We start from the raw sequence: 55,619 nt of genomic DNA, 5'->3' as shown, positions 1-55,619 counted from the left end.
TGGCGGGCCTCCAGCGCCTCGCCGTAGCGGACCGCGACCGCCGCGGCCCGGTCGAAAGCCGTGACCCGGCCGCCGGACTCGGCGTTCGCGCGGGCCGAGTTGTAGACCTTCTCCAGCATGTAGGGGATGGTCAGCAGCGCGGTCGGCTTGAAGGCGGCGAGGTCCGGGAGGAGGTCGTCGGCGGCCAGGCTCGGCGCGTGGCCGAGACGGACGCGGGCGCGGACGCAGGCGATGGCCACCATCCGGCCGAAGACGTGGGACATGGGGAGGAAGAGGAGGACCGACGGTTCCTCGTCGCGGTCCTTGAAGACCGGGTAGAGCAGCTCGACGGCGTTGTCGACCTCGGACAGGAAGTTGCCGTGCGAGAGGGCGCAGCCCTTGGGGCGGCCGGTGGTGCCGGAGGTGTAGATGAGCGTGGCGAGGGTGTCCGGGCTCAGCATGCCGCGCCGTACCGCGACTTCACCGTCCGGCACCTGTGCGCCCGCCTCCGCCAGCCGGGTCACGTGATCCTTGTCCATCACCCACAGATGGCGCAGATCGGGCAGGTGCTGGAGTTCGGGGCCGATGGCGGAGGCCTGCGCGACGGACTCGGTGATCAGGGCGACCGCGCCGGAGTCGTGCAGGATCCAGCGGGTCTGGAAGACCGAGGAGGTCGGGTAGACCGGCACGGCGACCAGGCCGGCGGCCCAGGCGGCGAAGTCCAGCAGCGTCCACTCGTACGTCGTACGGGCCATGACGGCGACACGGTCGCCCGACACCAGCCCCTCGGCGATCAACCCCTTGGCCACCGCGAGCACTTGCTCGGCGAACTGCGCAGCCGTCACGTCCGTCCAGCGGCCGTCCGGGAGCCTGCGGCTGAGCACGACCTGGTCGGGGGCCGCCTCGGCGTTGTCGAACGGCAGGTCGGCGAGGGAGCCATGGGTGACCGGGGGCACGAACGGCGGTACGGACACCTCCCGTACGGCACCGTCCAGCCGCTGGACCCAGGGCTCCACGAGGACGGGGCGGCCGTCGTAGTCGATGGCGGAGACCGGGGTACCGGAGGAGACGGGGGCGTGCGGGAAGGGGGTGGACACGGGCGGCTCCTCTGGCGTGCGTGCACCTGCGGTGGGCCTTGGTGGAAAGGGGTTACCCCAGGTAGAGAGGCGATCGTACGGGGCCACTGTGAGGGGATTGTGCGGGTTCGGGGGTGGTCCGGGGCCAGGGATGTGCAGCCTCGGGGGTTATATGAGGGGGATTCAACTTCCTGTGTCGGGTAGGCTTACCGGCGGTAACTTTACTCCAGAGTAAGCAATGGGGGCAGGAGATGACGGATCGCGGTCTGAGCTTTCTCCTGGCCCGTGGCGCGCTGCGCTCGCCGTTCAAACGGCCCTCCCCCGAGGCCGGCTTTCCGCGTGACCGGCTGGTGCTGCCCGGGGTGCGGGTCGACCTGGACCGGCTGGCCGCGTACGAGCGCGTCTGCGGCTTCCCCACCGAGGACGGCGCCCTCCCCGTCACCTATCCGCACGTCCTCGGCTTCCCGCTGGCCATGCGGCTGATGAGCGGCCGGGACTTCCCGCTGCCGCTGCTCGGCCTGGTGCACACCTCCGTCGACATCGTCCGGCACACCGGCCTGCCGGCCACCGGCACCTACGAACTCGCCGTGCACATCGAGGGACTGGCCCCGCACCGACGTGGCACCGAGGCCACGGTGGTCACCGGGATGCGGGCCGACGGGGAGGTCGTATGGGAATCGCGGAGCACCTACCTCGCGCGGCATCGCACCGGCACACCCGCCGCGCCCCGGGAGGAACGGCCGGACCCGCTGCCCGTCGTCGCCGAGTGGCGGCTCGGCGAGGACATCGGACGGCGGTACGGCGCCGCCTCCGGTGACCGCAACCCCATCCATCTGCACCCGCTCACCGCCCGCCTCTTCGGCTTCCCCCGGGCCATCGCACACGGCATGTGGACGGTGGCCCGCTGCCTGGCCGCCCACGGTGGCTCCGCCGGGGTTCGGGCTCAGTTCCGGGCGCCGGTGCTGTTGCCGGGGCTGGTGAGGTACGGCACGGATGGCCAGGGCCGGTTCGAACTGCGGGATGCCGCAGGGCGACTGCATCTGACCGGGGAGGCGGTGGGCCAGGCGCCGTAGGGGACATCGCCATTGCCGGGGTGCGGGTGCGTGGTCGGTTGCTCGGGCAGCTCCCCGCGCCCCTTCAGGCAAGCTGCAGATCAGGGCGACGCACCCCTACGGCGCTAGTCCTCCCCCGCCGGCGGAGCCCAGTGGTGGCCCCTCATCAAGTTTCCCAAGCCCGACCAGGTGACGTTCATCAGCGTGGACGCGGCCTGCCTGGCGGTGACGCCCTCCGTCGCATTGGCCCACGTGGCGAGGGACTCCGCCGCGCCGACCAGGGCTTCGGCGAAGCCCGCGACCTCGTGCTCCGGCAGATCGGGATCCCGGTGGGCCTCGCGGGCGGCGACCGCGACCAGGCGGGTGACGAAGGTGACGATCTCCGTGCGCATCGCGGCGGCCTCGGCCGCGAAGGGCTCTCCGTGGGTGCGGGCCTGGAGGTGCAGGACGGACCAGGCGTCGGGGTGCTCGGCGGTGTGGGCGAAGAAGGCCTGGAGGCCGTCCCACAGCTGGCGGTCGACGGGCAGCTCGGTGCACACCCCGGCACGGACGGCCGCCGTCAGCGCGGTGGCCTCACGCCGGATGCAGGCGGTGAAGAGGTCTTCCTTGGAGTTCAGATAGAGGTAGACCAACGGCTTGGAGACGCCCGCGAGTTCGGCTATCTCGTCCATCGAGGCGGCCATGTAGCCGCGTTGGCCGAAGATCTGCACGGCGGCGTCGAGCATCTGCTGCTCGCGCACCGCACGCGGCATCCGTTTGGTCCTGGCCCCACCCATGAGGGCAAGACTAGTTGGACGCGGCCGCCTCGCCCTGCGTCCGGGCGGTGTCGTCGGCGACATCCTCCTGGCTGCGGTTGGCCTCCAGGTTGGCCTTCATCCGGTCGACCCTGTTGACGATCTGCACCGAGGCCCGGTCCCGCTCCCCGCGCAGCACCACCCAGCTGATCGGCGCGGACAGCACCAGCGAGAGGAGCAGCACCCACAGGAAGTTGGAGTCGCCGAAACCGCGCGGGAAGAGGCCGGAGTAGACGGCTCCCCAGACGACCACGAGGCAGCCGGCGAAGATGCCGAGGCGCATCAGTGTGTAGCGGAGCATCTCAATCCACTCGTCCGATTCCAAATAGGGTCATCGTCCAGTGAAGCATGACGGGGAGGGGATCTTGCAGGGGGGTTGGGTCAGTCGAGCGGCCGCAGCATGATCACATCGTCGCGGTCGTCGCCGGGCGCCACCCGGATGGCGGCGGGGATCCGGCCGACCTCCTTGTAACCGCAGGAGCCGTAGAACCGCTCCAGGCCGGTGCCGCCCCGGCAGGTCAGCCGGATCGCGTCGACGCCGTCGAAGCCGCGGGCGGCGTCCTCGGCGGCCGCCAGCAGGTCGCGGCCGTATCCCTTGCCCTGGTGCCGGGGGTGGACCATCACCGTGTACAGCCACACCCAGTGCTTCTGCAGCCGGTGCGTGTTGCAGGCGAAGAAGGCGGTCGCGGCCGGCGCGCCCGTCTCGTCGCACCCGACGAGCAGCCGGTGCCGGCCCTCGGCCATCGCCACGAAGTGCGTCACCAGATCCGGGCGGACGTCCTCCCGCGTCACGGGGGGTACGAAGCCCACGGCGCCGCCCGCGTTGGAGACGTCCGTCCACAGGTCGAGGATGCCGTCCCGCAGTGCAGGGGTGATGGCGGGGTCCAGCGTGAAGGTAAGGGGCATGCGACCATCGTATCCATTACCTCGCATGCCCCTCCCCCGTGAGGAATCAGACCCGCATCGGCTGCGGGGAGTCCCTGCGCGCCGGGTCGGGGCCGTCGTACTCGCGGATGATCTCGTAGCGGGTGTTGCGCTCCACCGGGCGGAAGCCCGCGTCGCGGATCAGGTCCAGCAGGTCATCGCGGGTCAGCTTGTTCGGGGTGCCGTAGTTGTCCGCGTCGTGCGTGATCTTGTACTCGACGACCGAGCCGTCCATGTCGTCCGCGCCGTGCTGGAGGGCCAGCTGGGCGGTCTGCACGCCGTGCATCACCCAGAAGACCTTCACGTGCGGGACGTTGTCGAACAGGAGCCGGGAGACCGCGAAGGTCTTCAGGGCCTCCACGCCGGTCGCCATCTGGGTGCGGGCCTGAAGGGTGTTGCGTACCTTGCCGTCCTTCATGTCCACGAAGTCGTGCTGGTAGCGCAGCGGGATGAAGACCTGGAAACCGTTCGTCTCGTCCTGGAGTTCGCGGAGGCGGAGGACGTGGTCGACCCGGTGGCGGGGCTCCTCGATGTGGCCGTAGAGCATCGTGCAGGGGGTCTTGAGCCCCTTCTCGTGCGCCAGGCGGTGGATGCGGGACCAGTCCTCCCAGTGGGTCCGGTGGTCCACGATGTGCTGCCGGACCTCCCAGTCGAAGATCTCCGCGCCGCCGCCGGTGAGCGACTCCAGGCCCGCGTCGATCAGTTCGTCCAGGATCTCGGACGCCGACAGGCCGCTGATCGTCTCGAAGTGGTGGATCTCGGTGGCGGTGAAGGCCTTCAACGACACGTTCGGAAGGGCGGCCTTCAGCTCGCGCAGGGAGCGCGGGTAGTACCGCCACGGCAGGTTCGGGTGCAGGCCGTTGACGATGTGCAGCTCGGTGAGGTTCTCCGACTCCATCGCCTTGGCGAGCTTGACGGCCTCCTCGATGCGCATCGTGTACGCGTCCTTCTCCCCCGGCTTGCGCTGGAAGGAGCAGTAGGCGCAGGAGGCCGTGCACACGTTGGTCATGTTCAGGTGCCGGTTGACGTTGAAGTGCACGACGTCACCGTTCTTACGGGTGCGCACCTCGTGCGCGAGGCCGCCGAGCCACGCCAGGTCGTCCGACTCGTACAGCGCGATGCCGTCCTCGCGGGTCAGCCGCTCCCCGGAGCGGACCTTCTCCTCCAGCTCGCGCTTGAGCCCGACGTCCATGCCTACACCTTTCTACGACAGCCCGACCAACGGTATCCCTAGACCTCTTCGGGCAGCTCCCCGACCCGGTTCTCCCACTTCGTGGACAGCACGATGGTGGTGCGCGTCCGGGAGACCCCCTTGGTGCCGGACAGCCGCCGGATGATCCGCTCCAGCCCGTCCACGTCCGCCGCCCGCGCCTTGAGCATGTAGGAGTCGTCGCCGGCGATGAACCAGCAGTCCTCGATCTCCGGGAGGTCCCGCAGCCGCTGGGCGACGTCCTCGTGGTCGGCGGCGTCGGAGAGCGAGATGCCGATCAGCGCCGTGACGCCGAGGCCGAGCGAGGCCGCGTTCACCGTCGCGCGGTATCCGGTGATGACACCGGCCGCCTCCAGCCGGTTGATGCGGTCGGTGACGCTGGGGCCCGACAGGCCGACGAGGCGCCCCAGCTCCGCGTACGAGGCCCGGCCGTTCTCCCTCAGGGCCTGGATGAGCTGCCTGTCCACCGCGTCCATGCGATCGAAGCCTTCCGCTGAAGAGTTCCGGAGTGATGAGAGGTACTGCGCTGTGCCCTGCTAGCCGGCTGATCCGCCACCCAGCTCGCCCCGCCACCGCCGGTACAGGCCGTGCTCGACGCCCGCCGCGTCCAGCACCCGCCCGGCGACGAAGTCCACCAGGTCCTGGATGTGGGTGGCGCCCGCGTAGAAGGCGGGCGAGGCCGGTACGACGGTGGCACCGGCGTCGTCCAGCGCGACGAGGTGACGCAGCGTCTGGCCGTTCAAGGGGGTCTCCCGTACCGCCACGACGAGCGTCCGGCGCTCCTTCAGGGTGACACTCGCCGTGCGCTGCAGCAGATCCTTGGACAGCCCGAGCGCCACACCGGCCACGCAGGCGGTGGAGGCGGGCACGATGAGCATCCCCTTCGCCGGGTACGACCCCGAGGACGGCCCGGCCGCGAGGTCGCCCGCGCTCCAGTACCGCACCCCGTCCAGGTCCACGTCGAAGGTCCCGGGCTTGCCGTCGGCTCCCCGGGCCAGCCATTCCCGCAGGTCTTCCTGCCAGTGGGCGTCGCGGAACGAGATACCCGTCTCGTCCAGCAGCGTCAGCCGCGAGGCCCGGCTGACCACCAGGTCGACCGTCTCCCCCGCGTCCAGCAGCGCTCGCAGCACGGCCGCCGCATACGGCGTCCCGGAAGCACCGGACACCCCCACGATCCAAGGCACGCGTTGCGTTTCTCCTGCGTTCACACCTTGAGCGTACCGGTGGGTCGGGGACTGTTCAGGCCGGGTGGCGTACAGCGCCTCAGAGCCTCAGACCCCGAACCAGCAGGTCCAGCAGAGCGCACACGAACAGGGCAATGCCGATGAAGCCGTTGACCGAGAAGAAGGCGCGGTTGAGGCGGGACAGGTCGTGGGGGCGGACGATGCGGTGTTCGTAGAGGAAGGCGCCCGCGACGATCAGCAGGCCCAGCCAGAAGAACGCGCCGGCATGGGTGGTCAGCCCGTACCAGACGAACAGGGCCGTCGTGAGGGTGTGGCAGGCCCGCGCGCCCCAGATCGCGGCCGGGATGCCGAAGCGGGCCGGGACCGACATGACGCCGGTCTCGCGGTCGGTCTCCACGTCCTGGCAGGCGTAGATCAGGTCGAAGCCGCCGATCCAGATGCCGACGGCGAGGCCGAGGATCACCGCGTCCCAGGACCAGGTCCCGGAGATCGCGAGCCAGCCGCCGATCGGGCCCATCGCCTGGGCGAGACCGAGGATCGCCTGCGGGAAGTTCGTGAACCGTTTGCCGTAGGGGTAGACCACCATCGGGATGACCGCGACCGGGGCCAGGGCCAGGCACAGCGGGTTCAGGAGGGCCGCCGCGCACAGGAAGATCACCAGGGCGATCAGGGCGCCCGTCCAGGCGTGCCGCACCGACATCGCGCCGGTCACCAGTTCCCGGTGCGCCGTACGGGGGTTGCGGGCGTCGATCTCGCGGTCGATGATCCGGTTGACCGCCATCGCGAACGTACGCAGGCCGACCATGCAGACGGTGACCAGCAGCAGCCGTACCCAGTGGATGTTCTTGTCCCACTCGTACATCGCCGTCAGCGAGGCGATGTACGCGAAGGGCAGGGCGAAGACCGAGTGCTCGATCATCACCAGACGCAGGAAGGCCTTGGTGCGTCCCGGCTGGGGGATCGCGGCGGAGGCGCTGCTCACAGGCCGTACTCCTTCCAGCGGCGGTCGACCTTCGCCGCCGTATCCGGGTCCGGCAGGACCATGTCCGGCCAGCCCCCGTCCCGGGTGTAGCCCTCCTCCGGCCACTTCTTCGTGGCGTCGATACCCGCCTTGCCGCCCCAGAACTGCTGGTAGGAGGCGTGGTCCAGGTGGTCGACGGGGCCTTCCACGACCGTGAGGTCGCGGGCGTAGTCGGTGTTGCCGAGGGCCCGCCAGGCGACCTCGTGCAGATCGTGCACGTCGCAGTCGGCGTCCACGACCACGATCAGCTTGGTCAGGGACATCATGTGCGCCCCCCAGATCGCGTGCATCACCTTCTGCGCGTGCTTCGGGTACTTTTTGTCGATCGAGACGATCGCGCAGTTGTGGAAGCCGCCGGCCTCGGGCAGGTGGTAGTCCACGATGTCCGGGACGATGATCTTGAGCAGGGGGAGGAAGAAGCGTTCCGTGGCGCGGCCGAGCGGGCCGTCCTCCGTGGGGGGCCTGCCCACGACGATCGACTGGAGCAGCGGGCGCCTGCGCATCGTCACGCAGTCGATCTTCAGCGCCGGGAACGGCTCCTGCGGGGTGTAGAAGCCGGTGTGGTCGCCGAAGGGGCCCTCGGGCAGCATCTCGCCCGGCTCCAGCCAGCCTTCCAGGACGACCTCGGCGTTCGCCGGGACCTGCAGCGGGACCGTCTTGCAGTCGACCATCTCGATCCGCTTGCCCGCGAGGAGCCCGGCGAACAGGTACTCGTCGATGTCGCCGGGGAGCGGGGCGGTGGAGGCGTAGGTGACGGCGGGCGGGCAGCCGAAGGCGATGGCGACCGGGAGACGCTCTCCGCGCCGGGCCGCCACCTGGTAGTGGTTGCGGCTGTCCTTGTGGATCTGCCAGTGCATGCCGATGGTGCGCCTGTCGTGGCGCTGGAGGCGGTACAGGCCCAGGTTGCGGATGCCGGTCTCGGGGTCCTTGGTGTGCGTCAGCCCCAGATTGAAGAAGGAGCCGCCGTCCTGGGGCCAGGTGAACAGCGCCGGGAGCCGGTCCAGGTCGACCTCGTCGCCGTGCAGGACGACCTCCTGCACCGGAGCCTCTTTGATCTTCCTCGGCGGCACATGGGCCATCGCGCCGAGCTTCCCGAAGGCCTCGCGGACGCCGACGAAGCCGTGCGGAAGCTCGGGCCGCAGCAGGCCGCCGATCTTCTCGGAGATCTCGCCGTACGACTTCAGGCCCAGCGCCTTCAGCAGGCGGCGGTCGGTGCCGAAGACGTTCATCGCGAGGGGCATCGCCGAGCCCTTCACGTTCTCGAAGAGCAGCGCCGGGCCGCCGGACTTCTGCACCCGGTCGACGATCTCCCCGACTTCCAGAAAAGGGTCGACCTCGGCCTTGATGCGCTTGAGGTCGCCCTCGCGCTCCAGCGCCCTCAGCAGGGAGCGAAGATCGTCGTAAGCCATGCCGTCAAGTATCGCCGACGGCCCGCTTTGTCCCGGCGCCGCCCCTGGGAAGTGCCGCCGCCGCTACTCTGGCTCGGTCACCGAGGCCGTCTCAATTGTCGGGGGATCGCACGTCATGCTCAGGTATCTGCCGTTCCTGCTGGTCCTGGCCCTGTGGATCTACGCTTTCGTGGACTGTCTGAACACGCCCGAGGAAGAGGTGCGGCATCTGCCGAAGCTGGCGTGGGTCGTCATCATCCTGCTCTTCGGCGAGGTGCTGGTCGGACCGGTCGCCTGGCTGATCACCGGCCGGGTGCGGCAGGCGTCCGCGGACGGCTCCGGCACGCCGGAACGGCACCGGGACGCGCCCGCGCGCTGGGTCGCCCCCGACGACAACCCCGAGTTCCTCAAGTCCCTGGACACCAACTCGCGTGACACGGACGATCCCAAGGGCGACTGACCCGGCTCAGAGGAACACCGCGATGGGGTACTCCAGCACGCTCTCGCGGGCCTCGGGGTCCCAGCTCGTCACCTTGCCCAGGCAGTGGGCCGGGAACTGGCCGCCGGGCAGCTTCCGGTCGGGTCTGCGCAGCCCGTCGCCGCGCATGACGACCCGCAGATGCGCGGCGGACTCCCCGTCCCCGTAGGGGGCCCGCATCACCAGGGTCTCCCCCTGCGCGGCCACGGCCTCGAACCGGCCGGTGACCATGACGAACTCGCCGATCTCGGTGAGCACCACCACCTGGGCGACACCGGCGGGCGCGCCGGAGCCGGCCAGCTTCCGGCTCAGCACATGGTTCGGTGTGACGGTCCCTGAGTTCCGTCCCAGCTCCACCTCGACCAGGGCGTCCTTGCGCCGCAGGACGGACAGCAGCAGACCGATCACCGATATCGGCTCGCTGCTCTCCACGTACTTGGCGACCACCTCGGTGCTGCTGCCGCTGGTCACCTTGAACAGCAGGGACAGCAGGGGAATCGCCGCCAGGCAACCGGCGTTGCGCATCCGCCGCTCCTCGACCTCCCTGCGCATCGCCGACTTGTAGTTGCCCATCTTGTACAGGCCCATGACCGCGTCGTTGTCGAGGTACAGGGGCTGGTAGCTGGGGTCCTCGGCCGGCCTGCCGAGCCGGCCCAGGCCACGGCGCAGCGCCAGCGCGGCCAGCACGAGGAGACCGGCGAAGGCGGCCAGCCACCACACCATCGCGCCCCACCAGACGCTCCACCAGGTGCCGTCAAGAACAGCCACGGATCTCCTTGAACGCGGTGGACAGGGACGAGTCGGGGGCGGCGGCGTCGACCATGCGGCCGCCGGTCAGCGCGGCGACCGCGCGGAGTTCGGCCGCGTCGGCCTCGCCGAAGTGGACGGGGTACGTGGGCACGGCGCGGACCTCGGCGGGGCGGGCCCGGTAGCGGCTGACGAAGGCGGCGCGGTCGATGCCCGCGTTGTTCTCGCCGTCGGTCATCAGCACGAGGGACACCGTGCGGCCCGGGTCCGCGCGCAGGGTCTGCTCGGCGGTGCCGTAGCCGTGGTCCAGGGCGGACCAGACGGCCGTCGCGTCGTCGTAGCCGCCGTCGGCGACGAAGTCCGTGAGGGCGGTGAGGTCGGCCGGGCGGCGCACGGTGACCGTGCGTTCGGCCAGCGGGCGGCCGCCGAAGCGGACGACGGTGAGCCGTTCACCCTGGTAGAAGCGGACGAACTTGGCCGTGGCGGAGGAGTCCGCGCCGCTGAGCGAGGCGAACGCGGCGCGCAGCGCGGTCGTACGGGCGCCGCGCATCGAGGTGGAGAAGTCGAGCAGGAAGATCACCTGGTCGGCGACGCGCCGCCGGGGGTCGCCGTAGTCGGCGAGAAGCCGGTCGAGGACGGCCGGGTCGTCCGGGAAGTACAGCGCGTTGTCCAGCGGGGCGGCGAGCCGGGGGTCACGGGGGACGGCGGTGCTGACCGGGCGGCGCAGGGTCCGGCGCATGATGTCCCGCTGGTGACCGGTCCCGGTGAGCCAGGCCACCACGCGGTCGTAGGCGGCGCGGCGGGCCGGGTCGAGCAGCAGCAGCGGGTAGTCGGACAGGACCATGCCGTCGGCGGGGTGGACGATCTGAAGGGGCTGCTTCAGCCGGCCGGAGGCGTTCAGGGTGAGCAGTTCGGACTCATAGGTGATCAGCGCGTTGGTACGGCCCGGCCGGGCGGCGAAGGCGTCCAGCAGGGCGTGGGAGCTCTCGGCGGTCAGGGTCTGGCCGGAGCGGAAGCCGCGCAGCCGGTCGCAGCTGACGTCCGTGGGGCGCAGCGCGCTGCCGGTGCCGGCGGCGGCGGTGGCGACACCGACCAGCGCGGCCAGGCCGCTGTTGCTGTGCCGGGGGTCGGCCATGCCGAAGCGCACGGTGCCGGTGGCGGCCGCGTCGGCGATGTCCGCCCAGGAGAGACGGCCGCCGGGGGCCTTGTCGCGCAGTTGCCGGGCCACGTCCCCGGTGAGGCCGACGACGACCGGGGAGCGCATGATCGAGGTGCTCTGCGCGACGGCGGCCGGGTGGGTCCCGCGGGCGGCCTTCTTGGCCTTCAGCCGGAAGTAGCGGTCGGAGGAGAGCCAGGCCAGGTCGTAGGAGTGGCGGCCGGTGAGCAGGGTGTCGCCGGCGTCGTTGGTCGGCTCGTAGTCGATGTCCAGGCGGACCCCGGTGTCCTTCGTGAGCTGGTCCAACAGCGGCTTCATGTCGGTGAGTTCGTCGCTGGCCAGGACGTGCAGGGAGGTATCCGGGCCGCCACCACCGGAGCAGGAGACCAGTGCGGCGAGCAGGGCCAGGCAGAGGGCCAGGGGGAGAGCGCGGGCCGTCATGGTGCGTCCCCGTCGGTCGCGGGGCGTCATGGCGCGCCCCCGTCGGTCGCCGGCTGGGAAACCGGGGCGCAGTCGGCGACGCTCTCGATCATCTGCTCCAGCAGGTCGAGCCGGGGCAGTACCGCCTTGGTGTCGTCGGCCGACAGGACCGGTACCTGGATGTGCCGCTCCCGCAGGAACTGGGTCAGCGCGTCGCTGGTGGCCTCGTCGCCCTGGGCGTCCCGGACCCGGAAGCCCAGCTCCATCGCCCGCTTCTGCAGGGCCGGATCCGTCGTGATCAGGGCGCCGAGCCGGTCGCCGGCGGGGGTCAGGGCGATGAGCTGGGGCTCGGTGACGAAACGCGCCGACGGGTAGAGCAGCACCCGTTCGCTGTCGATGTGCCCGGTGTCGGCCCGGGCGGCGATCTGGTGGGCCAGGAACTGGTGCTCGTAGATCACCGCGATGGGGGCGATGCTCTTGCCCTCGGCCGAGACGTACGTCTCGTTCTTCTCCGAGGACGGCATGCCCTGGTCGTTGAGGAGGAGCCTTATCCGCTCGGCGAAGCGGGTCGCCTCGGCCGGGCTCTGCGGGATGTTGTCGTGGTTCCACACGTAGGAGACGAGGCCCAGATACGTTCCGGCGGAGTTGGCATCGCAGATGTCGGAGGTCTGGGCGAGCACCTTGTTGCCGTTGTGGATGCCGTGCCGGGAGATCTTCAGTCCGTCCCAGCGGACGCCGTCGGCGGTCGCCTGCAGGAACTTCTCCATGTTCAGCGTGAAGTAGAGGGGCTGCTGCCCGGCCGGTGCGCCCGGTAACGGGGTGGCGATCCCGGCGTCCTGGAGCGTCTCGGCGTACTCGCGGTAGGTGCCGAGCACGATCGGGCTGACGAAGGGGCGGTAGGTGGTCGTCGGGTGGCCCTCGGCCGCGCGTTTCCTGGTGATCAGGTCGGCGGCGGGCTGCCCGGACGGGAAGACGACGTCGTAGCCGTCGTAGCGCTGGGTGGCGATGCCCCTCGACCCTATGCGGGTGATGTGCACCCGGAAGCCGTGGCGCATCAGCAGCCGCTGGACCTCCGGGTCCTCGAAGTAGTCGGCCTTGGAGGCCATCTTGGCCTCGATCGTGACGATCCGCTCGAAGGGCAGACCGGCGTGCCCCTGGGCGAGGACGACGATCGCGCACAGGGCGGTGACGGCCGCGACGAGGCGCGGGATCAGTCGGCGTGCCCGGGATCGCGGCGGGGGCACGACGGCGGGGGCGCCGACCTTCAGGCGCGGCTCGCCGCTCTGACGGGGTCTGTCGGTCTCGGCTCTGTCTGGGGCCACCCGTGTCTCCTGCGTCAGCGGGGACAGGATCGTCCGATCCCCGGACGCCGCCGGACGAAACGACCAACCAACGTTGACTGAACGGAATGTGAAGCTGTGCCAGAGAAAAACGGAACCCGATGGTCCGTCCCCCGGCACGGCGAAACTGCCGCACACTGGTGAGTGTTGGCTTTCGGTTGAACACTTGAGTGGAGTCGGGGGTAGGGCATGCGCGCGGTGGAGTTCCTGGAGTACGGCGGTCCCGAGGTGCTGCGGCTGGTGACGGCCGAGGCGCCGGAGCCGGGCCCCGGCCAGGTGAGCATCGACGTGGCCTACGCCGGTGTGAACTTCGCCGATCTGAAGGCACGCGAGGACGGCTACCGGGTGCCCGCGCTGCCGTACGTCCCCGGCGTGGAGGTCTCCGGCCGCGTCCGTGCGCTCGGCGCCGGTGTCACGGACCTGGCCGTCGGCCAGGAGGTGGTGGCGCTCACCCAGGGCGGCGCGTACGCGGAGGTGGTGGCGGCCGAGGCGACGAGCGTCTTCCCGGTCCCCGCCGGACTGGATCTGCGCACCGCCGCGACCCTGCCGGCGGTCCTGCCCACGGCGTACGCCCTCGTCCACACCGTCGGCCGGCTCCAGTCCGGTGAGTCGGTGCTCGTACAGGGCGCGGCGGGCGGCATCGGCACGGCGGTCGGGCAGCTGGCACGGGCGGCGGACGCCGGGGCGGTGTACGGCGTGGTGTCCTCGGCCGCGAAGGCCGCCCACGCCAAGCGTCACGGCTATGACGAGGTGTTCGTCGGCGCCTTCCGGGAGCCGGTGCGCGAGGCGACCGGTGGGCGGGGCGTCGACCTGGTGCTGGACCCGGTCGGCGGCGACACACTGCGCGCCGGACTGGCCTCGCTGGCGGTCTTCGGGCGCCTGGTCTCCTTCGGCAACGCGAGCGGTGCCGAGCCGTGGAGCGTGGGCCAGGCGGAGCTCGCCCCGCTCGGTGTCTCGGTCGCCGGCTTCTCCATCCTGACCCTGGCCGCCGGTGCGCCGGACACGCTGCGCCGGCTGTCGCAGCAGGCGTTCGCGAAGGCGGCCGAGGGGGCGGTGACACTGCCGGTGACGGCCGAGTTCGCCCTCGCGGACGCGGCGGAGGCACACCGGCTGATGGGCGGACGGTCGAGCACCGGCAAGCTGCTGCTGCGCGTCGCCGGCTGAGTCTTCATCAAGTCCCCCCATTCGGCTGGCGCTTCGCCGTACACAACGACTTGCCATCCCGCCACCAGGGGTGTTGTTAATGGTCGTCACTGAGTTGCGAGGTATCGCCTGACCTCTGGGGGACAGAAGCAGATGCAGAACGGCCAGCCACCCGAACACCCGGCCCAGGATCCACTCCCCGCACCCCCTCCGACGCCGACCGCCGCACCCACCACGCCGCCCGCCGCGCCCGTCACGGCACCGCCCATGCCGGACATTCCCGCGCCGCCGCCGCATCCGGCGCCGATGCGGCTCGATCTCCGGGTCAGCAAGCGGATCCTGTGGATCGGCGCGGCGGTGTACCCGCTGCACAACATTGCCCGGGTCTACTCCTTCGTCCTGCGTCCCAAGCGCAAGGAGGCGCTGCTGCGGTTCCTGCGGTACACCGCCGGGACACTGGCCATCGGGTTCATCGCGATGCTGCCCAGCGTGCCCTCCCTCACCCTGGGCGGTGGAGGGGAGCAGCACTCCGGCGTCGCCGGCTACGTCACCTTCATCTGGAGCGCGGCCGTCGTCGCCGAGATCTTCTTCCTCGTCGACATGCTGTCCGTCCTGACCGCCTCCCCGCACCACGTGCTCGCGATCGAGACCTCGGGTGCGTCCACCGCGCTGGTCACCAGCCAGGACCCGCGCCAACTGGACCAGATCGTCGGCCAGATCTCCTACGCCATCGATCACCCGGACACCGAGTTCAAGGTGACGGTGCAGAGCCTCACCGTCTCGCCGAAGAACTACTACTTCGGCGACAACGTCAACATGTACGGCGGCAGCGGAAACGTGGGGATCGGCGCATGAGCGGCAACAACTACTACTACGGCGACAACGTGAACATGTACGGCGGCCAGGGCAACCAGGGCATCGTCAGGAACCAGGGCGGTGCCGGAGCCGGGCAGCAGGACCCGGCCCTGGTCGCCGCGCTCGCCGAACTGACCCGGCTCATCGCCGAGTTGCGGACTCAGGTGCCGGCGCCCGACGCCCAGCTCCTGGACGAGTCCCTGCCCGCCCTCAGCACCGACGCCGCCGTACCCGCGCTGGAGCGGCACCGGGCGCTGCGGGCGATCGCCGGGATCGCCGCCGCCGTCGGAGTGGTCGGCCAGCCGGTGGCCGAGGCCGTACGGGCGATCACCGGGATCATCAGCGGATAGTCACGTCCGGGCCCAGCTCTGCGAGGACGCCCCCGACTGGCAGCTCGCCTCGGCCACACCGCCTCCGAAGGCGAGGTCGAGGCAGCCGCCGTCGTAGACCGTGCGCAGGGAGTCACCCGAGCCCGTGGCCCAGCGGAGGTTGCTGCCGCTCTGCGAGCAGTCGCCGACGAAGACGGCCTGGCCGTTGCCGTTGGAGCTCAGACAGGAGCCGGTCGAGACGTTGACGACCTTGACGCTGCCCCCGGCGGCGCTGCGGAAGGTCCAGCGGGCCGTGGAGTCCGAGCAGCTGCCGAGACCGGTGGAGCCGTAGACCTGGGTCAGGCACTTGCCGTTCTCACCGTTCTTCAGCCGGAACGTGCCGGAACCGGGGCCGCTGCCCCCACCGGACGAGCCACCACTGCCGCCACCGGAGCCGCTCGCCCCACCGGAGGTTCCGGAGCCGCCCGAGCCGTCGGATCCAGAGCCCGGGCCACCGCCCGCGCTGTTCCCTCCGGTCCCGGCGGTCCCGGTGCTCCCGGTGCCGGATCCGTCCGTGCCCTGGGGGTCCGTCTTCGAGTCGCCGTTCTTCCCGTTCTTCCCGTTCGTCCCGCCCTTCCCGTCCTGCCCGTCCTTCTTCTTCCCGTTCGCCGGGGAGGCCGAGCCGTTCTTGCCGGGCGTCGGCTCTCCGGAGGGGCTCGCGGAGGATCCGCCGGGTGTGGCACCGGTCGACGCGGAGACGGAGGGGCCCGGTGTGCCGGCGGCTCCGTCGTGGTGGGTGCCGGTGGTGTACGGAGCCAGCTGGAAGGCGAGGGTCGCCACACCGGCACCGACCACGATCGGCACGACGGCCACCAGCAGCCGCCTGCGCCGCCGCTCCCGCTCGGGCCGCCCCGCGCCGGGCCGCACGACGACCTGGGGCTCGGACTCCGGCCCGGCGGCACCCTGGGGCTCCGGCCCGGCTGTTCCGCCCGACGCCGGAAGCGTCCTGTCCTCCACCTCAGGCACCTGTGCCGCGAACTCCGCGCGGGCGGCGAGGCGTTCGGTGATGACGGTGGGCCACAGCGGGGCGCCGGACGACGGTGCGTGGCCGGCGGTCAGCTCCAGCAGCTCGGCCGCGGTGGGCCGGCCCTCCGGGTCCTTGTCCAGGCAGGAGGCGACGACAGCGGCCAACTCGGCGTCCACGGACCGCAGTTCGTCGAGGCCGGGCTGCTCGTGCACGATCCGGTACAGCACCCCGTGCCCCGACTCGTCACCGAACGGCGGCTGCCCGCACCCGGCGTACGCCACCACGGACCCGAGCGCGAAGACGTCTACCGCGCCGGTCAACCGGCGGGCGCCGGAGGCCTGTTCGGGCGACATGTAGGCCGGGGTGCCGACCACCATGCCGGTCCGGGTCAGCTGGCTCTGCTCGGCGGCCCGGGCGACCCCGAAGTCGATGAGGGTGATCCCGTCCAGGGTCAGCATGACGTTGGACGGCTTGACGTCCCGGTGCACCATGTCCAGCCCGTGCACCGCCGCCAGCCCCTGCGCCGCCTGCCGCAGCAGCAGCCACAGCGACTCGGCCGGCAGCGGCCCGCCGTGCGCCTCGACGGCCTCGCGCAGGGTCAGCCCGGGGACGTACGCCGTGGCGAACCACGGCGGGCGGGCGTCCCGGTCCCCGGCGAGCAGCGGTGCGGTGGCCCCGGCGGGCAGCCGGGAGAGGTTGTCCAGCTCGTGTCCGAAGCGGCGGACGAAGTCCTTGTCCTCGCCGACGACCGACGGCAGGACCTGTTTGACGGCGGCGTACCGCCCCTCGTGCACACCGAGGTAGACCCGCCCCATGCCGCCGGCGCCGAGCCGTCCGACGAGCGGGATCGGCCCGATCCGCCGGGGATCGTCCCCTTCCAGCGGCTCGACCCCGTTGTGTTCCCCGTTCAACTCTTTCCCCCTGCTTCTGCTTCAGCGCGCGTAGGACCCGAGGCCCACCAGGCAGTACACATACTCGTTGATGGTCGACCCGTTGATCGTGTAGCGCGAGGAAAAGGCGTACTGGGTCTGGGAGTTGTCATTGCAGCGACTCATGTCCGAGGTCAGCGGAATCGTCTCGATCACCTTGTAGTGCGCGTCGGACGCGGAGCAGGAGACCTCGTCCACACCGCTGACGGACTGCGCGGTGGTGGAGTCCGGCAGGGTGCCGTTGAGGCAGGTGCCCGAGGTGTAGGGGCTCGGAGTCGGGCTCGGGGTGCCGTAGGGGTCGCCGGTGCCGTACGGACCGCTGCTGTACGGGTCACTCGTGTCCGGAGTGCTGCTGTACGGGTCGCTGGTGCTCGGGGAGTTCGTGTACGGATCGCCCGTGTACGGGTCGCCGGTCGCCGTGGCGGTCGGGTACGACGGTGACGCGGCCGTGTCGTCGGACGAGCCGCCGCTGCCACCACCCCGGTTGGCGAACACCAGGAGTAACACGACGACGGCGATGACACCGAGCACGCCCAGACAGGCGAGGCCCTGCTTCTTCTCGGGGTTTCCCGGGTTCTCGGGTGACGACATCAGCCGCTCCTGGATGTGAGGATGAGGCAACCAGTGTGGGCCAACAGCCCACAGAACTAAAATATCTTTCTAGAAAAGTACTTCAGAATGAGCCCCAAGCAGAAGCGTGGCGAGGCCACCGCCGAACAGCTCCTGGACGCCGCCCTGCGGGTGTACGCAGAGTCGGGCGAGCAGGGGCTGACGGTCGCGGCGCTCACCAAGGCGAGCGGGGTCAGCCTCGGCAGCCTGTATCACCACTTCGGCAGCGTCGACGGACTGATGAACGCCTTGCTCACGCGGTGGCTCGGCCGGCTGCTGGGCGAGCTGGTCGGGGCGCTGGAGCACACCCGTACCGCACACACCGGGATCCGTGCCCTGGTCAGGGCGTATCTGGACTTCGTGCAGGAGCACCGGGACGCGGCGCTGCTGCTGCACTCCTCGTACGCCGACCGGCAGGGAATGGCCGACGGGAAGCGGCTCCGGGACGCGCAGGAGGCCCGGCTGTCGCCGCTCGCCCAGTGGGCGGGGCGGTATGTGGACTCCGGCGACCTCGCTCCGCTTCCGGCGCCGCTGCTGGAGTCCCTGATCCTCGGGCCGGTCATCGGGGTCGCCCGCCGGTGGCTGTCCGGGATCGACGACGTGGATCTCGACCAGGCGGCGGTGCTGCTGCCGGAACGGATCTGGCGGGCGGTGGCGGCATGAGCGGGCGCGGCCGCGGCCGTCCCCTGGGCCGCGTCCGTCCCCTGGGCCGCGTCCGTCCCCTGGTCAGCGGGCACGCCCATGGTCCAGGCTGACCCGTGCCCGCTGCCCTCTCGCTCCCCCGCAGGAGTCCCCCATGACCAAGCCCCGCTTCGCCGTTCTCGGCGCCGGGAGTATCGGCTGTCATCTCGGCGGCCATCTCGTCGCCGCCGGGTACGAGGTGACCTTCATCGGCCGGCCCGCCGGCATGCAGGTGCTGCGCGAGCGGGGGCTCACCCTCAGTACGTCGGTCCGGCCGCCCGTCCGTCTCACGCCGAACCGGCTGACCCTGGCCACCGGTGCCGAGGGCGCGGCCGGCGCCGACTATGTGCTGGTGACCGTGAAGACCTCGGGCACGGAGGCCGCCGCCAAGGACCTCGCCGCGCACCTCGCCCCCGGCACTGTCGTGGTCAGCTTCCAGAACGGGCTGCACAACCCCGCCACGCTGCGCGCCGCGCTCCCCGGGCACACCGTGCTGGCCGGGATGGTGCCGTACAACGTGGTGCAGTCCGAGCCGGGCACCGTGCACCAGGGGATGCCGGGCAGGCTGATGACCGAGCCGGACGACGCGTTGTCCGCCGCGTTCCGTGCGGCGCGCCTGGCCATCGAGACCCGTACGGACATGTCCGAGGTGCAGCACGCCAAGCTGCTGTTGAACCTCAACAACGCGGTCAACGCCCTCTCGGGGCTGCCGCTGCGCGACCAGCTCGGCCGGCGGGCCTACCGGCGCTGTCTCGCCCTGTGCCAGCGTGAGGCTCTCGCCGTCTACCGGGCCGCTGGGGTCGTGCCCGCCCGCCTCGGCCCCACCGCGCCCGGTGTCACGCCGTATGTGCTGGGGCTGCCCGACGCCGTCTTCCGCCGGGTGGCGGCGGGGACCCTGCGGATCGACGCCCACGCCCGCTCCTCGATGTGGGAGGACCTGCAGCGGGGCCGGCCCACCGAGATCGACTCCCTCCAGGGCGAGATCGTCACCCTCGCCGAGGCGCACGCGCTTCAGGCCCCCGCGAACGCCCGCCTCGTCACGCTGGTGCACGAGGCGGAGCGCGTGCCGCGCGCTTGGCCGGGGCCTGAGCTGTACGCCGAGCTGCGAGCCACGCGAAACGGATGAGCGCCCTGGGGGTTCCGACCATCGCCGGGTGGGGGTCCGTGGTGGGCTGGTCGCGCAGTTCCCCGCGCCCCTTGGGGAACTGCGGGGGCCGCCGCCTCCGCCCGGTCCGGCCCCGTTGCCCCACGCACCCCGGCACAGCACAGTGAAGGCATGGATGAACGACAGGCCCGGGCCTGGCTCGTCGCCGCCGTGGATGAGGCCCGTGCCGGGCTGGCCGAGGGCGGGATCCCGATCGGCGCCGCGCTGTATGCCCCCGACGGCACCCTCCTCGGCCGCGGCCGCAATCGCCGCGTCCAGGACGACGACCCCTCCACCCATGCGGAGACAGCCGCGTTCCGCGCGGCGGGACGGCAGCGCACGTACCGCGGCACGACCATGGTCACCACGCTCTCCCCGTGCTGGTACTGCAGCGGCCTGGTCCGCCAGTTCGGCATCTCCCGGGTGGTGATCGGCGAGGCCACCACCTTCCACGGCGGGCACGACTGGCTGGCCGGGCTCGGTGTGGAGATCGTGGTGCTGGAGGACCCCGCGTGCGTCGCGATGATGCGGGCCTTCGTCGAGGAGAACCCGGAGCTGTGGAATGAGGACATCGGTGAGTAGTGCGCGTGTTCCCCGGATCGATCTGCGGCCCTGGCTCGACGGCGATGAAGAGAGCCGGGCCGCGCTCGGCCGTACCGTCGACGAGGCGTTGCGGAACGCCGGGTTTCTGCTGGTCACCGGGCATGGGGTGGAGTCCGGGCTGCGGGCCGGGGTCCGGGAGGCGGCTCGGGAGTTCTTCCGGCTTCCGGACGACGTCAAGCGGCGCTACGCCGCGAAGGTCGGCGGCCGCGGCTGGCTCGGGCCCGGCGCCGAGGCCAACGGGTACGCGGAGGGCACCGAGACACCGCCCGACCTGAAGGAGTCGCTGACCTTCGCCACAGACGAGCCCTTCGACGACCCCGTCGTCAACGCGGAGTGGTACGCGCCCAACGTGTGGCCCGCCGAGGTACCCGGACTCAAGGCGCTCGGCAAGGAGTACCTGGCGAGGATGGCCGCCCTGGAGAAGGAGCTGCTGTCGCTGCTGGGCTGCGCGCTGGGGCTCGAACGCGACTTCTTCTCCCGGCACATGGACCATCCGACGTACGGCTTCAACATCAACTGGTACCCGGGCACCGAGGTGGTCGGCGAACCGCTGCCGGGCCAGTTCCGGATCGGGCCGCACACCGACTTCGGCACCGTCACCATCCTCGACCGGCAGGCCGGCAAGGGCGGGCTGCAGATCTACACCGAGGCGGGCGGGTGGGAGGACGCGCCCCACGACCCGGCCGCGTTCACGGTCAACGTCGGTGATCTGCTGGCCCGCTGGACCGGCGACCGGTGGCGGTCCGGGCGGCACCGGGTGCTGCCTCCCCCGGCCGACGCGCCCGCCGAGGAGCTGATGTCACTCGTGTACTTCGGCGAGTGCACTCCCGGCACCCTCGTGGAGTCCGTGCCGGCGCCGGTGGGCCGGGTGGCGTATCCGCCGGTCGACTCGCATGTGTATCTGCGCGAGAAGCTCGACTCCATCTCCGTCGGCTGAGGCCAATCCCTGACCTGGCACAGCGAGTTAATCGGTCACACGTTCGAAGTGCCAGCCATTCCAGTGAAATGAACCAGCCGCGCATATCCCGGCCGCGTCCCACGGCATTGCCTTGAGGGGGGCCCGCAACCAGGGTCCCTTTTCTGTGATGGGAGACGCGTGCGAATCACTGACATCCAGCGCTGCGAGGTCCGGCCGGGACGGCTCGTCGAGTGGACACTGAGCCCGGCGACCGTGGCAGCGGCCTCGGCACTCCCGGAGGACTCCCGGCCCCCCGCCTACATCCAGGAGTCCCACATCAGGACCGCCAAGTGCGTCCGGGAGGACGGGCTGTTCGTGCCGACCTGGCTCGGCACCGCCTTCGACCTGCCGGGCCCGGTCGACCTCGACGTGCTCCAGGAGGCGCTCACGACCTGGACGGTACGGCACGAGACGCTGCGCAGCGGCTTCCGCTGGGAGGGCGACCAGCTGCGCCGGTTCACCCTCGACGCCGCCGATGTGTCCCTGCAGCGCGAGGAGGCGGGCGACTTCGACGACGCGGACGAGCTGGTCCGGCATCTCCAGGACCGTTTCGACACCGTCGCGGACGCGCTGCGCTGGCCGAACCTGATCTACACCGTGGTCGTACGCGACGACGACGTCAGCGTGTACATGGCCTTCGACCACAGCAACGTCGACGCCTACTCCCTGACCCGGATCGCCGCCGAGGTGCACGAGCTGTACACGGCGGGCCTCGCCGGCACCGCGCCCGACTCCCTCGCCCCGGCGGCCAGTTACGTCGACTTCTGCGAGATCGAGCGGGCCGACGCGGACGCCATCGACGGCCGGCACGCGACCGTGGAACGCTGGCGCGAGTTCATCCGGCGCTGCGACGGCAGGCTGCCCGGCTTCCCCATCGACCTCGGTGTGGAGCCGGACGGCCCGCTGCCGGGGCAGCGGATGCTGTGCGAGCCGCTGGCGGACGCGGCGGAGGCGGCGGCGTTCGAGGCGTACTGCAGGCCCTACGGCGGCAGCCTGGTCGGGCTGCTGGCGGCAACCGGACTGATCGTGCACGAGCTGGGCGGGCACTCGGTGTTCCGGACCGTGGTGCCGTTCCACACCCGGGTGAAGTCGCGGTGGAGCGACTCGGTGGGCTGGTACGTGGGCGGCGCCCCCATCGAGGTCCCGGTCGGCCGGGCGGCGGGCTTCCCGGACGCGCTGCGCTCCGTGCGCGCCGAGCTGCAGGCCAACCGGTCGCTGGCCAGGATGCCGCTGGCCCGGGTACTCCGGCTGCTCGGCGCGGACTTCCGGCCGACCTCGCCTGACCTGTACTCGATCGTCTCCTACGTCGACGCCCGGGGCGTCCCCGGCGCCGAGCGCTGGGCCGAGCAGCGGGCGCACGCGCTGCTGCGGGTGTCGTACGGCGATCAGGTGTGCGTGTGGGTGAACCGGCTGCACGAGGGGCTGTGGCTCGCGAGCCGGTACCCGGACACGGATGTGGCCGCGAAGAATCTGCGGCTGTACGTCGAGCGGCTGCGCGACCGCATCGCCTCGGTGGCCCACGGCAGCCTGTCGGCGGTGTCCTGACCTAGGGCCGCCCCACGCGCTCGACAAGGCGTTCGAATCTGATCCGCCAGGCGGACTCCGAGTCGGTCTCGCCCCGGAACTCACGGGTGAAGCGCAGCACGCTGGCCGTGTCCCCGTCCCGCTCCAGATGGAACCGGATCCGGCCGCCGCCCTCGATGCCGTACTCCGCGACCCGGTCCACGTCCCAGGCCGTGACCCGGCCGGTACCCAGCTCACCCAGGACGACCGCGCCGTCGAGCCGGGGTTCGAGAACGTCGACGGCGGTGCACCATCCCGTGAGTCCCTCACGGGTGGCCACCGCCGGCCAGACGTCTTCCATGGGCCTCGGGAGCCGCACCAGGAAGTGGAGTATGTGCGTGTTCCCGTGGGTCTGGCTGGTGCCCTGTGCGATGGAACCGCTCATGACACCAGTGTGGGCGCCTCCAGGCTCACACGCCCGCGTAGGAGTGCTTGCCGGTGACGAAGATGTTGACGCCGTAGTAGTTGAACAGCCAGCAGCCGAAGGCGATCATCGCCAGGTAGGCGGCCTTGCGGCCCTTCCAGCCGGCCGTCGCGCGGGCGTGCAGATAGCAGGCGTAGGCGACCCAGGTGATGAAGGACCAGGTCTCCTTCGGGTCCCAGTTCCAGTACCGGCCCCAGGCGTCGCCCGCCCAGATCGCGCCCGCGATGATCGTGAACGTCCACAGCGGGAACACCGCCGCGTTCACCCGGTACGCGAACTTGTCCAGGGACGCCGAGGCGGGCAGGCGCTCCAGCACCGAGGTGGCGAAGGCGCCGGGCTTGCCGCCGGTCTGCAGCTTGTTCTCGTACGAGTCCTTGAACAGGTAAAGGATCGTGGCGACCGCGCCGACGTAGAACACCGCGCCGCAGAAGATCGCGGTGGAGACGTGGATGTACAGCCAGTACGAGTGCAGGGCGGGGACCAGCTGGTCGCTCGCCGTGTACAGGACGGTGACCGCCAGGCCCAGATCCAGCAGGACCGTGGTGATCAGGAACAGGCCGAGCCAGCGCACGTTCTTCTTCAGCGCCAGCAGCGCCAGGTACACCGCGACCGCGACGGTGGAGAAGGTGATGTTGAACTCGTACATGTTGCCCCACGGCGCCCGCTGCACGGAGGCCGCGCGGGCGATGACACCGCTCAGCTCCACCAGGAACGCGAGCACCGTGAGGGACACGGCGATCCGGCCGTACAGGTCGCCCTGCACGTCCCCGCCGTGCGCGCCGGGTCCGTCCGGCACATCGCGGGCGCCGGACGCCGAGCGGACGACGACCTTGGGCCGCTCCAGTACTGCGGTGCCGCCGGCCTGCTTGACGGTGACGGCGGGCCCGCCCGTCTTCTGCGCGCCCTCGGCGGTGAGCGCGGCGGCCGTACGGGCGACCTTGCTGCGGCTGCCGAAGAGCCATTCGGCGATGTACGCGAAGAAGGCCAGGGTGTAGACGGCCATGGACGAGTAGATCAGCGTGTTGCTGATGCTCGCCAGATGTTCGTTGGTGGCAGCGGCTAGTGTCACCTCAGCACTCCTTCGGGTGAATGTCCCGGCGACTTGCGGCCCGGCGGCGAGGTCTGCTGGAAGCTTGGGGTCGTGTTACCGGGCTGGTTTCAACCCGGCTGGCGTTGATCGTGGAAGACCTGGCGGGCCGTTGGTCCGTCGGGCGGCGTGAGCCAGGACGTTCCCTGGAACCGCGAGGGCGCGGATTCAATTCTCAGCCCCTTCGGCAACTGCGGTGTCGGAGTCGGGCACAGCGTCCGGCTCCGCCTCCGGGCCATCGGGTGCCCCCGGCGCCTGGTCGTAGAGGGTTCCGGCGAGGTCACCCAGTTCCTCGGGCACCTTGGCGGACTCGCTGCGGCCGAGCCCGGCCATCTCGACGACCGTCACGCCGTCGGCGCCGGGCACCGCGCGCACCCACACCCGGCGCCGCTGGATGAACAGGGAGCCGGCCAGACCGAAGATCGCGGTGATGGCACCGCCGAGTGCCCAGCCGCTGCCGGGCTCCTGGACGATCTCGAAGCCGGCCCACTGCTTGATGTCCTTCTCGAAGGTGAGGGACCCGGCGCCGTTCGGCAGCGTGAGCGTGTCGCCCGGCTGCAGCAGCTTCTTCAGCAGCTGGCCCTTGCCGTCCTTGAACGCCTTCATGTGCGTCTTGTCCAGCTGGTACACGCTCTGCGGGATGCCCGAGTCCACGCCGAGGTCGCCGTGGTAGGCGTTCACCGCGAGCAGCGGGTTCACCAGCGCCGGGAACTGCGAGAGCATCGTGCCCGCCTTCGGGTTGAAGGTCGGCACGAAGAACGCCTGGAAGCCGAGCTGTTCCGACTGGCCCTGCCCGTTCTTGTAGCCGTCCATCACCTTCACCACGCCGTTGGAGGTGACGTTTCCGTCGAGCGGCAGCAGCGGTACGGCCTGGTGGTAGACGACCTCGCCCTTGCCGTCGCGCACCGTGATGACGGGCGCGTAGCCGTGGCTGACGAGGTAGACCTTGGAGTCGCCGATGTGCAGCGGCTGGTTGACCTTGATGGTGGTCGGCTTCTCCTTGCCGTACGCACCTTCGCTGTAGCCGATGTTCGCTTCGTAGGTGCGCGGTGTGCCCTTGTTCGGACCGGTGACCTCGTAGGTGCCCTTGAACTTCTTGAGGTTGAAGCTGAACGGCACGAGGTCGTCGTTCTGGAACAGGCTGCCGGACTTGAAGTCGTCGTACTGCGGGAGCGAGTTGGAGAAGCCGTCGCCCTCGACGACCAGCTTGGTGCCGTCCGACTTGTACAGCTGGCCGGAAGCGAAGGCGACCAGCAGCACGATCAGGGCGATGTGGAAGGCCAGGTTGCCCAGCTCGCGCAGATAGCCCTTCTCGGCGGCGACGGCGTCACCGGCGACATGGGCGCGGAAGCGGCGCTTCTTCAGCAGGGCGAGCGCGGCCTCGCGGACCTGCTCGGGCTCGGCCGTGGTGCGCCAGGTGGTGTAGGCGGGCAGCCGGTTCAGCCGCTTGGGCGCGCCCGGCGGCCGGCCGCGCAGCTGGCCGACGAACTGCCAGGTGCGCGGGACGATACAGCCGATGAGGGAGACGAACAGCAGGATGTAGATCGCGGAGAACCACACCGAGCTGTAGACGTGGAACAGTCCGAGCTTGTCGTAGACCGGCGCGAGCGTCTTGTGGGCCTTGCGGAAGTCGTCGACCTTGTTCAGGTCGGCGCCGGACTGCGGGATGAGCGAGCCGGGGATCGCGCCGAGCGAGAGCAGCAGGAGCAGCAGCAGCGCGACCCGCATGGAGGTCAGCTGCCGCCAGAACCAGCGGGCCCAGCCGATGACACCGAGGCCGGGCGCGGCGGAGAGCTCCTCCGCCGGCGCGGTGGACAGCTGGGAGCCGGCCGCGCCGAGGTCCTCCTGGTCCTGGCTGCCGTGGTCCCGGCTGTTGTCGGTTTCGGTTGTGCTCATCGATCAGATCCCCACAGTGAAGCCGTTGGACCAGGTCTGCATCTGCTGCACCAGACTGTCCCAGGCGCCGGTCAGCAGCAGCACACCGGTCACGATCATCATCGTGCCGCCGATGCGCATCACCCAGACATAGTGGCGCTTGACCCAGCCGAACGCGCCGAGCGCCTTGCGGAAGGCGATGGCGGTGAGGACGAAGGGGACACCGAGGCCGAGGCAGTAGGCGACGGTCAGTATCGCGCCCCGGCCAGCGCTGGCCTGCTGGGAGGACAGGGCGATCACGGAGGCGAGGGTGGGACCGATGCAGGGTGTCCAGCCGATGCCGAACAGGGCACCGAGGACGGGCGCGCCGATCAGCCCGGCGGTCGGCCGCCGGTGAAAGCGGAACTCACGCTGGGTCAGCCAGGGCATCAGGCCCATGAAGAACACGCCCAGCAGGATCATGAGCACGCCGAGCACCTTGGACAGCGTGTCCTTGTACTCCTGCAAGGTGGAGCCGAAGAAGCCGAAGAGCGCCCCGCCGGAGACGAACACGGCGGTGAAGCCGACGACGAACAGCGCCGCGCCGGTGGCCATCCGCCCGCGCCGGGCGTCGGCCAGGTCGGTGCCGGCGACTCCGGTGACGTAGGAGAGATAGCCGGGGACCAGCGGCAGGACACAGGGCGAGAAGAAGGAGACGAGCCCGCCGAGCAGGGCGACCGGCAGGGCGATCAGCAGGGCGCCGTTGAGCACGGTCGCGTTCTGGCCCGTCGCCGCGAGCGTCACGAGCGCGCTCACGTCACTTCTCCGCCAGGACGGGCTTGAGCATCTTCAGCAGGGCGGTGTCGTCGAGCGCTTCCAGGGCGCGCGCGGCGACCTTCCCGTGCTTGTCGATGACGAGCGTGGAGGGGATCAACTGCGGGTTGAGCGTGCCCTTCTTGAAGCGGAGCATCAGCTTGCCCGTGGGGTCGTACAGGCTCGGGTAGGTGATCCCGTGCTCCTTCTCGAAGTTCACCGCGGGGGTGGTGCTGGTGTCGCGGGTGTTGATCCCGACGAACTCCACGCCCTTGCCCTCGTAAGTCTTCGAGACCTTGGCGAAGTACTGCGCCTCTTCCCGGCACGGGCTGCACCACGAGCCCCAGACGTTGACGACGACGACCTGGCCCTTGTAGGCGGCGACGTCCAGGGTCTTGCCGTCGATGGTCTGGCCGGACAGGTCCGGGGCCGCGTCGCGCTTGCCCTGGGGCACGGTGTCGATGCCGCTGTTGCCGGTGACGAAGTTGGTGTTGCCACCGCCGCCGGAGGTGCCGCCCTTGCCGCACGCGGACAGGGTCAGAGCCGCCACGGCGGCCACGGCACTGAGCAGGACGGCGCGGCTACGGGTACTCATGTGAAAAGTTTCGCATGTCAGTTCCGGGGATCTCGCGCGCCCCCCTGCCGGGCGGAAAACCGCATTTCAGGGCGTATTTACACGGGACATTTCCGGCAGGGGGCGAGGGTGAACCCACGCGGACCTATGCGGACCTGTGCGAACTCACAGACCGGCTCAGGCGATGAAGGTCTTCCAGCCACCGGCAGGCGCCTGCCCGGGGGCCAGGGTGCGCAGCTTGGCGAGCACCTCGGGCTTCTGCACGTCGATCCAGTCGCAGAACTGCCGGAAGGAGACCAGCCGGACGTCGGCGCCCTTCTCCTTCGCCTGCGCGATGTGCTTGAAGGCCTGCTCGACGGCATCCATGTAGATGCCGCCGTTCCAGTGCTCGAAGTGGTTGCCGATGAAGAACGGCGCCCGGTTTGAGAAGTATGCCCGCTTGAAGCCGGCGATGTACGCCCCGGCCGCCTGCTCACGCCACGCCGGGTAGTTGTAGGCCGGCGCCTTGGTCGAGTTCTGCGACTGGTTGAACATCATGTTGTAGTCCATGGACAGGACCTGGAACTTCTTGCCGGGGAAGGGGATCGCCTGCAGCGGGAAGTCCCACAGCCCGTGCTTCTTCGAGGGCCACATCTGCAGGCCGCCGGGCGAGGAGGCGTCGTAGCGCCAGCCCAGCTCACGGGCGGTCGGCAGCAGGTTCTGCTGGTTGAGCAGACAGGGCGTACGGCCGCCGACGAGTTCCTTCTCGTAGTCGAACGGCAGGGCCGGCATGTCCGTGAAGCCGGTGTTGGTCTTCCAGTTCTGCACGAAGGACTTGGCCTGCTTGATCTCGCTGTGCCACTGCTGGGGCGTCCACCACTTCACCGAGGTGTGGGCGTCGCCGCAGAAGTGCCCGTTGAAGTGGGTGCCTATCTCGTGGCCCTCAAGCCAGGCCCGACGGACGTTGGTCAGCGTCGCCTTGACGTGATCGTTGTTCAGGTAGCCGATGTCGGAGGCGCCGATCTTGTTGTTCGGCGGCTGGTACATCCGCTTCTTGTCCTCGGGCAGCAGATAGAGACCCGAGAGGAAGAAGGTCATGGATGCGCCGTGCTCCTTGGCCAGGTCCAGGAAGCGCGGGAAGAGGCCGTTGCCGACCTCGCCGGCGCCGTCCCAGGAGAAGACCACGAACTGCGGCGGGGTCTGGCCGGGCTCCAGCGGCTCGGGCTTGTCGGGCTGGTGCGGCTGCTTGCCGGTGAAGGAGGTGGAGCCGTCACCGATGAGCTTGCCCTGGGGCGCACTCGGGTCGCCCCCCTGCCCGCTGTTGCCGCCGCCGGAACCGGCCGCGTGCCCGTTGCCGTCCGATGACGTGGAGCTACCGCAGCCGGCGAGAGTGGCGGCGGCCGCGGCACCCGCGCCGAGGCCGAGTATTCCCCGGCGGGAGAAGGTCCGGGAGACGGTGCGCATGAAAATCCCCGATTCGTCGCGCCTGCTGTCACTCACTGAGAGGGCGCGACGGTCGGGGAGGTTCACTTTAATTCGTATGTTTTTCGCAATATCTACGGCAAAAGCATCCTAAGGGATGTCAAAAGCACTGCCAGAAACAGCAGTTGAGCGCCTTGGGCATCACGCACCGAAGGCCTTGCTCTTCCCCGGCGCCGGCTTGGCGCCGGCCCGCAGATGGGCCGGGACGAGATCGATGGCGGGCTCGCTGTAGCCCACGGACACGATCTTGTCGCCGAGATAGGTGAAAGTCGTCAGCGAGGCGAGGGTGCACTGCCTCTTGCGCGGATCGTGCCACAACCGCCGCCGCTCCGCATAGGACCGCACGATCCAGATCGGCAGCTGATGACTGACCAGCACCGCCTCGTGCCCGCGGGCCTGGTCCTTGGCCGCGTTCAGCGCGCCCATCATCCGCACCACCTGGTCGACGTACGGCTCGCCCCAGGACGGCTTGAACGGGTTGACGAGATGCTTCCAGTTGTCGGGCTTGCGCAGTGCGCCGTCCCCCACCCCGAAGGTCTTGCCCTGGAAGACGTTGTCGGCCTCGATGAGCCGTTCGTCGGTGTCCAGGTCGAGACCGTGTGCCTTGGCGATCGGGGTGGCCGTCTCCTGCGCCCGCTCCAGCGGCGAGGCGCAGACGTACGTCACGTCCCGCGCGGCAAGGTGCTCGGCGACCCGGTCGGCCATCTGCCGGCCCAGCTCGGAGAGGTGGTACCCGGGCAGCCGCCCGTACAGAATCCCGTCCGGGTTGGCGACCTCGCCGTGCCGCATGAGATGGACGACGGTGACGTCCTTGTCCCGGTCGCCGACGCCGCTGCTGATGCTGTTGCTCACGCGGTGGCCTCCGCAGCCGCCCGGGCCGCCGCCGGAAGGGCGTCGGCGATCTTCTGGATGGCCCGCTCGTCGTGGGCCGTGGACACGAACCAGGACTCGAAGGACGACGGCGGCAGATAGACGCCGTTCGCGAGGAGGGAGTGGAAGAACGCGGTGAAGCGGTGCGACTCCTGCCGCTTGGCGTCCTCGTAGGTCCGCACCTGCCGGTCGGTGAAGAAGACGGAGAACATGTTGGAGGCCGTCTGCACCCGGTGCGCGACGCCCTCCTTGCTCAGCGCCTCGGTGACAAGGGCCTGGATCTGCGCGGACACGGCGTTGACGGTGTCGTACTCCGCGTCGCCGAGCAGCCGCAGCTGGGCGAGCCCGGCGGCGGTGGCGACGGGGTTCCCGGACAGCGTGCCGGCCTGGTACACCGGCCCGGCGGGAGCGAGATGGGCCATGACATCGGCCCGCCCGCCGAACGCGGCGGCGGGGAACCCACCGCCCATCACCTTCCCGAAGGTCATCAGGTCGGGCTTGACCCCGTCGATCCCGTACCAGCCGCTCCTGCTGGTACGGAAGCCGGTCATGACCTCGTCGGAGATGTAGAGGGCGCCGTTCTTGCGGCAGGCGTCCTTCAGCCCCTGGTTGAAGCCGGGGTCCGGCGGGACGACGCCCATGTTCCCCGGCGAGGCCTCGGTGATCACGCACGCGATCTCGCCCGGGTACCGGTGGAAGGCCTCCTGCACGGCCTCCAGGTCGTTGTACGGCAGCACGATCGTGTCGCCGGCCTGGGCGCCGGTGACGCCGGGGGTGTCGGGGAGGGCGAACGTGGCCACACCGGACCCGGCGGCAGCCAGGAGGCTGTCGACATGCCCGTGATAGCAGCCGGCGAACTTGATGACCTTGGCCCGCTGGGTGAACCCACGGGCGAGCCGGATGGCGCTCATGGTCGCCTCGGTCCCGCTGCTGACGAGCCGTACCTGCTCCACGGGCTCCACCCGGGCGACGATCTCCTCGGCGAGCGCGACCTCGCCCTCACCGGGCGTGCCGAAGGACGTACCGCGCGCGACGGCCTCCTGGACGGCGGCGATGACCTCGGGGTGCGCGTGCCCGAGGATCATCGGCCCCCAGGAGCAGACGAGGTCGACGTACTCGCGGCCGTCGGCGTCGGTGAGGTAGGCCCCCCTCCCGGACACCATGAAGCGAGGCGTGCCGCCGACGGCGCGGAAGGCGCGCACCGGGGAGTTCACGCCGCCCGGCGTGACGGCGGAGGCGCGGTCGAAGAGCGCCTGGGAGACGGGCGCGTCGTAGGGATAGGGCGTTTCGCTCAGGGCACTCATGACGTGCGACTTCTCCGGCTTCTCGGACTCCGGTGACTTGGGTGACCTTCTCAGGGTAGGCCGCGGTACGGGGGGTGCGTGGGCCGCCTCGGGATCGAGGCGGCCCACGGACGGCCGAGGGACGTGGCGACGGAGGTGTCGACGCAGGTGCCGACGGACGTGACGGCCGAAGTTTTGCCATCCACCGCCGCCATCCGCCATCTGCGAGACTGAGACCTGATACACACAGCTCATACGCACGTAGTGATCAGGGACCGGAAAAGATCCCGTGGCCTGTTGTTCCACCGCACGTTTCGGCGGGCGGCCGTGGGGGAGGTCACTGACACGATGATCGGGTTGCGCGGCGGGGGCCACGCGTCCTAGAAAAGCAGTCGGGTGGAGATATGCATCGCGGTGGCGGACTGGGCGAGGGGACTGATGACCTGGGTCCTCGACGTGCCCGGCGGGGAAGGCACCGGCGCGACGCGGAGGAAGCGGCCGAAGCACGTCAGGCTGACGCACGTCATACACAGGGTGTACCGGGTGAGCCCGAGCGGAGCCGGGCTGACCGCCTCCGGGCGGGGAGCAGGAATGGTGGTCGGGTGGGGGTGACGTACAAGTACTTCGGTGCGCCGGACGGCGCGACCGCGGCCCGCGTCCCCATTTCGATGCGCCCCGAGGAACTCGGCGGCGACGAGCTGGGCATGAACGGCATGTTCACCAAGATCAAGCCGGAGACGATGGCGGCGATGGTCCTGACCGGCATCGAGGGCGTCCCCCTGCACAAGGTCCCGCCCCTGGAACTGGTCGTCCTGCACCCGGACTACGCAGTCGTCAAACTCCCCATGACCGTCGTCAACCCCCTGCGCGGCATCGGCGAGGAAGCGGTCGGCGCGGCGGCCTTCATCTGGTCGACGGTCCCGGACCGCGGGGGCCCGCGGGACGCGTTCAACGTGTACCAGTTGCTGCACGAGTGGCAGGACTTCTCGCATCGGCTGCATGAGGCGGGGCATCAGCCGTACTGCCTTGTGTGGCCCTGAGTCGGGGACTCCGCACGGGAACTCGCGCCCGGCGGCGTGAAGGTGTCGCAGCAGCCGCTCAAGGAGAGCATGCGCTGCCGCTGATCGAGGCGGCCGAAGCGTGGGAGCCGCTTTCGGCAGCCGGCCCGGGACCCGTCCGCTCCCTCTCGCTCGGCGTGCGACGCACCGCTCCTCACCCTGACCGGCGTGGCACGGGGGTCGGGCCGGGCGGAAGATGAGGTGTGGGATGCCTCCCGGGAGGTGAGCTGTGGTGATGTACGGACCCTACGGGCACGGCGGCTGGGTCTGGATGGCCTTCCTGCCGCTGCTGTGGATCGCGGTCATCGGACTGGTGGTCTGGGCCGTGGTCCGTCTGACGCGGCGCCCGGCCGGCCGGGGCGACGGCACGGAACGCGGATGGCCGCCCGGAGAGACCCCGAGGGAGACACCCGAGGAGATCCTCGACCGCCGCTTCGCCTCGGGCGAGATCGACGCGGACGCCTATCACGAGGCGCGCAAACATCTGGCCACCTACCGGCCACGACCGAAGTGAGCCCCGGCGGCCGGGTTCGAGGCCGGCCTGCGGACCGGTCGGCAGGCACTCGGCGGAACGGTCGGCCGGCGCGGTCACCGGAGTGACCGAGGAGGTGGGAACGACGTGTGAACAGCTCGCCCTGGCGTACCCCGGTTCCGCTTGCCCACCACCCCGTTGGGTCCCGGCCCGGCTGGGTCTATCGTCTGAGTTCCGGGGCCAGGACGAGGAGGACGGCCGGTGATGCCGCAGGACGAGGCCGTGGTCGGCCGTGTGGGCAAGGTGGTCATCGGGACGCGTGGTTCCGCGGGCCCCGGCGAGGTCCTGGTCCGGGTCCGGGGAGGCTCCGAAACGTTTCTGGCGTGGTCCGAGGATCCCCTGCCCGCGGGCGCTACGGTCCTCGTGATCGAATCACGGGGATGCCGCGAGGTCGGCGTCATCGAGTGGGTGGATCCATTGGACGCGCTCGGCGGCGACACCGCCGGCGCAAGCTGAGGAGTAGAGCATGTTCGGATACCGCGTTCCCGCTCCCGACGAGGCGATGTTGATCTCGGGGGGCCGGCGGGGACTGGGGGGCGCGCCGTTCCGAGTCGTGACGGGGCACGGCAAGTTCGTGGTCCCGTTCTTCCGCAAGACCCGCTTCCTCTCCCTGGCGATGTGCGAGTCCGAGGTCACCGAGACCTGTGTGACCAAGCAGGGCATCTCCCTGCACGTCCGCGCCGTCATCGCCTTCAAGGTCGGCAACGACCACGAGAGCATCATCAACGCAGGCCAGCGGTTCCTCTCCGACCAGGAGCAGATGTCGGTGCTGACCGGCCGGATCTTCGCCGGCCACCTGCGGGCCATCATCGGCTCGATGACCGTCGAGGAGATCGTCACCGAGCGGCAGAAACTCGCCGCCGAGGTCCTCGACACGTCGAAGGTGGAGATGGCGAAGATCGGCCTGATCGTCGACTCGCTGCAGATCCAGTCGATCGACGACGGCGACACCGGCTACATCGCCGCGATGTCCGCCCCGCACAAGGCGGCCATCCAGCGGCAGGCCCAGATCGCCCAGGCGCAGGCCACCCAGGCCGCGGTCGAGGCGGAGCAGGAGGCGGCCCGCAAGCAGGCCGAGTACGCCCGGCAGACCGCCGTGGTCAAGGCCGAGTACTCGGCCGAGGTGGACCGCGCCCAGGCCCAGGCCTCGCAGGCCGGACCGCTGGCGCAGGCGCACGCCCAGCAGGAGGTGCTGGACGCCCAGACCGAACTGGCCCAGCGTCAGGCCCAGTTGCGCCAGCAGCAGCTGGTGGCCGAGGTCGTGAAGCCCGCCGAGGCGGAGGCCGAGCGGGTCCGGATCCTCGCGGCCGCCGAGGCCCAGCGCATGAAGATCCAGGCCGAGGCCGCGGCCTCGTACGACCGGGTCGCGCTGGACCGGATGCTCATCGACCAGCTCCCGCAGATCGTGAAGGAGGCGGCGGGCGGCCTCGCCGGCGCCAATGTCAACGTCCTGAACGGCGCGGACGGCCTCGGCGAGATCGCCGCGGGCCTGGTGTCCCAGGGCCTGACGATCCTCGACTCGGTCCGGCAGAACCTGAACGGCCAGGAACCGGCCGAACGCCGTACCGAGGAGACCAAGTCCAACAGCCTGCTCCAGCTGCGCTCGGGCAAGGACCAGCGGTCGGACGACGGTCCGGTCGACGTCGACTAGTCGCTCCGCGGGTCGCGCCGCGAGGGGCTGTCTCGCGAGGGGTTCTATTTCGTCTGCGGCACCGTCGTGACCGGTCGCTCCCCGATCGCGTCGGCTGCCGCGGACAGGGCTCCCGTAGGACCGGGTCGCGGGCTGAGTTGTGCGGCCACCAGTGCCGTCAGTGCGAGGGCGAAGCCCAGGGTCTGGGGGAAGCTCAGTGACTCGCCCCGGGTGAGCCCGATGACGGTCGCGACCAGCGGGGACAGCAGCACCAGCGGTGCGGACGCGGCGACCGGCAGTCTGCCGATCCCACGGAACCACAGCGTGTAGGCGATCAGCCCGCCCATGCTGCCGAGCCACAGATAGCCGCCGGCGGCGCCCGCGTCGATCCGCTGCGGCACCCCCTCGACCGCCAGGGTGAGCGGAAGCAACAGCAGTCCGCCGGCGGTGAGTTGCCAGCCGGCCAGGGTCAGCGGGCCCACGCCCGCCGGGCGGCCCCAGCGCTTGGTGAGGACGACGCCGCCGGCCATGGTGGTCGTATGGCCGAGGCCGGCGAGCACGCCCACGGCGTCCAGCCGGGCCCCCGGTCCCAGTACCACCAGACCCACTCCGAGCACACCGAGCACGCCCCAGGTCAGCCGCCAGGCCGTCGGGCGGTCGTGGAGCGCCGCGAGACCCAGTCCGGCGACCAGCAGCGGCTGGGCGGCGCCGAGGGTGGCGGCGACACCGCCGGGCAGGCGTTCGGCGGCCACGAACAGCAGGGGCATGGCGCCGATGTTGAGGACGCCGAGGACCACGGTCTTCCACCACCACTCCCCGCGCGGCAGCACCCGGGTGAGCGCCAGCGCGAGCAGCCCGGCGGGCAGGGACCGCATCAGGCCCGCGAACAGCGGATGCCCGGGCGGGAGCAGCCGGGTGGTGACCACGTAGGTGGTGCCCCAGGACGCGGGAGCGAGCGCGGTCAGCAGGACGGTCGCCGCGTGCGCCTTGTAGCGATGCATGGGGGAAGTCTCGGCGGGACACGGTCATGATTCCAACGCATGGTTGCCATCGCAGCCATGAAGGAGAACGATTGATCCGTGGATCTGCAGCAGCTGCGTTACGTCGTCGCCGTCGCCGACACCCTCAACTTCACCCGTGCCGCGGAACGCTGTCAGGTGGTGCAGTCCGCGCTGAGCCACCGGATCGCCGCGCTGGAGCGGGAGGTGGGGGTGCGGCTGTTCGCCCGCTCCAGCCGGCGGGTCGAACTGACCGATGCCGGCGCGGCGTTCCTCGTCGGTGCGCGCGAGTGCCTGGCCGCCGCCGAGCGTGCGGTGGCCGACGCCGCCGCCGCGACCGGTGTGGTGCGCGGGCGGCTCGCGGTGGGCGTGATCGTGACCACGGCCGCCGTCGACGTACCCGAGCTGCTGCAGCGGTACCGCGCCCGGCACCCCGACGTCCAGGTCGTCCTGCGGTCCGGGCGCAGCGACGAGCTGGCGGCGGCGATCCGCGCCGGGGAGCTGGACATCGCCTTCCTCGGTCTGCCGGAGGGCGAGCGGCCGGCCGGCCTGGAGACGGTCGTCCTCGACCACGACCGGCATGTCCTGGTGGTGCCGACCGGGCACCGGCTGGCGGGCGCCGCCCGGGTCACGCTGACGGAGATCGCCGGGGAGACGTTCGTGGACTTCGTGGCGGGGACGCCCGCCCGCGCCCAGTCCGACCGGGCGTTCGCCGCGGCGGGTCTGGCCCGTGACGTCGCGTACGAGGCGGGTGTCGTGGAGCTGATCACCCGGCTGGTCGCGCGCGGGCTCGGCATCGCGCTGCTGCCGTCGGCGTTCATCCGGCCGCTCGCCGCCGACGACCCCGACCTGGCCCTGGTCCCGGTGACCGACGGGCCGCGCCGCCTGGAGTACCTGGCGTGGAGCCGCTTCAACCCCAGCCCGGCCACCCGGGCGATGCTCGACGTCCTCGGGGTCCGGGCACGGCCGGCGCGGTCCTGACAGAACCCGCAGAACCCGCTGCGGCACGCCGAGCACCAGCCCCTGCTGCGCCGCTCCGCCCCGCTGCTACGACAGCCCGCCCGGCCCCTGCTGCGGGTCCTGGTCGGCCCGCACCGGCGGATCCCCGGCTTCCGCACCCCGCACCCGGCCTCGTACCGCACCGCGCACGGCGGCCGCGGCTGAGGGGCGCGGGGCGGCCGTACTGGCGAGCAGGCGCAGGGCCGCGTCGGACGGGGAGCCGGGCTCGGCCGTATAGGCGATGAGACGCCGGCCGGAGGATCCGGGAAGGTCGAGGTTCTCGAAGCTCAACTCCAGTGCGCCGACGGCCGGATGGCGCAGGGACTTGGCCCCCGAGGTGCAGGTGCGGACCGGGTGACGGGCCCAGAGCGAGCTGAACTCACCGCTCTGGATGGACAGTTGGCCGATCAGTTCGGCCAGGGCACGGTCGTCGGAGTGCCGGCCGGCGACCAGGCGCAGGGAGGCGACCGCGAGCAGGGCCTCCTCCTGCCGGTCGGCGTACAGGTCCCGGTACCGCTCGTCCAGGAACAGCATCCGGATCAGGTTCGGGCGCTCTGCGGGCATGTCCGGGGCCTCCCAGGGCAGATGGGCGGCGAGCAGCGCGTGGCCGAGCCGGTTCCAGGCGACGACGTCGCCGCGCCGGTCCAGGAGGAGCGCGGGTACGTCGGTCATGGCCGCGAGCAGCTGGCGGGCGGACGCGGTCGCCCGCTGGGCGCGGGGCGCGGCGGGGCGGCGGGCGCCGGCGGGGCGGGCCAGGTCCTTGAGGTGGGCGCTCTCGTCGTCGGTGAGCCGCAGGGTGCGGGCGATCGCCTCCAGCACGGAGTCCGAGACACCGCCCGCGCGGCCCTGTTCGAGGCGGGTGTAGTGGGTGATGCTGACGCCGGCGAGCAGGGCCAGCTCCTCGCGGCGCAGCCCGGCGACCCGGCGTCGGGTCGGCGAGGCCGCGAGCCCGGCGTCCTCGGGCCGCAGCGCGGCACGGCGGGACTTGAGGAAGTCGCCCAGCTCGGACGGGGCGTCCATCGATGCCTCCTGGATGGGCTCGGATCGCGGTCGCGAGGTCGGCCGCCGCCCATCTTGCCCGCGTGGCCGCGTGAACGGGAGCCGTGAGGGTGGTCATGCGATGACCACCCTCGCGTGGGCCGGTCGGCGGACGGTTCTGGCTGGGCCGCCCGGACCGGACGAGCCTCTTTCTCCGCAACCCCTGTGAGGGGGACTCCGCGAGGAAGGAAACCATCGTCATGTCCACCATGGCCGAGGAACGGGCGGGCACCGCTCCCGCCGTCCTCACCCCTCGCCTCCGGCTGGTGCTGGTGGTGCTGCTCGCGGCCCAGTTCATGCTGGCCGTGGACTTCTCGATCCTGAACGTGGCGCTGCCGGTGATCGGCGCGGGGCTGGGCTTCTCGCCGACGCGTCTGCAGTGGATCGGCACCGCGTTCGCGCTGTGCGCGGCCGGGTTCACCCTGCTGTTCGGGCGGGTCGCCGACCTGTTCGGCCGCCGTCGGCTGTTCCTCGGCGGGCTCGTGGTGCTCGGCGCGGCCTCGCTGGCGGGCGGGCTGGCGCAGAGCCCGGAGGTGCTGATCACGGCTCGCGTGTTCCAGGGGCTGGCCACCGCCGCGGTGACCCCGGCGGGCCTGTCGCTGCTGACGACCTCCTTCCCGGAGGGGCCGCTCAGGGAGAAGGCGCTCGGCCTCAACGGGGCGCTGATGTCGGCCGGTTTCACCACCGGCGCGATCCTGGGCGGCCTGCTGACGGATCTGCTGTCCTGGCGGTGGTCGTTCTTCCTCAACGTCCCGGTCGCCCTCGCCGTCCTGTGCGTCGCGCCCGCCGTGATCGCCGAGTCCCGGCCGGCCGAGCGGCCGAAGCTGGACGTGCCCGGGGCCGTCACCGTCACGCTCGGCCTGCTGGCCGTCGTGCTCGGCCTCACCCAGGCCGGCGAGCACGGCTGGGGCTCGTCCGCGGCCCTGCTGCCGTCGGCCGCCGGAGTGCTGCTGCTGGTCGTGTTCTGGGCCGTCGAGCGCCGGGTGCCGGAGCCGCTGGTGCCGCTCGGCGTGCTCGGCAGGCGGACGGTGGCCTGGGGCAATGCCGTCGGTCTGATCGCGTTCCTCACCGAGACGTCCCTGGTGTTCCTGCTGACCCTCTACCTCCAGAAGGTGCTCGGCTTCTCGCCGCTGGCCGCCGGGCTGTCGTTCGGTGTGCTGGGCGTCGGCACGGTCGTGGGCGGCACGGTCGCTCCGCGGGTCATCGGGCGGGTGGGTGCCACGCCGGCGCTGATCGCCGGGGGCCTCGTCCAGACCGTGTGCACGGCGGCCCTGCTCGGCCTCGGCACCGGGCGCTCCTCGCTGTGGCTGCTGCTCGTCGCGACCTTCGCCGGGGGTGTGGGCAACATGGTGGTGATCGTCGGCTTCATGGTCACCGCCACGGGGGGCCTGGCCGACCGGGAGCAGGGGCTGGGGAGCGGGCTGGCCACGATGACCCAGCAGATCGGGATCACCATGGGGACGCCGGTGATGAGTGCGGTTGCCGCCGGCGGTATGGCCGGTGCGGATGTCCTCGGCGGGCTGAAGACGGCGATCGGTGTGAATGCGGGGCTTGTGCTGCTCGGGACGCTCGCCGCTGCGGTGTTCCTGCGGCGGCCGTCCGGACGGGTTCGGCGGTAGCCCGGCCGTGGGTGCGTTGTGGCTGGTCACGGCCCTTAGGGAGCTGCGGAGGACGGTGCTCAGCAGTACGGCGCCTGGTTGGTGAGCGACGCGGCCACCCGCGTCCACACCACGAACTGGCGGTACAGCGCGGGCAGTTGGCCGGTCGCCCGGATCGTACGGCTGTCGTCGGCCGTCACGCCCGGGAGGCCGAGGAGGGTGGTGGCGACGGACGTGGACTGCCAGCGGACGGTCAGGGTGGCCTCGGCGGAGGAGGCAGACGAGGCGGCGGGGGACGCGGGGCGGTGCGGGGACGGAGTCAGGGCCGGGGTCCCGGCCTGGCTCAGGACCTGGCTCAGGGCCGCCGCGACCCCCTCCTCGATGGCCTTCCGCGCCTCCGCCTCCGGTCGCAGCTCGGCCGCGAACCGGTCGTGGGCGTACTTCACGGGGACCGTGACGACGGACGCGTCCCACGCCGTCATCTCCGCACACGCCACGTCGTCACCCGTGAGGGCCAGCACGGGCACCCCGAGCGCCGCCGCCGTCGCATGGGTGAGCCCGATCTCACCCACCGGCCGCCCGTCCAGCCACATGTCCTCGATCTCGTGGCCCATAAAGCTGTGACTGAGGACACCCGGGGTGCCGGCCCGGGAGTGGTAACCGACGCACAGCACGGCGTCGTACTCGCTGGTCAGGCCCTCCAGCATGCCCATCTGCCTGGGTTTGCCCCGTACCAGCCGGACGGTGGGGTGCAGCGCCTCGGGCAGTAGATTGCGCATCGGGCCGTGCGCGTCGTTGACGAGGATGTCGGCGGCGCCGGCCGCCAGGGCTCCTCGTACGGCCGCGTTCACATCCTCGGCCATCATGGAACGGCCGCGCTCGTAGTCCCGGCCACCCGGCTGGACGTCGTCGGCGTCCACGAGCCCGGTGACGCCTTCCATATCGACACTGAGGTAGACGCGCACGCCTCGACCCTATCGGACCCTACGTATTGTAGGTTCCCAACCGCCAGCGGCCGCAGGGCTGTTCCATCGTCCGTTCACCGGGGGACCCATGCAGGACATGAATACGGAGGCCGGTGCGGAGGTCCGCCTGCGCAGTCTCGCGCCGACGCTGGCCCTGCTGGTCGTCAGCCTCCTCATCGCCGCCGTCGGCGTGTACGAGCTGTGCGGCTTCGGTCTGCACAGCCTCGACCGGCGTCCGCACCTGTTCAGCGACGGTCTCGCGACCGGCGGGGTGATCGTCGCCGCGGTCGCGGCGGGCGCCGCGGTCGGCAATCTGGCCTGGCATCTGGTGGCGGCCCGGCGCGGCAGGGAAAGGGCGAGGTAAGAGGCGTACCAGAGGAAGGGGCAGGGTAAGAGGAGATGCCGGTACGCTCCCGATACACAGGCATGTCACCCTACAAACTGTAGGGTGGATGTTTTCCCCCGTCCCTCTCCACCCAAGGTGACCAGTCACCATGTCCGCTCAAGCGTCGGCCCAGACCGAAGCGAAGGTCCCCCGTCAGCGCGGTACGCGCCCCACGTTCCCGGTGCCCGCGCCCAGCCCGCGGCTGCGGGCGGGGGCGGCCGCGGCCACCGTGTGGTACCTGCGGCTGATCGCCGTGTTCAACGTCATCGCGGTGATGTCGCTGCCGTTCCGCAAAGAGGTGCAGGAACACAACGACGGCAAGCTGTTCACCGCCCGCCATGTGCACGCCCACGCGCACCACGCGGGCCAGTTCTTCACCCCGTACCTGGCCACCGCGGGCCTGGCCTCGGCCGCCGCGGCGATCTTCCTGGCGCTGGTGATGCGCCGCGGGAAGCGGGCCGCGTGGGTGGTCAACATGCTGCTCGCCGGCCCCCTCTTCGTGCTCTACGTCCTTGCCCTCACCCAGCACCCGTTCGGCGACCACGCCTTCAACTGGGTCTCCACCGCCCTCACCGGCCTCTTCGTGGCCGCGCTGGTGATCGGCCGCCGCGAGTTCAACGCCGTCGGCGATCCCTCCAACCCCAAGCTGGCGCTGGCCGTCGGCGCCGGCGGGGTCGTGCTGACCGGCGGTCTCGGCACGCTGCTCGTGCACGCCACCAACAAGCTGCCGCACGCGCCCCTGATCGAAGAGCTGGCCTACTCCCTGCTGCGCGGCATCAGCGTCGGCCCGCTCGCCGACCGGGTCGACTCGGTGCACGCGCCCCGCTGGGTCGACATCATCATCAACATCCTGCTCGCGGCGGCCTTCTGCCTGGTCCTGTATGCCTGCTTCCGCTCCCCGCGCGGCCGCAAGCTGCTCACCGACGAGGACGAGGAGAAGCTGCGCGCGCTGCTCGCCAAGCACGGCGCCCGTGACTCCCTCGGCTACTTCGCGCTGCGCCGGGACAAGGCCGTCGTCTTCTCCCCCACCGGCAAGGCGGCCGTCACCTACCGCGTCGTCGGCGCCGTCTCCCTCGCCTCCGGCGACCCGATCGGCGACCCCGAGGCCTGGCCCGGCGCCATCGAGGCCTGGCTCACCGAGGCCCGCCGGCACGCCTGGACCCCGGCGGTGATGGGCGCGAGCGAGGAGGCGGGCACGATCTATGCCCGGCACGGCCTGGACGCCCTCGAACTCGGCGACGAGGCCATCGTGGACATCGCCGACTTCACCCTCGAAGGCCGGGCCATGCGCGTGGTCCGCCAGGCCCACAACCGGGTCAAGCGGGCCGGCTACACCGTCCGCATCCGCCGCCACGAGGACATCCCCGCCGAGGAGATGGCCCTGCTCGTCCAGCGCGCCGACGACTGGCGCGACGGCGCCACCGAACGCGGCTTCTCCATGGCCCTCGGCCGCCTCGGCGACTCGGTGGACGGCCGCTGCGTGATGCTGGAGTGCCGCGACGCGAACGACGAGCCGCGCGCCCTGCTCAGCTTCGTCCCCTGGGGCGAGCACGGGCTCTCCCTGGACCTGATGCGCCGCGACCGCGACTGCGAGAACGGCCTGATGGAGTACATGGTGGTGGAACTCCTGCTCCAGGCGAAGGAGTTGGGCATCAAGCGGGTGTCGTTGAACTTCGCGATGTTCCGCTCGGTCTTCGAGCGCGGCGCCCGCCTGGGCGCGGGCCCCGTCCTGCGCCTTTGGCGCTCCACGCTCACCTTCTTCTCACGCTGGTGGCAGATCGAGTCCCTGTACCGGGCCAACGCCAAGTACCGCCCCGTCTGGGAGCCCCGCTTCCTGCTCTTCGCCAAGTCCAGCGACATCCCCCGCATCGGCCTGGCAAGCGCCCGCGCGGAGGGCTTCCTGGAGCTGCCGGGGATGGGCGGGCGCCGGTCGTAGGAGGGCGCGAGGGGAGCGTCGTAGGCAGTTCCGGGCTGCGGCGCTACCCGCCCACCGTGAAGCCGATGACCGAGCCGCCGCCCTCCCGCCGGAAGGCGAACGGCGCTCCGCCATGTGCCATGGCGACCTCCCGCACAATGGACAACCCCAGCCCGGACCCCGGCAGGGACCGCGCGTCGGCGGCACGGTAGAACCGGTCGAAGATCCGGATCAGGTCGCCCTCGGCGATACCGGGCCCCCGGTCCAGCACCTCCACCCGCACGGTGCCCGTCCGCGCCGGCCCGGTGATCCTGACCTCGATCGGCGCCTTCCCGGCCCGGTCGAACTTGGCCGCGTTCTCCACCAGGTTGGACATGGCCCGCTGCAGCATCCCGGGCCGCCCGTCGGTCGTCGTGTCGCCGCTCGTCCGCAGCACGATGTCGCGTCCGGTACGGCGTTTGGCGAGCCCCACGACCTCCTCGGCGATGTCGGCGATGTCCACCCGCTGCAGCGGCTCGGTGTCGGACTGCCCCGCGGCGAGGTCGACCAGCTCGTTGACCAGGTCGGTCAGTTCCCGCGCCTCCTGGCCGAGGTCGGCGACCAGTTCGTCACGCGTGGCCGGCGGGAGTTCGTCGATGCGGCGGAGCAGGGAGATGTTCGTCCGCAGGGACGTCAGCGGGGTACGCAGCTCGTGCCCCGCGTCCTGGACCAGGCGCCGCTGGTCCTCCTCGGACTGCGCGAGCCGGCCGAGCATCCGGTCGAAGGCGCGGCCGAGACGCCCCACCTCGTCCAGCCCGGCCACCGGCACCTCGATGCCCAGCCGGCGGGTGCGGGCCACGTCCTCGGCTGCGGAGGTGAGGATCACCAGGCGCCGGGTGATCCGGCGGGCCAGCCACCACCCGAAGAGCCCGGCCGCCACCACGACGGCCACCATCAGGATCAGCGTCCGCCGCTGCAGCGTCCGCAGCAGATCCTCGGTGTCGCTGAACTCCTGCGCGACCTGGACCGCGCCCCGCCCGTCGCCGAGCGAGACGGTGGCGATGCGGAACAGGTCCCCGTCCACCGGTACGTCCTTGTGCTGGACGACCTTCCCGGCGGTCGTGGCGAGCGCCATGGCCTTGTCGCGGGAGGTGACGGGCAGGCTCGGATTGCCGTGGTCCACGATCTGGCCCTGTGCGCCCAGCACCTGCACATCGGTGCGGGCGGGCCGGACCAGGTCGTGCCCGGGGCGGGAGGAGGAGAAGTCCTCCGGGACCATCTCGTGCTGCCGAACCTCGTCCCGGACGTCCTGCACGACCTGCGAGAACACCGACTGCTGATCGACGCGGACCAGCCGCGCCGCGCTGCCGTACGACAGGATGCCGACGAGGATCGTGACGGCGGCGGTGACGGCCGCGAAGGAGACGGCGAAGGTGGTGCGCAGGGAGACCAGCTTGGGCCGGCCCGGGGCCAGCAGCCGCCGCAGGCGGCCCACCTAGTCCTCCCGCAGCACGTAACCCACGCCTCTCACGGTGTGGATCAGCTGGGGCGCACCGGGCTCGTCGAGCTTGCGGCGCAGATAGCCGACGTACACGGCGAGGTTCTTCGAGCCGGGACCGAAGTCGTAGCCCCAGATCCGGTCGTAGATCGTGGAGTGGTCGAGCACGATGCCCGCGTTGCGCACGAGCAGTTCCAGCAGCTCGAACTCGGTGCGGGTGAGCTCCAGCTCGCGCTTGCCGCGCCAGGCCCGGCGGGCCTGGAGGTCCATCCGGATGCCGGCGGCCTCGACCTGCCGGTCGGAGATCTGCACTTCCCGCCCGCCGGGCTCGGGCCCGGACCCCGCGCCGCTGCCGGCGGGAACGGGGCTGGTGCGGCGCAGCAGCGCCCGCAGCCGCGCGAAGACCTCTTCCACGTCGAACGGCTTGACCACGTAGTCGTCGGCGCCGGCGTCCAGACCCGCGATCCGGTCGGCGGTCTCCACCAGGGCGGTGAGCATCAGGATCGGGGTGCGGTCGCCCTCGGCGCGCAGCACCCGGCAGACCTGGAGGCCGTCGATGCCGGGCATCATCACGTCGAGCAGGAGGACGTCCGGCGGCGTCTTGTGGGCCTGCGCCAGCGCTTCCACGCCGTCGGCGACCGCCGTGACCTCGTACCCTTCCAGGGTCAGGGCACGCTCCAGGGCGTGACGGATGGCACGGTCGTCTTCAGCGAGCAGCACAGTCTGGGGCACACACCCAGTCTGCCAAGGCCGCCGCCCGTTCGGTCGGGACGAGCGGACCTACGATCACCCTTTTTACCGGCCTCTCACCGTCACAAGGGCAACCGGATTCAGGGGCCTGCCGTCTTCTCACCTCACCCGAGCGCCGAGCCGTGCCGCCTGTCGCGGCGACCAGCACCGGCTTGCCGACCAGCGCTTCCTTGTCCGGCACCGCACGGCACCACAGCAGGTGGCCAAGCCCGCGGAGCCACCGCGGCGGCAAGCAGGGACTGGCCGCCGAACGGTCCCCCTGGCCGGGTTATTCCGGACCCTTCCACACCTTCCGCCGGGCGGCTCACGAGGCCGCCGCCCAGGTCCCGCCACGACCACCACCCGGGCCCCGTCAGGGGACGAGAACCAGCCGCCCCCGCGCCCCGCCCTCGGCCAGCCGCGCATGCGCCTTGGCCGCCTCCTCCAGGGCGTACGCCTCCGCCACCCGCAACGTCAGCACCCCCGCGTCCACCAGCCGGACCAGCTCCGCGAGCTGCGCACCGTCGGCCCGCACCCAGACGTTCTCCCCACGCACTCCGCGCTCCGTCTCGGGCAGCACCCCGTCCCGCACGGCGACGAACGCGCCGCCGTCCCGCACCCACTCCAGCGCGGGCACCCCGAGCACGGCGGCGTCCAGCACCGCGTCCACGGCGCCCCGCTCGACCCCGTCGGCCGTGAACCGCGCGGCACCCAGGGAGCGCACCAGCGCCTCGTCACCGGCACGGGCGTGCCCGACGACCTCGATCCCCCGGTGCGCGGCCAGCTGCACCGCGAACCCGCCGACCGCCCCGGCCGCGCCGGTCACCAGCAGCTTCGCGCCCGGAGCCAGGTCCAGCAGCTCCAGGGCCTGCAGCGCGGTCAGCCCGTTCAGCGGCAGCGTGCCCGCGTGCACCGCGTCCACCGAGGCGGGCGCCGCGGCCACCGCACCCGCGTCCACGACGACGTACTCGGCATGCGCCCCCAGCGGCTCGGCCACCCCCGGCACCAGCGCGACCACCGCGTCGCCGGCGTTCCAGGCGGCGGGCGCGCCCACCGCGTCCACCGTGCCGGCCACGTCCCAGCCGAGGCCTATCGTCTTGCCGGCCCCGCCGAAGAAGCCCGCGCGAGAGGCCGCGTCCACCGGGTTCAGCGCACCCGCGGCCACCTTGATCCGCACCTGCCGCACCCCCGGTTCCGGCACCGGTACGTCCGCGATCTCCACGACCTCCGGACCGCCGAACGTCCGCACCACAGCAGCACGCATGTCAACTCTCCCCAACTGCAAGGCATTTGATGGCTTTCGCGGCACTTTTCCGGCCGCACCACCAACCGTAGGAGAGCTACTATCCATTGGTAAGTAGTTACCTGAGAGTGCGTAGCTGACCCAGAGGTGAGAACCCATGGCGACCACGACCGCCGCCCAGCGGCGCGAACAGGCCCGCGCCGACTACGACGCCTTCCTGCGCGAATGCCCCACCAACCAGCTCCTCGGCCGGCTCAGCGACAAATGGGTCAGCCTCGTCGTCGCCGCCCTGGCAGCCGGCCCCCGGCGCTACAGCGACATCGGCCGCAGGATCGCGGGCGTCAGCCCCAAGATGCTCACCCAGACCCTGCGCACCCTCGAACGGGACGGCATCATCACCCGCACGGTCACCCCGTCCGTCCCGGTCCGCGTCGACTACGCCCTCACCCCGCTCGGCGCCGGCCTCGCCGGCCTGCTGACCGCCGTGAAGGAATGGGCGGAGACCCACTTCGAGGAGGTACGAGCGGCCCGCGAGCGCTACGACACCGAGAACCCGCTGCAAGGCGCCCCGAAGCGTCCGGCGTAACGGGCTCCCTCAGAACCCTCCCTCAGAACGCGTACGCGTCCCCGGTGTTCAGCACGAGCACCTTCAGCCGGTCGTTGGCCCGGTTCTTGTCCACCGTGCCGCCGCTCCACGCCGTGTCGGTCTCCAGCGTGACCTGCGACGGCCGCTCCTTCAGCCGTACCGGCACGGTCAGCCGCTCGCCCACCCCGTTCACGGCCAGCGCGCCCGTCCCGCACAGCAGCGTCCGCTCGTCCTCCCGGGCGCACCGGGCGGGCAGCCGCTGCGCCGCGGCCAGCGCCACCGACCAGCGCAGCCGCACGGTCGCGCCCATGACGGCGGCGGGCCCGTTGTTGCGCGCGGTCAGCCTCACCTGCGCCTTGTCGCCCTCCATCACCACGGTCCCGTGAAAGGCCAGGTCGGCCTCGGGTGTGGGTACCGGGGCGGCCAAGGCGGCCCCCGGCACCACGACCGCACCGGCACAGGTCCCCACGACAACCCAGGTCCACATCCGCACACCGCTCACCACCCAACGCTCGCGATCCGACTGCTGTACGGATGTATGCCACGCGACCCGGTCGCCAGGCGCCGTCCATCAGGTGACAAGGGACCATGAAGGCCAAGGGGCAAGACGCCGAGGGGCCCGGGAAGGCCAGGCGCGCCCCCGTGCCAAGCTGCTGTCATGTCGATCCTCCGCTCCGCCGCCCTGTTCGTCGTCGCCGCGATCTTCGAGATCGGCGGCGCCTGGCTGATCTGGCAGGGCGTGCGCGAGCACCGGGGCTGGCTGTGGATGACCGGCGGCGTCCTCGCCCTCGGCGCGTACGGCTTCGTCGCCACCTTCCAGCCGGACGCCCACTTCGGCCGCATCCTGGCCGCGTACGGCGGGATCTTCGTGGCCGGCTCACTGCTGTGGGGCGCGATCGCCGACGGCTACCGCCCCGACCGCTGGGACGTGACCGGGGCGCTGATCTGCCTCGCCGGGATGGCCGTGATCATGTGGGTCCCCAGAAACGGAGGGTGACATCACCGGCCGAAGGAGCGCGGGGCCGTATGGGAGCGACCGGCCCGCCACGGCCTGCGGCCGGCCGTTCGCGTAACTCCCGCTGCGCCTATCCTTGCCAGGACCAGGCCGCACATCCAACCCGCCGAGGAGCAACCCCATGGCCCCGTCCCGCATAGCGGTAGTCACCGGTGCGAGCAGCGGTATCGGCGCCGCCACGGCCCGGCAGCTCGCGGAGGCCGGCTATCGCGTCGTCCTCACCGCCCGCCGCAAGGACCGTATCGAGGCGCTGGCCGAGGAGCTGACGAAGGCGGGCCACTCGGCGACGGCGTACCCGCTGGACGTGACGGACCGCGCGGCCGTGGACGAGTTCGCGACGGCGTTCCAGACGATCGGCGTACTCGTGAACAACGCGGGCGGCGCCCTCGGCGCGGACCCGGTGGCCAGCGCCGACCCGGCCGCCTGGCGCTCGATGTACGAGACGAACGTCATCGGCACCCTGAACCTCACCCAGGCCCTGCTGCCGAAACTGGTGGCGAGCGGCGACGGCGTGATCGTCGTCGTGTCCTCCACGGCCGGCCACGGCACCTACGAGGGCGGCGCCGGCTACGTGGCCGCCAAGCACGGCGAACACGTCCTCGCCGAAACCCTCCGCCTGGAGATCGTCGGCCAGCCGGTCCGGGTGATCGAGATCGCCCCCGGCATGGTGAAGACGGACGAGTTCGCCCTGACCCGCTTCGGCGGCGACGCCGACAGGGCGGCGAAGGTCTACGAGGGCGTGCCCGACCCCCTCACGGCCGACGACGTGGCGGAGACGATCACCTGGACGGTCACCCGCCCCAGCCATGTCAACGTGGACCTCCTGGTCCTCCGCCCCCGCGCCCAGGCATCCAACACCAAGGTCCACAGGGAGCTGTGATGCCGGAGACCCCCGACGCCGCCGACTCCCTGGAGAAGCGCCGCCTGGCCCAGGAGGCCAAGGACGAACGCAAGGTCTGGTACTTCCTCGGCTACTTCCTCTTCGGCATCCACATCGTGGCGTTCGTCATGATCTATGCCGTACTGCACGGCCACTGACCGGACCGTCAGCCCTTCACACAGACGACCTGCTTCAGCTTCGCCACGACCTCCACCAGATCCCGCTGCTGGTCGATGACCTGGTCGATCGACTTGTAGGCGCCCGGGATCTCGTCCACGACGCCGGAGTCCTTGCGGCACTCCACGCCCCGGGTCTGCTCCTCCAGGTCCTTCGTCGAGAAGCGCTTCTTCGCCGCGTTCCGGCTCATCCGCCGACCCGCGCCGTGCGAGGCCGAGTTGAAGGCCCTCTCGTTACCGAGCCCCTTCACGATGTACGACCCCGTGCCCATGGAGCCCGGGATGATCCCGTACTCGCCGGAGCCGGCCCGGATCGCTCCCTTGCGGGTGACGAGCAGGTCCATGCCGTCGTACCGCTCCTCCGCCACGTAGTTGTGGTGGCAGGAGATCTCCGGCTCGAAGGTCGGCTTGGCCTTCTTGAACTCCTTGCGGATGACGTCCTTCAGGAGCGCCATCATCAGCGTGCGGTTGTACTTGGCGTACTCCTGCGCCCAGTAGAGGTCATTGCGGTAGGCCGCCATCTGCGGGGTGTCCGAGACGAAGACCGCCAGGTCGCGGTCGACCAGGCCCTGGTTGTGCGGGAGCTTCTGGGCCACGCCGATGTGGTGCTCGGCGAGTTCCTTGCCGATGTTGCGCGAGCCGGAGTGGAGCATCAGCCACACCCCGCCGTGCGTGTCCGTGCAGAGCTCCGTGAAGTGATTTCCCGACCCCAGCGTCCCCATCTGCAAAGTCGCCCGCTCCCGGCGGAACTTCACGGCATCGGCGACCCGGTCGAACCGCCCCCAGAAGTCATCCCAGCCCGCCGTGGCCAGCCCATGGAAGTCCCCCGGCTGCACGGGATCCTCATGCATCCCCCGCCCCACCGGAATGGCCTGCTCGATCTTCGACCGCAGCCGCGACAGATCCCCCGGCAGGTCGTTCGCCGTCAGGGACGTCTTCACCGCCGACATCCCGCAGCCGATGTCCACCCCGACCGCCGCCGGGCACACCGCGCCCCGCATGGCGATGACGGAGCCGACCGTCGCGCCCTTGCCGTAGTGCACGTCCGGCATCACGGCCAGGCCCTTGATCTACGGCAGGGTCGCCACGTTCTGGAGCTGGCGCAGGGCCACGTCCTCGACCGTCGCGGGGTCCGTCCACATCCGGATCGGGACCTTCGCGCCCGGCATCTCCACGTACGACATACGTTCCTCATTCCCCCGAAAACGACAACAAAGGACTTACAGAAGGCTTATAGGCAACAAAAAGGAAATTGGCGCCAAGGTCAGCGAAAGCAGACAAGGGACCGGCGGCCACAGCAGTGCGTGCGATACACATTGTCTCCAGGGGGCGCCCCGCTGCGGCAAGCGAATAACCAGCGGGGACACTGGAGCACCGAGCAAGGACATGTCCGAGAGGAGCCCGACCGTGCAGCGGAAGGCATATGTAACCGGCACCGCCGCCGTCCTTGCGGCGCTGCTGGTCGGCTGCACGAGCGGCTCGGGCGGCGGCGGCACGACGGACAACGAAAACCCGGGCGAGGCCGGCAGGACCACGGTGGCCGCCCAGCCCGGCAAGTACCGCACACTGCCCGAACCGTGCGGCGCGGTCGGCCACGACACGCTCGACTCGATGCTGGGGACCAAGCAGATCCCCGACCCCGGCCAGCGGGACAAGGCCTATCAGGGTCAGGCCGAGCTGACCTACGACACCGATCGCAAGGTCGGCTGCCACTGGAAGGTGGACTCCACCGACGCCACCGACCGTCTCTCGGTCGACTTCGAGCGCGTGGTGTCGTACAACAACTCGGTCAGTGACGACGACCAGGCGCAGAAGCTGTTCGAGGACAAGGAGACGGCCGCCGACCTCCCCGAGCCGAGCGGTTCCTCGCCGGCGTCCGGGTCGCCGACGCCCACCTCCGCCTCCGCCTCCGCCCCGAGTTCCTCACCCACGTCCTCGCCAAGCACCGGTGGCTCCCCCTCGGGCTCCGCCTCCCCCGGCGCCTCCGGCTCGGGCTCCCCCTCCGGCTCCCCCTCCCCCGGCGCCTCCGCGGCCGATCTGCAGCCGCGCGTGCTGTCCGGTCTCGGTGACGAGGCGTATATCGACGATCAGCTCAGTCCGTCCGGTTCGACCGCCCAGCAGCGGACGGTGACTGTGGTGTTCCGCACGTCCAACGTCGTCGTCACCATCGAGTACGAGGAGCAGCCGACGGCCGGCGGAACGGTCCCGGACAGCAAGGAAATGCAGGACAGGGCCCGTGATCTGGCCTCTCAACTGGACGACGCGCTGGGCGGTTGACGGCCCCCGGAGCCGCTCGCCGAGCCGTCTGCGAAGTACCCGAACCGAAACCGCACAGCTCCTTCACCGCGTACCGTGGGCTCCCGCAGGAACCCGCACGACTACCAAGCGTCACGAGTGAAGGAACCATGCAGCGAGCAGCCCAGCGAGACGACCGTGCCCGTCGAGAGATGCGTGGCAAGCGCCTGAGCCGTGTTCTTGTCTGCGCGGCAGCCGTTCCGGCGGTGCTGATCACCGCCGCCTGTTCATCGGGCTCGGGGGACTCCAAGGACAAGGGCACCGGCAGCAGTGCCCAGCAGTCCGCGAGCGGCGGCACGAAGCCGTCGGGGAGTGCGTCCTCGTCCGTGCAGGCGGCCGCGTACAAGAAGCTTCCCGACGCGTGCTCGGTGCTGTCGAACAAGACCCTGACGGATCTGGTGCCGCAGGGCACGTCGGGTAAGAAGGGCAGTTCGGACGATCCGTCGTCGCGTGCCTCGTGCTCCTGGAACAGCCTGGACAACAACGGCGTCAAGGGTTCGCAGTTCCGCTGGCTGAACGTCTCCCTGCTCCGCTTCGACTCGGACACCACGCGTGGCTCCGGTGAGGCGCAGGCCCACACGTACTTCGGTCAGCAGGTCAAGGACGCCGAGGGAGTGGACGGCGCGAAGAACACCAAGAACATCCCGCTGTCCGGTACGGGCTCCGAGGCCACGGCCGTGCGCTACGACCTGCAGAAGAAGGAAGGCCTGTTCAAGCAGCAGACGGTGGTCGCGCGGGTCGAGAACGTGGTCGTCACGCTCGACTTCAACGGCGCCGGTCTCGCGGGCGAGAAGACCCCGGACGCCGACGATCTGACGAATTCCGCGGAGCAGGCGATCAAGGAGGCGATCGGGGCGGTGTCGTCCGCCAACGGCGGCTCCTCGTCGGGCGGTTCGTCCTCGGACTCCTCGGCCTCCCCGTCCAAGTCGGCCTCTTCCAGCCCGTCTCCGTCCAAGTCGGCCACGAAGAAGGGCTGACCGAGGGGGCCGAAGCCCCGACCGGTACCACGCTCGCCCTGAGCGTGTGCCACCCTGTTGCGCGCAACAACAGGCAAGGGGAGGGGAGTACGAGTGGCCGCGCCACCGCAGCTGACTCGGATGCACCGCGTACTCATAGGCGTGGTCGTTTCCGGCGCCTTGATCATCGCCGGTATCGGCTTCGCCGGCTCGTACGCGGCCGTCCGTGAGCTGGCCATCAAGAAGGGTTTCGGGAACTTCTCGTATGTGTTCCCGATCGGCATCGACGCGGGTATCTGTGTCCTGCTGGCCCTGGACCTGCTGCTGACCTGGATCCGTATCCCCTTCCCGCTGCTGCGCCAGACGGCGTGGCTCCTGACGGTGGCGACGATCGCGTTCAACGGCGCCGCCGCCTGGCCGGACCCGCTGGGTGTCGGCATGCACGCGGTGATCCCGATCCTGTTCGTGGTCGCGGTGGAGGCGGCCCGGCACGCGATCGGGCGGATCGCCGACATCACGGCGGACAAGCACATGGAGGGCGTCCGCCTCACCCGCTGGCTCCTCTCCCCGGTGCCGACGTTCCTCCTGTGGCGCCGCATGAAGCTGTGGGAACTGCGCTCCTACGACCAGGTCATCAAGCTGGAACAGGAACGTCTCGTCTACCAGGCCCGCCTCCGCTCCCGCTTCGGCCGCGCCTGGCGGCGCAAGGCTCCGGTGGAGTCCCTGATGCCACTGCGCCTGGCCCGCTACGGCGTTCCCCTGGTGGAAACGGCCCCGGCGGGGCTTGCGGCGGCCGGCATAGAGCCGCTTCTGCTGCCGGCGGCGCCGCAGCCGCAGCTGGCGCCGGCCACCGATCCGGCCCCCGCGGCTGCGGGCGGTCGTGCCGCCGGGACGGCGCCCGTTCCCCAGCAGGCGGCACCCCCCGGCGGGCAGCGCCCCGGTGTCCCCGTGGACGTGGACGAGCAGAGCCCTTGGTTCCAGGCCCAGCAGCAGGCCGAGTACCACGGTGGCTACGACCCCACCTACGAACCGGCCCCCGATCCTCAGTACGTCCCCGAAGAGGAATACGAGGAGTGGTACGAGGAACAGCCCCCGGAGCAGTTCCAGCAGCCCTCCTCGTCGGAGGAGACCGGCAGCTTCCCCATCCCGGTGGGCCCGAACCGCACCCGCGAACTGGGCGACGGCGGCGGCACACCCCCTGTCGAGCCGGGCGAGGAGGAGTTCTACCAGGTCTTCCGCCAGTCGATCGACGGCAGCTACCCGACCGCCGGCCAGTTCCGCGGCGACGTGGAGGCGACGTACGGCACCTCGCTGCCGCAGCGTGAGGCCGAGCGCATGGTCAACCGTTTCACCAACCGCCACACGGCGGAACTGCAGGAAGACCACATCGCGTAAGGGAAAGCGCGGCGCATGGAAGAAGGGGCCCTCGATCCGAGGGCCCCTTCTCCGTTACCGCTTACTCGTCACCGCTTACTCGCCGAGCAGGCGCCGTACCCGCTCCTGCCCCACTGCGAGCAGCAGCGTGGGCAGTCGCGGCCCGGTGTCGCGCCCGACCAGCAGGTGGTACAGCAGGGCGAAGAAGGTCCGCTGAGCCGTCTTGATCTCCGGCGGCAGCTCCTTGGGCGTGGCGTCGGCCGAGAACCCGGCCTGCACCTTGGGCACGCCGTAGACGAGGTGGGTCAGGCCGTCCAGGGACCAGTGCCCGGCGAGCCCGTCGAGCAGCAGTCGTACGGACTGCTGGGACGCCTCGTCGAGGGACTTCAGCAGTTCGGCGTCGGGCTCGTCGCGCACGATGGTGCGCTGGTCGGCGGGGACGTGGGTGTTGATCCACGCCTCGGCCTTGTCGTACCGCGGCCGTGCCTCGTCGAGGGAGGCGAGCGGCTGCTCCGGGTCCAGCTCGGAGAGGATGCGCAGCGCCTGGTCCTCGTGCCCGGCGGTGATGTCGGCGACGGAGGCGAGCGTGCGGTACGGCAGCGGGCGCGGCGTCTTCGGCAGCTCACCGGCGGCCGTACCGACGGCACGGGTGTAGGCGGCGACGTCGGCCGGCAGCGCGGAACCGTCGGCCACCTTGGCCGCGAGCTTGTCCCACTCGTCGTAGAGCCGCTGGATCTCCTGGTCGAAGGCGATCTTGAAGGACTGGTTGGGCCTGCGGCGGGCGTAGAGCCAGCGCAGGATCTGGGGCTCCATGATCTTCAGCGCGTCGGCGGGCGTGGGCACCCCACCGCGCGAGGAGGACATCTTCGCCATGCCCGAGATCCCGACGAACGCGTACATGGGCCCGATGGGCTGCTTGCCGCCGAAGATGCCGACGATCTGGCCGCCCACCTGGAAGCTCGACCCGGGCGAGGAGTGGTCGACCCCGCTCGGCTCGAAGATGACGCCCTCGTACGCCCAGCGCATCGGCCAGTCGACCTTCCAGACCAGCTTGCCGCGGTTGAACTCGCTGAGCCGGACGGTCTCCGTGAAGCCGCAGGCGGTGCAGGTGTACGACAGTTCGGTGGTGTCGTCGTCGTACGAGGTGACGGTGGTCAGGTCCTTGTCGCAGGTGCCGCAGTACGGCTTGTACGGGAAGTACCCGGCGGAGCCCGACGAGCCGTCGTCCTCGCCCGCCGCGCCCGAGCCCTCCTCGGCCTCCAGCTCGGCCTCGTCGACGGCCTTCTGCTGCTTCTTGGCGGGCTTCGGCTTGGTCCGGTACTGGGCGAGGATCGCGTCGATGTCGCCGCGGTGCTTCATGGCGTGCAGGATCTGCTCGCGGTAGACACCGGAGGTGTACTGCGCGGTCTGGCTGATCCCGTCGAACTCGACGCCCAGCTCGGCCAGCGAGGCGACCATCGCGGCCTTGAAGTGCTCGGCCCAGTTCGCGTACGACGAGCCCTTCGGCGCCGGGACGGAGGTGAGCGGCTTGCCGATGTGCTCGGCCCAGGACTCGTCGACGCCCGCGACGCCGGCCGGGACCTTGCGGTACCGGTCGAAGTCGTCCCAGGAGATCAGGTGCCGGACCTGATGGCCGCGGCGGCGGATCTCGTCAGCGACCAGGTGCGGGGTCATGACCTCACGGAGATTGCCCAGGTGAATGGGCCCGGAGGGGGAGAGGCCGGACGCGACGACAACGGGTTTACCCGGGGCCCGGCGCTCCGACTCCTCGATGACCTCATCCGCGAAACGGGAGACCCAGTCGGTGGTCTCGGTGCTCTGAGCCACGATCGGCACGTCCTTCTTTCTGAACGGGGTGACACCCCATTCTCACAGACCGGTTCGCGCGCGCGAAAACGGCTTTACCTTCCGTGGGATACTGGCGGGGTCTATCCATCCCCACGAGGAGAACGGCACCCATCCCTATGGCCTCGGTCACGTCCCTCAGCGATGTCGTCCAGCAGCATCTCGCGTCCGCCCTCTCGGCCACCCTGCCGGAGGCGGCCGGTGCGGACCCGCTGCTGCGACGAAGTGACCGGGCCGACTTCCAGGCCAACGGGATCCTGGCCCTGGCGAAGAAGGCGAAGGCGAACCCGCGGGAGCTGGCGACGCAGGTCGTCTCCCAGGTGGTGACGGGTGAGGTGATCAAGGACGTCGAGGTCTCCGGACCCGGCTTTCTGAACATCACGATCGCGGACCGGGCGATCACCGGGAACCTGGCCGCGCGATACGCGGACGAGACCGGCCGCCTCGGCGTGCCGACCGCCGCGCACCCGGGCACGACGGTGATCGACTACGCGCAGCCGAACGTGGCCAAGGAGATGCACGTCGGTCATCTGCGGTCCGCGGTCATCGGTGACTCGGTGGTCCAGCTCCTGGAGTTCACCGGCGAGCAGGTGGTCCGCCGGCACCACATCGGCGACTGGGGTACCCAGTTCGGCATGCTCATCCAGTACCTGGACGAGCACCCGCACGAGCTGGACCACAAGGCGTCCGCCGAGGACACCGCGGCTTCGGGTGAGGAGGCGATGTCGAACCTCGACCGCCTCTACAAGGCCGCGCGCAAGAAGTTCGACTCCGACGACGAGTTCAAGACCCGGGCCCGCCGCCGGGTGGTCGACCTCCAGGCGGGGGACCCGCAGACCCTCGCCATGTGGCAGAAGTTCGTGGACGAGTCGAAGATCTACTTCTTCTCGGTCTTCGAGAAGCTGGACATGGAGATCCAGGACCCCGACATCGTCGGCGAGTCGGGGTACAACGACATGCTGGCCGAGAC

56 protein-coding genes and 1 pseudogene (1 of these 57 running past the window's edge) are annotated in these 55,619 nt (G+C 70.8%); 26 read left to right on the top strand and 31 right to left on the bottom strand.

Annotated features, from left to right (window positions below; translation table 11 throughout):
- On the bottom strand, positions 1-1,076 hold the 5' portion of the coding sequence (locus tag AV521_RS32955) for a long-chain fatty acid--CoA ligase (RefSeq protein ID WP_076093653.1). Its footprint begins 865 nt before the window's first position; the window shows 1,076 of its 1,941 coding nt (coding positions 1-1,076); its start codon is at positions 1,074-1,076; the stop codon falls past the left edge of the window.
- Positions 1,077-1,306: 230 nt separating this feature from the next.
- Here AV521_RS32955 and AV521_RS32950 point away from each other — a divergent pair, with 230 nt between their 5' ends.
- A complete protein-coding gene (locus AV521_RS32950; RefSeq protein WP_076093651.1) occupies positions 1,307-2,128 on the top strand; it encodes a MaoC family dehydratase in 822 nt (273 codons plus the stop codon).
- Positions 2,129-2,232: 104 nt separating this feature from the next.
- Here AV521_RS32950 and AV521_RS32945 read toward each other — a convergent pair whose 3' ends face one another.
- The 8 genes from AV521_RS32945 to AV521_RS32910 all read right to left on the bottom strand — a co-directional run bounded on the left by AV521_RS32945 (position 2,233) and on the right by AV521_RS32910 (position 8,649).
- Complete coding sequence (locus tag AV521_RS32945) at positions 2,233-2,883, bottom strand: TetR/AcrR family transcriptional regulator (protein ID WP_179023559.1); 651 nt, start codon at positions 2,881-2,883, stop codon at positions 2,233-2,235.
- A 10-nt stretch (positions 2,884-2,893) separates the two neighbouring features.
- Positions 2,894-3,202, bottom strand: a complete 309-nt coding sequence (locus AV521_RS32940) for a DUF4229 domain-containing protein (protein WP_076093649.1) — start codon at positions 3,200-3,202, stop codon at positions 2,894-2,896.
- 80 nt (positions 3,203-3,282) lie between these two features.
- Complete coding sequence (locus AV521_RS32935) at positions 3,283-3,807, bottom strand: GNAT family N-acetyltransferase (RefSeq protein ID WP_076093647.1); 525 nt, start codon at positions 3,805-3,807, stop codon at positions 3,283-3,285.
- 46 nt (positions 3,808-3,853) lie between these two features.
- Complete coding sequence (gene mqnE / locus AV521_RS32930; protein ID WP_076093645.1) at positions 3,854-5,017, bottom strand: aminofutalosine synthase MqnE; 1,164 nt, start codon at positions 5,015-5,017, stop codon at positions 3,854-3,856.
- Positions 5,018-5,055: 38 nt separating this feature from the next.
- A complete protein-coding gene (locus AV521_RS32925; RefSeq protein WP_023547541.1) occupies positions 5,056-5,511 on the bottom strand; it encodes an Lrp/AsnC family transcriptional regulator in 456 nt (151 codons plus the stop codon).
- 60 nt (positions 5,512-5,571) lie between these two features.
- Positions 5,572-6,219 carry a UbiX family flavin prenyltransferase gene (locus tag AV521_RS32920; RefSeq protein ID WP_076093643.1) on the bottom strand — a complete coding sequence of 216 codons (648 nt, stop codon included), beginning with the start codon at positions 6,217-6,219 and terminating at the stop codon, positions 5,572-5,574.
- Positions 6,220-6,298: 79 nt separating this feature from the next.
- Complete coding sequence (gene mqnP / locus AV521_RS32915; protein ID WP_076093640.1) at positions 6,299-7,201, bottom strand: menaquinone biosynthesis prenyltransferase MqnP; 903 nt, start codon at positions 7,199-7,201, stop codon at positions 6,299-6,301.
- The gene (locus AV521_RS32910; protein WP_076093639.1) at positions 7,198-8,649 is read right to left on the bottom strand and encodes a menaquinone biosynthesis decarboxylase; all 1,452 of its coding nucleotides are present in this window, start codon (positions 8,647-8,649) and stop codon (positions 7,198-7,200) included. Before AV521_RS32910 ends, mqnP begins: the two co-directional genes overlap by 4 nt.
- Positions 8,650-8,764: 115 nt before the next feature.
- Here AV521_RS32910 and AV521_RS32905 point away from each other — a divergent pair, with 115 nt between their 5' ends.
- Entirely contained in the window at positions 8,765-9,088 is a 324-nt protein-coding gene (locus tag AV521_RS32905; RefSeq protein ID WP_076093638.1) for a PLD nuclease N-terminal domain-containing protein, read from the top strand.
- Between the two features lie 6 nt (positions 9,089-9,094).
- Here the strand turns inward: AV521_RS32905 and AV521_RS32900 are convergent, their stop codons facing one another.
- Genes AV521_RS32900 through AV521_RS32890 form a run of 3 tightly spaced genes read right to left on the bottom strand, consistent with a single transcriptional unit; the run spans position 9,095 to position 12,751 of the window.
- Positions 9,095-9,874: a hypothetical protein gene (locus AV521_RS32900; RefSeq protein ID WP_143658696.1), complete on the bottom strand. Its 780-nt coding sequence runs from the start codon at positions 9,872-9,874 to the stop codon at positions 9,095-9,097.
- Positions 9,861-11,450, bottom strand: a complete 1,590-nt coding sequence (locus tag AV521_RS32895; RefSeq protein WP_076093634.1) for a VWA domain-containing protein — start codon at positions 11,448-11,450, stop codon at positions 9,861-9,863. Before AV521_RS32895 ends, AV521_RS32900 begins: the two co-directional genes overlap by 14 nt.
- Before the next feature lie 26 nt (positions 11,451-11,476).
- Positions 11,477-12,751 carry a hypothetical protein gene (locus AV521_RS32890; protein WP_256725769.1) on the bottom strand — a complete coding sequence of 425 codons (1,275 nt, stop codon included), beginning with the start codon at positions 12,749-12,751 and terminating at the stop codon, positions 11,477-11,479.
- A 207-nt stretch (positions 12,752-12,958) separates the two neighbouring features.
- On the opposite strand from AV521_RS32890, the gene AV521_RS32885 reads away from it, so the two are divergent.
- The 3 genes from AV521_RS32885 to AV521_RS32875 all read left to right on the top strand — a co-directional run bounded on the left by AV521_RS32885 (position 12,959) and on the right by AV521_RS32875 (position 15,117).
- Entirely contained in the window at positions 12,959-13,933 is a 975-nt protein-coding gene (locus AV521_RS32885; RefSeq protein ID WP_076093632.1) for a zinc-binding dehydrogenase, read from the top strand.
- A gap of 246 nt (positions 13,934-14,179) precedes the next feature.
- The gene (locus AV521_RS32880; protein ID WP_076093793.1) at positions 14,180-14,767 is read left to right on the top strand and encodes a DUF6232 family protein; all 588 of its coding nucleotides are present in this window, start codon (positions 14,180-14,182) and stop codon (positions 14,765-14,767) included.
- Positions 14,764-15,117: a hypothetical protein gene (locus AV521_RS32875; protein ID WP_076093630.1), complete on the top strand. Its 354-nt coding sequence runs from the start codon at positions 14,764-14,766 to the stop codon at positions 15,115-15,117. The genes AV521_RS32880 and AV521_RS32875 overlap by 4 nt, the downstream gene beginning before the upstream one ends.
- On the opposite strand, the gene AV521_RS32870 is transcribed toward AV521_RS32875, so the two are convergent.
- Positions 15,118-17,013, bottom strand: a complete 1,896-nt coding sequence (locus AV521_RS32870; RefSeq protein ID WP_076093628.1) for a serine/threonine-protein kinase — start codon at positions 17,011-17,013, stop codon at positions 15,118-15,120.
- Between the two features lie 21 nt (positions 17,014-17,034).
- Positions 17,035-17,622 (bottom strand): hypothetical protein, encoded by a 588-nt coding sequence (locus AV521_RS32865; RefSeq protein WP_076093626.1) that lies wholly within the window; start codon positions 17,620-17,622, stop codon positions 17,035-17,037.
- Positions 17,623-17,709: 87 nt separating this feature from the next.
- Here AV521_RS32865 and AV521_RS32860 point away from each other — a divergent pair, with 87 nt between their 5' ends.
- The 5 genes from AV521_RS32860 to AV521_RS32840 all read left to right on the top strand — a co-directional run bounded on the left by AV521_RS32860 (position 17,710) and on the right by AV521_RS32840 (position 22,571).
- Positions 17,710-18,303, top strand: coding sequence for a TetR/AcrR family transcriptional regulator (locus AV521_RS32860; RefSeq protein ID WP_076093624.1), 594 nt, complete (start codon positions 17,710-17,712; stop codon positions 18,301-18,303).
- A gap of 133 nt (positions 18,304-18,436) precedes the next feature.
- The gene (locus AV521_RS32855) at positions 18,437-19,447 is read left to right on the top strand and encodes a 2-dehydropantoate 2-reductase (protein ID WP_076093623.1); all 1,011 of its coding nucleotides are present in this window, start codon (positions 18,437-18,439) and stop codon (positions 19,445-19,447) included.
- 150 nt (positions 19,448-19,597) lie between these two features.
- Positions 19,598-20,047, top strand: coding sequence for a nucleoside deaminase (locus AV521_RS32850; protein ID WP_076093621.1), 450 nt, complete (start codon positions 19,598-19,600; stop codon positions 20,045-20,047).
- Positions 20,028-21,005, top strand: a complete 978-nt coding sequence (locus tag AV521_RS32845; RefSeq protein ID WP_076093619.1) for an isopenicillin N synthase family oxygenase — start codon at positions 20,028-20,030, stop codon at positions 21,003-21,005. Before AV521_RS32850 ends, AV521_RS32845 begins: the two co-directional genes overlap by 20 nt.
- Before the next feature lie 159 nt (positions 21,006-21,164).
- On the top strand, positions 21,165-22,571 hold the full coding sequence (locus AV521_RS32840) for a condensation domain-containing protein (protein ID WP_076093617.1): 1,407 nt from the start codon (positions 21,165-21,167) through the stop codon (positions 22,569-22,571).
- A 1-nt stretch (position 22,572) separates the two neighbouring features.
- Here the strand turns inward: AV521_RS32840 and AV521_RS32835 are convergent, their stop codons facing one another.
- The 8 genes from AV521_RS32835 to hemL all read right to left on the bottom strand — a co-directional run bounded on the left by AV521_RS32835 (position 22,573) and on the right by hemL (position 30,967).
- Positions 22,573-22,974 (bottom strand): hypothetical protein, encoded by a 402-nt coding sequence (locus AV521_RS32835; protein ID WP_076093615.1) that lies wholly within the window; start codon positions 22,972-22,974, stop codon positions 22,573-22,575.
- A gap of 25 nt (positions 22,975-22,999) precedes the next feature.
- A complete protein-coding gene (gene ccsB, locus AV521_RS32830) occupies positions 23,000-24,082 on the bottom strand; it encodes a c-type cytochrome biogenesis protein CcsB (protein ID WP_076093613.1) in 1,083 nt (360 codons plus the stop codon).
- A gap of 186 nt (positions 24,083-24,268) precedes the next feature.
- Positions 24,269-25,996, bottom strand: a complete 1,728-nt coding sequence (locus AV521_RS32825) for a cytochrome c biogenesis protein ResB (RefSeq protein WP_076093611.1) — start codon at positions 25,994-25,996, stop codon at positions 24,269-24,271.
- Positions 25,997-25,999: 3 nt separating this feature from the next.
- Positions 26,000-26,770, bottom strand: coding sequence for a cytochrome c biogenesis CcdA family protein (locus AV521_RS32820; protein ID WP_076093609.1), 771 nt, complete (start codon positions 26,768-26,770; stop codon positions 26,000-26,002).
- Between the two features lies 1 nt (position 26,771).
- Positions 26,772-27,362, bottom strand: coding sequence for a TlpA disulfide reductase family protein (locus AV521_RS32815; RefSeq protein ID WP_076093608.1), 591 nt, complete (start codon positions 27,360-27,362; stop codon positions 26,772-26,774).
- A 156-nt stretch (positions 27,363-27,518) separates the two neighbouring features.
- Positions 27,519-28,784 carry a hypothetical protein gene (locus AV521_RS32810; protein ID WP_076093606.1) on the bottom strand — a complete coding sequence of 422 codons (1,266 nt, stop codon included), beginning with the start codon at positions 28,782-28,784 and terminating at the stop codon, positions 27,519-27,521.
- Between the two features lie 159 nt (positions 28,785-28,943).
- On the bottom strand, positions 28,944-29,591 hold the full coding sequence (locus AV521_RS32805) for a histidine phosphatase family protein (protein ID WP_076093792.1): 648 nt from the start codon (positions 29,589-29,591) through the stop codon (positions 28,944-28,946).
- A 59-nt stretch (positions 29,592-29,650) separates the two neighbouring features.
- Positions 29,651-30,967, bottom strand: a complete 1,317-nt coding sequence (gene hemL, locus AV521_RS32800; protein WP_076093790.1) for a glutamate-1-semialdehyde 2,1-aminomutase — start codon at positions 30,965-30,967, stop codon at positions 29,651-29,653.
- A gap of 392 nt (positions 30,968-31,359) precedes the next feature.
- Between hemL and AV521_RS32790 the strand changes: the two genes are divergently transcribed.
- The 4 genes from AV521_RS32790 (at position 31,360) to AV521_RS32775 (ending at position 34,196) form a co-directional block, all read left to right on the top strand.
- Positions 31,360-31,995 (top strand): hypothetical protein, encoded by a 636-nt coding sequence (locus AV521_RS32790; protein WP_179023557.1) that lies wholly within the window; start codon positions 31,360-31,362, stop codon positions 31,993-31,995.
- A gap of 253 nt (positions 31,996-32,248) precedes the next feature.
- Positions 32,249-32,527: an SHOCT domain-containing protein gene (locus AV521_RS32785; RefSeq protein WP_076093787.1), complete on the top strand. Its 279-nt coding sequence runs from the start codon at positions 32,249-32,251 to the stop codon at positions 32,525-32,527.
- 222 nt (positions 32,528-32,749) lie between these two features.
- Positions 32,750-33,001, top strand: a complete 252-nt coding sequence (locus AV521_RS32780; protein WP_076093604.1) for a hypothetical protein — start codon at positions 32,750-32,752, stop codon at positions 32,999-33,001.
- A gap of 10 nt (positions 33,002-33,011) precedes the next feature.
- Positions 33,012-34,196, top strand: coding sequence for a flotillin family protein (locus AV521_RS32775; RefSeq protein WP_076093602.1), 1,185 nt, complete (start codon positions 33,012-33,014; stop codon positions 34,194-34,196).
- A gap of 44 nt (positions 34,197-34,240) precedes the next feature.
- On the opposite strand, the gene AV521_RS32770 is transcribed toward AV521_RS32775, so the two are convergent.
- Positions 34,241-35,176 (bottom strand): EamA family transporter, encoded by a 936-nt coding sequence (locus AV521_RS32770; protein WP_076093600.1) that lies wholly within the window; start codon positions 35,174-35,176, stop codon positions 34,241-34,243.
- A gap of 78 nt (positions 35,177-35,254) precedes the next feature.
- Here AV521_RS32770 and AV521_RS32765 point away from each other — a divergent pair, with 78 nt between their 5' ends.
- Positions 35,255-36,154, top strand: coding sequence for a LysR family transcriptional regulator (locus AV521_RS32765; RefSeq protein ID WP_076093598.1), 900 nt, complete (start codon positions 35,255-35,257; stop codon positions 36,152-36,154).
- Between the two features lie 66 nt (positions 36,155-36,220).
- On the opposite strand, the gene AV521_RS32760 is transcribed toward AV521_RS32765, so the two are convergent.
- Complete coding sequence (locus AV521_RS32760) at positions 36,221-37,192, bottom strand: helix-turn-helix transcriptional regulator (protein ID WP_079249515.1); 972 nt, start codon at positions 37,190-37,192, stop codon at positions 36,221-36,223.
- Positions 37,193-37,410: 218 nt separating this feature from the next.
- On the opposite strand from AV521_RS32760, the gene AV521_RS32755 reads away from it, so the two are divergent.
- On the top strand, positions 37,411-38,829 hold the full coding sequence (locus AV521_RS32755; RefSeq protein WP_076093596.1) for an MFS transporter: 1,419 nt from the start codon (positions 37,411-37,413) through the stop codon (positions 38,827-38,829).
- A gap of 59 nt (positions 38,830-38,888) precedes the next feature.
- Here AV521_RS32755 and AV521_RS32750 read toward each other — a convergent pair whose 3' ends face one another.
- Complete coding sequence (locus AV521_RS32750) at positions 38,889-39,773, bottom strand: M55 family metallopeptidase (protein ID WP_076093594.1); 885 nt, start codon at positions 39,771-39,773, stop codon at positions 38,889-38,891.
- Between the two features lie 88 nt (positions 39,774-39,861).
- Here AV521_RS32750 and AV521_RS32745 point away from each other — a divergent pair, with 88 nt between their 5' ends.
- Together AV521_RS32745 and AV521_RS32740 are read left to right on the top strand one after the other, a co-directional pair.
- Positions 39,862-40,137 (top strand): hypothetical protein, encoded by a 276-nt coding sequence (locus AV521_RS32745; RefSeq protein WP_076093592.1) that lies wholly within the window; start codon positions 39,862-39,864, stop codon positions 40,135-40,137.
- Positions 40,138-40,267: 130 nt separating this feature from the next.
- Positions 40,268-42,094, top strand: coding sequence for a phosphatidylglycerol lysyltransferase domain-containing protein (locus AV521_RS32740; RefSeq protein WP_079249514.1), 1,827 nt, complete (start codon positions 40,268-40,270; stop codon positions 42,092-42,094).
- A gap of 43 nt (positions 42,095-42,137) precedes the next feature.
- Here the strand turns inward: AV521_RS32740 and AV521_RS32735 are convergent, their stop codons facing one another.
- The 3 genes from AV521_RS32735 to AV521_RS32725 all read right to left on the bottom strand — a co-directional run bounded on the left by AV521_RS32735 (position 42,138) and on the right by AV521_RS32725 (position 45,543).
- Positions 42,138-43,547 (bottom strand): HAMP domain-containing sensor histidine kinase, encoded by a 1,410-nt coding sequence (locus tag AV521_RS32735; protein WP_076093590.1) that lies wholly within the window; start codon positions 43,545-43,547, stop codon positions 42,138-42,140.
- Positions 43,548-44,270 carry a response regulator transcription factor gene (locus tag AV521_RS32730; protein WP_076093588.1) on the bottom strand — a complete coding sequence of 241 codons (723 nt, stop codon included), beginning with the start codon at positions 44,268-44,270 and terminating at the stop codon, positions 43,548-43,550. It abuts the gene before it with no gap.
- Positions 44,271-44,652: 382 nt separating this feature from the next.
- Positions 44,653-45,543: an NADP-dependent oxidoreductase gene (locus AV521_RS32725; RefSeq protein ID WP_076093586.1), complete on the bottom strand. Its 891-nt coding sequence runs from the start codon at positions 45,541-45,543 to the stop codon at positions 44,653-44,655.
- A 136-nt stretch (positions 45,544-45,679) separates the two neighbouring features.
- On the opposite strand from AV521_RS32725, the gene AV521_RS32720 reads away from it, so the two are divergent.
- A complete protein-coding gene (locus AV521_RS32720; protein ID WP_076093584.1) occupies positions 45,680-46,108 on the top strand; it encodes a helix-turn-helix domain-containing protein in 429 nt (142 codons plus the stop codon).
- Between the two features lie 22 nt (positions 46,109-46,130).
- On the opposite strand, the gene AV521_RS32715 is transcribed toward AV521_RS32720, so the two are convergent.
- Entirely contained in the window at positions 46,131-46,610 is a 480-nt protein-coding gene (locus AV521_RS32715) for a hypothetical protein (protein ID WP_256725768.1), read from the bottom strand.
- A 156-nt stretch (positions 46,611-46,766) separates the two neighbouring features.
- Between AV521_RS32715 and AV521_RS32710 the strand changes: the two genes are divergently transcribed.
- The 3 genes from AV521_RS32710 to AV521_RS49595 all read left to right on the top strand — a co-directional run bounded on the left by AV521_RS32710 (position 46,767) and on the right by AV521_RS49595 (position 48,161).
- The gene (locus tag AV521_RS32710; RefSeq protein ID WP_076093581.1) at positions 46,767-47,105 is read left to right on the top strand and encodes a YnfA family protein; all 339 of its coding nucleotides are present in this window, start codon (positions 46,767-46,769) and stop codon (positions 47,103-47,105) included.
- Positions 47,106-47,244: 139 nt separating this feature from the next.
- On the top strand, positions 47,245-48,003 hold the full coding sequence (locus AV521_RS32705) for an SDR family NAD(P)-dependent oxidoreductase (protein ID WP_076093578.1): 759 nt from the start codon (positions 47,245-47,247) through the stop codon (positions 48,001-48,003).
- On the top strand, positions 48,003-48,161 hold the full coding sequence (locus AV521_RS49595) for a hypothetical protein (protein WP_179023553.1): 159 nt from the start codon (positions 48,003-48,005) through the stop codon (positions 48,159-48,161). The genes AV521_RS32705 and AV521_RS49595 overlap by 1 nt, the downstream gene beginning before the upstream one ends.
- Positions 48,162-48,169: 8 nt before the next feature.
- Here AV521_RS49595 and AV521_RS32700 read toward each other — a convergent pair.
- Positions 48,170-49,363 (bottom strand): annotated as a pseudogene (locus AV521_RS32700) (RtcB family protein).
- 223 nt (positions 49,364-49,586) lie between these two features.
- Between AV521_RS32700 and AV521_RS32695 the strand changes: the two are divergent.
- From AV521_RS32695 to AV521_RS32685, 3 genes are all read left to right on the top strand, one after another.
- Positions 49,587-50,456 (top strand): hypothetical protein, encoded by an 870-nt coding sequence (locus tag AV521_RS32695; protein ID WP_076093576.1) that lies wholly within the window; start codon positions 49,587-49,589, stop codon positions 50,454-50,456.
- A gap of 170 nt (positions 50,457-50,626) precedes the next feature.
- A complete protein-coding gene (locus tag AV521_RS32690) occupies positions 50,627-51,451 on the top strand; it encodes a DUF3558 domain-containing protein (RefSeq protein WP_256725767.1) in 825 nt (274 codons plus the stop codon).
- A 120-nt stretch (positions 51,452-51,571) separates the two neighbouring features.
- Positions 51,572-52,825 (top strand): DUF2637 domain-containing protein, encoded by a 1,254-nt coding sequence (locus AV521_RS32685; RefSeq protein WP_076093572.1) that lies wholly within the window; start codon positions 51,572-51,574, stop codon positions 52,823-52,825.
- A gap of 75 nt (positions 52,826-52,900) precedes the next feature.
- On the opposite strand, the gene lysS is transcribed toward AV521_RS32685, so the two are convergent.
- A complete protein-coding gene (gene lysS, locus AV521_RS32680; protein ID WP_076093570.1) occupies positions 52,901-54,640 on the bottom strand; it encodes a lysine--tRNA ligase in 1,740 nt (579 codons plus the stop codon).
- Between the two features lie 128 nt (positions 54,641-54,768).
- On the opposite strand from lysS, the gene argS reads away from it, so the two are divergent.
- Positions 54,769-55,619, top strand: an 851-nt coding sequence (gene argS, locus AV521_RS32675; RefSeq protein WP_076093568.1) for an arginine--tRNA ligase, incomplete at its 3' end; no start/stop codon positions are given.

Origin of the sequence: Streptomyces sp. IMTB 2501 (assembly GCF_001953885.1) — a bacterium.
In the GTDB taxonomy this organism is placed as follows: domain Bacteria; phylum Actinomycetota; class Actinomycetes; order Streptomycetales; family Streptomycetaceae; genus Streptomyces.
Note: the sequence above shows the minus strand (reverse complement) of the source record. Positions and strands in the feature narration are given on the sequence as shown.

Excerpts from the sequence above, each read along its gene's own strand:
- AV521_RS32950 (WP_076093651.1), top strand. The coding sequence starts at position 1,307 with ATGACGGATCGCGGTCTGAGCTTTCTCCTGGCCCGTGGCGCGCTGCGC.
- AV521_RS32945 (WP_179023559.1), bottom strand. The coding sequence starts at position 2,883 with ATGGGTGGGGCCAGGACCAAACGGATGCCGCGTGCGGTGCGCGAGCAG.
- AV521_RS32940 (WP_076093649.1), bottom strand. The coding sequence starts at position 3,202 with ATGCTCCGCTACACACTGATGCGCCTCGGCATCTTCGCCGGCTGCCTC.
- AV521_RS32935 (WP_076093647.1), bottom strand. The coding sequence starts at position 3,807 with ATGCCCCTTACCTTCACGCTGGACCCCGCCATCACCCCTGCACTGCGG.
- mqnE (WP_076093645.1), bottom strand. The coding sequence starts at position 5,017 with ATGGACGTCGGGCTCAAGCGCGAGCTGGAGGAGAAGGTCCGCTCCGGG.
- AV521_RS32925 (WP_023547541.1), bottom strand. The coding sequence starts at position 5,511 with ATGGACGCGGTGGACAGGCAGCTCATCCAGGCCCTGAGGGAGAACGGC.
- AV521_RS32910 (WP_076093639.1), bottom strand. The coding sequence starts at position 8,649 with ATGGCTTACGACGATCTTCGCTCCCTGCTGAGGGCGCTGGAGCGCGAG.
- AV521_RS32905 (WP_076093638.1), top strand. The coding sequence starts at position 8,765 with ATGCTCAGGTATCTGCCGTTCCTGCTGGTCCTGGCCCTGTGGATCTAC.
- AV521_RS32895 (WP_076093634.1), bottom strand. The coding sequence starts at position 11,450 with ATGACGGCCCGCGCTCTCCCCCTGGCCCTCTGCCTGGCCCTGCTCGCC.
- AV521_RS32885 (WP_076093632.1), top strand. The coding sequence starts at position 12,959 with ATGCGCGCGGTGGAGTTCCTGGAGTACGGCGGTCCCGAGGTGCTGCGG.
- AV521_RS32880 (WP_076093793.1), top strand. The coding sequence starts at position 14,180 with ATGCCGGACATTCCCGCGCCGCCGCCGCATCCGGCGCCGATGCGGCTC.
- AV521_RS32875 (WP_076093630.1), top strand. The coding sequence starts at position 14,764 with ATGAGCGGCAACAACTACTACTACGGCGACAACGTGAACATGTACGGC.
- AV521_RS32865 (WP_076093626.1), bottom strand. The coding sequence starts at position 17,622 with ATGTCGTCACCCGAGAACCCGGGAAACCCCGAGAAGAAGCAGGGCCTC.
- AV521_RS32860 (WP_076093624.1), top strand. The coding sequence starts at position 17,710 with ATGAGCCCCAAGCAGAAGCGTGGCGAGGCCACCGCCGAACAGCTCCTG.
- AV521_RS32855 (WP_076093623.1), top strand. The coding sequence starts at position 18,437 with ATGACCAAGCCCCGCTTCGCCGTTCTCGGCGCCGGGAGTATCGGCTGT.
- AV521_RS32850 (WP_076093621.1), top strand. The coding sequence starts at position 19,598 with ATGGATGAACGACAGGCCCGGGCCTGGCTCGTCGCCGCCGTGGATGAG.
- AV521_RS32845 (WP_076093619.1), top strand. The coding sequence starts at position 20,028 with ATGAGGACATCGGTGAGTAGTGCGCGTGTTCCCCGGATCGATCTGCGG.
- AV521_RS32835 (WP_076093615.1), bottom strand. The coding sequence starts at position 22,974 with ATGAGCGGTTCCATCGCACAGGGCACCAGCCAGACCCACGGGAACACG.
- AV521_RS32825 (WP_076093611.1), bottom strand. The coding sequence starts at position 25,996 with ATGAGCACAACCGAAACCGACAACAGCCGGGACCACGGCAGCCAGGAC.
- AV521_RS32815 (WP_076093608.1), bottom strand. The coding sequence starts at position 27,362 with ATGAGTACCCGTAGCCGCGCCGTCCTGCTCAGTGCCGTGGCCGCCGTG.
- AV521_RS32810 (WP_076093606.1), bottom strand. The coding sequence starts at position 28,784 with ATGCGCACCGTCTCCCGGACCTTCTCCCGCCGGGGAATACTCGGCCTC.
- AV521_RS32805 (WP_076093792.1), bottom strand. The coding sequence starts at position 29,591 with ATGCGGCACGGCGAGGTCGCCAACCCGGACGGGATTCTGTACGGGCGG.
- AV521_RS32790 (WP_179023557.1), top strand. The coding sequence starts at position 31,360 with ATGCATCGCGGTGGCGGACTGGGCGAGGGGACTGATGACCTGGGTCCT.
- AV521_RS32785 (WP_076093787.1), top strand. The coding sequence starts at position 32,249 with ATGTACGGACCCTACGGGCACGGCGGCTGGGTCTGGATGGCCTTCCTG.
- AV521_RS32780 (WP_076093604.1), top strand. The coding sequence starts at position 32,750 with ATGCCGCAGGACGAGGCCGTGGTCGGCCGTGTGGGCAAGGTGGTCATC.
- AV521_RS32775 (WP_076093602.1), top strand. The coding sequence starts at position 33,012 with ATGTTCGGATACCGCGTTCCCGCTCCCGACGAGGCGATGTTGATCTCG.
- AV521_RS32770 (WP_076093600.1), bottom strand. The coding sequence starts at position 35,176 with ATGCATCGCTACAAGGCGCACGCGGCGACCGTCCTGCTGACCGCGCTC.
- AV521_RS32760 (WP_079249515.1), bottom strand. The coding sequence starts at position 37,192 with ATGGACGCCCCGTCCGAGCTGGGCGACTTCCTCAAGTCCCGCCGTGCC.
- AV521_RS32755 (WP_076093596.1), top strand. The coding sequence starts at position 37,411 with ATGTCCACCATGGCCGAGGAACGGGCGGGCACCGCTCCCGCCGTCCTC.
- AV521_RS32745 (WP_076093592.1), top strand. The coding sequence starts at position 39,862 with ATGCAGGACATGAATACGGAGGCCGGTGCGGAGGTCCGCCTGCGCAGT.
- AV521_RS32740 (WP_079249514.1), top strand. The coding sequence starts at position 40,268 with ATGTCCGCTCAAGCGTCGGCCCAGACCGAAGCGAAGGTCCCCCGTCAG.
- AV521_RS32725 (WP_076093586.1), bottom strand. The coding sequence starts at position 45,543 with ATGCGTGCTGCTGTGGTGCGGACGTTCGGCGGTCCGGAGGTCGTGGAG.
- AV521_RS32720 (WP_076093584.1), top strand. The coding sequence starts at position 45,680 with ATGGCGACCACGACCGCCGCCCAGCGGCGCGAACAGGCCCGCGCCGAC.
- AV521_RS32710 (WP_076093581.1), top strand. The coding sequence starts at position 46,767 with ATGTCGATCCTCCGCTCCGCCGCCCTGTTCGTCGTCGCCGCGATCTTC.
- AV521_RS32705 (WP_076093578.1), top strand. The coding sequence starts at position 47,245 with ATGGCCCCGTCCCGCATAGCGGTAGTCACCGGTGCGAGCAGCGGTATC.
- AV521_RS49595 (WP_179023553.1), top strand. The coding sequence starts at position 48,003 with ATGCCGGAGACCCCCGACGCCGCCGACTCCCTGGAGAAGCGCCGCCTG.
- AV521_RS32690 (WP_256725767.1), top strand. The coding sequence starts at position 50,627 with ATGCGTGGCAAGCGCCTGAGCCGTGTTCTTGTCTGCGCGGCAGCCGTT.
- AV521_RS32685 (WP_076093572.1), top strand. The coding sequence starts at position 51,572 with ATGCACCGCGTACTCATAGGCGTGGTCGTTTCCGGCGCCTTGATCATC.